Origin of the sequence: Corynebacterium sp. KPL2850 (assembly GCF_040225855.1) — a bacterium.
GTDB lineage: Bacteria > Actinomycetota > Actinomycetes > Mycobacteriales > Mycobacteriaceae > Corynebacterium.
This window is the reverse complement of sequence record NZ_JBEHFV010000022.1, coordinates 1-45,761: the sequence shown is the minus strand read 5'-3', so window position 1 is coordinate 45,761 and position 45,761 is coordinate 1. Positions and strand designations below refer to the sequence as shown.

Here is a 45,761-nt window from a genome sequence, read left to right as displayed (position 1 = left end):
GGCATGGTGGAAAGGTACCTCACTTCCCCAGCGAGATGCTGGTTTCAAGGTGTCCACCATCTGGGGGTCAGGTCCTCCCGACTAAGCCCGAACAACTATTGATTACTAATGGTGCGCAGCATGCGACAAATATGGCAATCGAGATGTGGATGTCTCAAGGGGATACGATTTTTTGCGAGGATCCAACCTATCGCGGGACTTTGGAAGCGTTATCGCTCAAAGGCATTAAGACGCATGCGATTCCACGGGCCGCTCTCGGGACTTCAAGCCTAGAGACGTATTTAGGCGGGACGCATGACGAAGTTTTATATTGTCAGGCCAGTGTACATAACCCCACAGGAACGATTTTATCTGAAGAGCGTGTAACAAAGCTCGCTGAGTGTGCACTGCACTATAAAGTCAAAATTATTGAGGATTGCAGTAGTTTTGATCTCACATTAGGAATTTCGGTAGGTAGGACTTTGGCCGGACGTATTCCGGATGACAATCACTTATTGATTGGAACCCTCTCGAAGCTTTTTTGGGGTGGATTGCGTATTGGTTGGATTCGTAGCTCTGAAAACAATATTCACATGCTACGCGAGATTAGAAAAGTATCAGATTTGGCTCCACCAGTATTCGAGCAGATAATCGCGGTTAAGCTATTGGATAAAGCCAAGGAGGCTCGTAGCGAGCGTCGCAAAATGCTCACAAAAGGTTTCGAGCGTACAACACGATTCGTTTCTGAGTTACTGCCAGAGTGGGATATCTTGCCAGTTGATGGTGGCACTTCCATTTGGATAAACTCTCACCGAGACGCTACAACGCTGGCGTCCTGTGCTGCGTCAGCTGGAGTTCTTTTAGCACCAGGGAGTATGTTCTCACCTTCAAACGGATTCTCGACCTTTTTGAAATTTCCTATTTGGCGTGACGAGGAAACTCTTTCTAGAGGGCTACAAAAAATCGCGAATAGTGCGTCCTCCTAAGGCGGCAGACCTTATTAATTCGGCCTCAAGGCCATATAGACGCTGTCTAAATGCTGCTTTCACATGAACAAGACCGCCTACGTGGCTGGATTTAGCCCACGCATCCATTACGAATGGCGGCGGAGGTAGTATGATGCCCATGAGAAGCTTTTTGAAGCATTTCCGGCCATTCTGCGTCTCTGCCTTGATAGCCATTGTGCTCGGGGTTCTGTTTAATGACCATCATTGGGCACTGATTTTAGTGGTCACAATTTTGCTCATAGGTGTTGTTCTATCGCTGGCGGATTATGCTTCCGAACGAGGTCGAAAGAATGAGGGTGAGCGATGAATCGGAAACTTCAGTTGTTATTGGCCACCGGATTCGTCGGCGTGGTTTTGCTCATCGTAGCGCCGATTTTAATTAACGTCGGAATCGATGCTGCCGATGCTAGGCAGCAATCAGGTAATGCTGTAGTTCCGTTGCTTTCAGCGGGCATCGGGATCGTGCTAGTGATCCTCGCGCTGGCTCGTTCCGGTCATGCATTTGAAAAGTAGAATGTAAAAGCCGTGCGCTAGAAGCGCCAGTTTTCGGGGCTGCACTCCTCGCGGGCATGAAGAGGAGTCGAGGTTACGCGTCGCCAATCAACCTCCTGGTTGGTGCAAGTCTCAACCGCCTCTGCGATTCAAAGCCGGACAAGTTGGGGCAAGATATGTATTTAGAGAAATTGATCCCCTCGGCTATCCGGTCACGGTGGTGACTGGGAAGGAGTATTTACATGAAGGCTTTGTATAGGGCAGCGATTTTCTATCTCGTCCTCGGCTTGCTCGCTGGTTTGTTTTATCGGGAGTTTACGAAGCTGCAAGATTTCCCAGAAGGGGAGTACACGCAGCTAGGAGTGGTTCACACCCACTTGTTGGCGTTGGGCTTCATGATGTTCCTGATCTTCTTGGCACTGGAAAAGCTTTTCGTTCTGTCGCGTCACCGCCAGCTATTCAACTCGTTCTTCTGGCTGTACAACGTGGGCGTTGTGCTTACCGTTGGAATGCAAATTTCACACGGCATTTTGACGGTGTTAGGCAAGGAATCCAATGAGATGATTTCTGGTATTGCTGGGCTGGGCCATATCTTCATCACAGTAGGGCTGACGGTCTTCCTCGTGAATTTGGGCCGGGCCATCAAGGAACCAGATGCAGGCAGCGCCAATGCTTCGGTGAACGCCTAACTATGAGCGAGCGCAGCGCTCAAGAACGCTCAAGAAAACGTCACGGCGCCTACTCGCCGCGATTGGTTAAGCCGGGCGGTTCTTTCCGTCGGGCTGGGCGTCATTGTTCTAGATGGCACCATCGTCGGCGTGGCATTGCCCTCGATCATCACTGACCTGCAGCTCAACCTGACGCAGGCGCAGTGGGTCAACAGCCTCTATGTGGTGCTACTGGCGGTGCTGCTGCGCCGACGGGCAAGAATGCGGATACCTGAGGACGCAAGCGCGCGTTCCTCACCGGCCTGACAATATTCGTGGCAGGCAGCGTATTGGCGGGATTTTCTACCTCCGCCGCCACGTGGATCTCCGCGCGCGCAGTACAGGCAATCGGTCCTGCGTTCATCATGCCTTCCACGCTTTCCACGGTTAATACCGTAGTCCGCGGCAAATACCGCGCAGCAGCCTTTGGTGTGTGGGGCGCGGTGATTTCCGGCGCGGCAGCGGTCGGACCGCCTGCCGGTGGTGCACTGACGGAATGGGTGTCCTGGTATTCGCGATTATCGAGGGCCCCGACCTAGGCTGGTGGGAGCCCCAATCCTCATTCAGCATCTTTGGCTGGACCTGGTCCGAAAACGCGGCTATTTCACCGGTTCCGCTAGCGTCCGCGATTTCGGCCGTGGGCTTCGTGCTGTTTATCAGGTGGGAAAAGCACCGCGAGCGGAGGCACCGCTCGGCGCTGTTGGATCTTGAATTGTTTTCTTATTCCACGTTCTCGTGGGGCAATATCACCGCTGGTGCGGTAGCAATCGGCGAGTTTGCCATCATCTTCGTGCTGCCGCTGTACCTGATTAATGCGCTAGACCTCAGCACGATGTTGGCTGGCCTGGTGCTGGCAGCCATGGCAATCGGTGCATTTTTCTCCGGTGCCGCAGCCCCCCACGTCGCGGCACGGTACGGGGCGCCTGGCACCGTGCTCATCGGGCTCGGCTTGGAAGCCGTCGGCGTCCTTATCTTCGTCCTGCTTATGGGGCCGGATACGAATGGTTGGATCATCGCCGCACCGCTGACCCTGTACGGCTTGGGCCTGGGGTTCGCCTCCGCAACGCAAAGCACCGTGCGCCAGATTGGGGCAGTGGTGCAGGCCTTAAGCGAGGGCATGACCAACGCCGCGCAGTGGTCACTCGTCGCCGCTACTGCGTTCCTCGCGCTGGGCTTTGTTGGTGCACTTCGGGTGCGCCGTGCTGCGGGGGAGAAGGGGACCCCGCAAGCAATGCTGATCTCGGTGCCCGCGTTAATCGCGTCCCGAACTGATTTTCCACCCGCGTGCTGCTTTGCGTTGCTGCCAGAAGTGACGGTAGATACCGGGGACATCGGAAAGCTCAGCGTGGGTACCAAGTTGGCTGACGTGCCCGTGTTCATCCAAGACTACTATTTGATCAGCAGATTTGATTGTATCCAGCTTGTGGGCGATGACGATAAAAGTAGACTTCTCCCGTAGCTCGTCCATTGCGGCAAGGATATTTGCCTCATTTTCTGCATCGAGCGCGGAAGTTGCTTCATCAAAGAGAACAATCGGCGCTTGTTTGAGCAGCGCGCGAGCAACAGATACGCGCTGGCGCTCGCCGCCAGACAGAAGCCGTCCTCCTTCACCAACCGGAGTGTGCCACCCTAGCCGGTTCGCAATAGACGTCACGCCTGAAAGATTAGCTGCACGGAAGATTTCCTCATCGGAGGCATCGGGACGACCAACGCGGATATTAGCAATCAGCGAATCATCAAAGAGATAGACGTCCTGAAAGACCATGGATAGTCTGGACATTAGCTGTTCGGTTCCAAGCTCGCGGATATCTACGCCGTCAACCATCACCGCCCCGGAATCTACATCCCAGAATCGCGAAATAAGGCGCGCAATTGTGGTCTTTCCGGAGCCAGAAGGGCCGACAATGGCGGTAACGGTGCCCGGTTGGGCGTGGAAGGCGACATCGACCAATACCGGCTTATCTCCGTATCCGAACGTGACATTGCGCAGCTCAACACTGCCCGAGCCGTCTCCTGTGCGCGGAGTAGTGGGTTCTGGCAGGGAAGGGGCATCGGTAATGAGCTCGGTTTCTGCAAGTGCGATACGGCCGACGTCTAAACCGACGAAAGAAGAGCCCAGCTGCTCAAGCGTGCGGGTAAACCTCAAGCTGATTCCGATGATCGCAATTGTTTCTAGTGGCGATAGGGCGCCTTCAACGGCAAGATCCGCGGAGACCATAATGAGAGCCACGATGAAGATCTGCACTACTATGCCGTTGAGTAGCAAAGCTAATGTGGATACCCATAGCTCGCGTATCCGTGCTTTATGATCGATTTCTAGTGCTTGCTCAAGCGGCGCAAACCCTTGTGATTTTCCCGCCGCGCGCAAGGCCGGCTGGCGGTTAGCAAATTCTACGATGCGCTGGGAGAGCTCTTTACTCGGCCCGAGTGCGCGGTTCGATGCTTTCTCACGAATCCATGCAGCCAACTGCATCACCACGAGCGCCAATGGTGCGATGATTAGAAAGACCAATCCCAACCGCGGATTCCAGAAACACGCTCCAACCAACAGGGTCATAAGTGCTGCACCATCGCGGTACACCATGCCTTGAGTATGTGCAAGAGTCTCGGCCGCCACCATAAAACGATCTGAGACGAGACGAGATAGCCCGCCGGTATTAGCCGGTATGAACCAGCCGAGCGGTAGCGTTGCCAATTTATCGCCCACAGTCGTGTGCGCGGTTCGGATGAAATCCAAGGCCGTGTGGTAAGAGGCCATGGTTGCGAAAAATCGTAGCGCAAAAGCTACGAGCGCAATTGCCAAAAGCGTCCACATCCATGGTGCGATCGTCGTATCCCCATCGAGTGCCTTTGTAAGTGGCACGAGCGTGAGAACGGCGAGGCCGTCAAGCACGCCAACGATAAGCGATAGACAAGCATGCCTTTTATTGAGCTTATGACCTACAGGACTTTGCAGCTTTTTGACACTGCGAGTAAGTAACGGATCACGAAGCCGCGAACTAGCAGGCGTGGTGGCATTAGACATGAGAATTATCCTTCACAGGCTTGAGGCGGATTATTTGGTCTGCGCCTTGGATTGACTCCGGTTTGTGGGCTATGACCAAGACGGTCTTGTCTCTTACGAGTGTGGCCAGAGCCGCTTGAATTTCTGCTTCACAGTCAGGATCAGTTGCCGCAGTAGCTTCATCCAGGATCAATATTGGGGCATTGGTAATAATTGCCCGGGCAATAGAAATGCGTTGCTGTTGTCCACCGGATAAAGAGATGTTCTCACCAACAACGGTGTCGAGCCCAGCCGGTAAAGCGCGAATATCAGCAGCTATGTGTGCGGCCTCTGCTGCTTGCCAGATCTCTTCATCGCGAGCTTCTGGGCGTGCAAGGCGAATGTTTTCCCGAATACTCATGCGCAGTAAGTGAGGATCTTGTAAGACGAAAGCCACAGTGCGGTACAAACTGTCGAAAGTGAGATCACGGATATCCACGTTGTTGATAGTGATTGTGCCCGAATCTGGATCCTGGAAACGCGCCAGCATCGTTGCTGCTGTGGATTTGCCAGACCCGGAGGGGCCAATCAATGCCGTGACAGTGCCTGCGTTTAGTTGCGCAGAAAAGTCTTGGAGGACTGGTGTGTCTGGGGCGTAGCTAAAGCTGACCTTGTGGAATTCCACCGCCATGTCTTGACTACTGGCATCGAGGCTCTTTGAACCTTCTTTCACATGGGAAATTGTCATGACTTCATCAAGGCGCAACGCCGCATTGCCAGCGAGCTGGTAAGACCACATCATTCGGCCGACGGTTTGAATCGTGCCCGGGATCACCAGTGCAATCAACGTTGTTGCGATGACTTCAGCGACCGTGACATAGCCACCAGCTATCAGCAGGGAACCGACTCCTACATTGATAAGGATGAGGACAGGAACCGCCACCACGGATTCTGAAATTGCGCTAACGCGAAGAAGCGGACGTACCCACTCGTAATAGAAGTCAGCGAATTGTTTAGCAGCTTCGCGGTACCGAGCGTGGGCTTTGCCAACGGTGCCGAAAGCCTTGACGACGGAAATACCTTCGGAGAACTCCACTGCAGTGGCAGAAACCTCTCCAAGATAATCGTCCATTTCCGCAGTTTTTGTGCCCATATCTTTCATTGAATACGCCTGGATTGCTAGGAAAATGGGCACAGTGGCAATAGAAAGTAGGCCAAGGCGCCAATCCAAGATAGAGGCATAAACTAGAAGCGCAAGAGGCGTGAAGATTGCGGCAACTTGCTCTACAGGAGCATGGGCTGTCAGGGTGTGCAGAGTTAGCGTATCGTCCTCGACTGCTTTGCGGACTTTGCCGGAATTAGTCTGGCTAAACCACGAGAGTGGTGCTTTCGCAATAGCGGTAATAATTCGGCGCCGGTTAATCCCCACCAGTTTTGCATCAGCGAAGTGGGTGATCGTAAGGGCAAGGAAATAGAAGAATAGCTGGCCCAAAAATGCTGCAAGGAGCCATTTCACAATGGACGCGATGTCATCAGTATTGCCGTCGATTAGAGCATTTCCCAGTGCCACCAACGCGACGTAGGGTGCTACGGCGAGTACCGAGGATATAAGCGCGAGAAACTGTGCGAAGTAGATGGTTATTTGTACTGGGGCCAGTAGCTTTTTTAGAGCAACCTGGCCGGCTTTTTGTTTTGCGCGAGCCTCTTCTTCCGGTGACGCACCGTGTGATTCTGGTGCGTGGGTTCCGCTTGATTCTGTGGAACTTTGTTTTACCTCAGACATTTCTTTCTCGATTCTTATTGATTTCCGTCATATCGATGATTCTGGTGACTGATTCTTGGATGAATTCGTGGTCATGGGTGATAACGATGACCACTGCGCCGCTTGCTGCAAGAGATCGAAGCAGCGCAGAGATGGATTGCAGTTGGCGCCAGCCCACTCCAGAGGTAGGTTCATCGAAGATGTAGACCTCTGCTTGCTCGGCTTGGGCTGAAGCTATGGCTAAGCGTTGCCGTTGCCCACCGGACAGAGACTGCGGATGCCGTTGGGCCATCTTTTCCAGATCGAGGCGATGGAGAATCTCGTTGACATCGATGTGGTCCCGCTTCTTCTTTGCCAGTCCGAGCGTGACCTCTTCTTCGGTGGTGGCAGCGAATAGCTGGCGGCCAACGTCCTGCATCACCATGTACGCGCTACGCCTCCGAGCTGTTGCTCCTACGCGTTTGCTGTTCAAACGGAGGCTACCGCCGCGTTTGGGAGAAGCAAGACCACAAATGATCCTGGCGAGGGTGGTTTTGCCAACACCGTTGGACCCGATTAAGGCGGTGACTTCGCCGCTGGAGAAAAATGCGTGGTCAATGTTTAGCACCTCATGCGTGCCGTAAGAAAAACGGATATTGCTTAACTCGAGTCCGCTCCGCTGGGGATCGGCGTTTTCGGGCGTGGGTGGTGCCGGCACGCTCGCGGGCAGGGGAACGTGGTGTAAGCTGCGTAGCCCCAATTGTTTGCGTTCGGGTTCGTCTAAGGCATAAAACTCTTGCGCGTGGAAACTCCGCGTTATTTTTCCCTGAGTCAAGTAAATAACTTGGTCAGCGATATCTTTTAAGAAAAAGAGGCGGTGATCAGCGATAATGATCGTTGTGCCTAATTCCTTCAAGCGGTGTAGTACGCGTGCAAGAATATCGATGCTTTCCATGGAGAGGTTGGACGTGGGTTCATCGAGAAGCACGAGACTGCCCGGGGACACAAGCGCGCATGCGCATGCCACGGTTTGTAGCTGTCCACCGGATAATTCTTTGAATCGCCGGCCCCGAAGATCGTTAATGCCTAGTCGCTCGACCGCTGATTGAATCCTAGATTCAATTTCTGTGGGATCCATACCAAGGTTTTCTAGCCCGAAGGCTAATTCTGCATTGACGCTTTCAGTGAAAAACTGCGTCCGTGGATTCTGGAATACTGAGGCGCTGAACTCGATGGTGCGGGAGAGCGGTTCTTCTGCAGGGTTAAAAGCCTGGTCATCCTTTGTAATAGTGATGGTGCCTAGTAGCTCTCCTGGATTGAAATGGGGGATGAGTCCGTTGATCAACTTGAGCACCGTGGACTTTCCCGATCCGGAATCACCGGTAATCAGTAGGCACTGTCCTGGAGAGACAGAAAAAGACACATCAGATACACCTTGAATGCCTGGCCGAGCGCCCAATGGATATGTAAAAGATACTTCGTGGGCGTTTACACTGGTGGCGACACTGTGTTCGATCATGCGGACACCTCCGTGGGAAGCCAGACAGAGGCAACAACGAGGCCCAACCCAGCTAATGCAGTTGCATCGACAAGCTTGAAGGAAAGATCGGCGGTGGTGGTTGGGCGTGTGGGTCCTCCCAATCCGCGGACAAGAGCAGAGGCAGCGAGCTCATCACCAGCGCGGACGACGGCGCCTAACAAGGGGATGATCAGCATCGCGGACGATTGTGTGGGCTGTGTAAACCAGCTTTTCGCTCCAGGCTGGAGACCCCGAAGGACCATGGCATCGCGGATGGCTTTGGCTTCTGCCACGATGATCGGCAAAACGCGCAGGAATACCGCCGGTGGAATGGTGGCCCAGCCTGGTAAACGCAGGTCCCGCAGTGCTGAGGTCAACGTGGATGGTGTGAGAGTGAGCAAGCCGAATGCGCCGATGGACATGCTGATGACGAAACGGCTTAGCCACGAAAAAATTGCCGCCGAAAAAGCGAAAAATGTGGAGCCAGGAAGCTGTAATAGGCCCCAATACCCTGAATAGGATAATGCAAAAGCACACAGGCAAATAAGACCATAGTGTGGCTTTACTGTAGCTAGTGCGATGGAGCTAAAGGCGATAGAAATCAGGAGTGTCGGTAGGTGGCCGTGGCTGAGAGCTACCGCATTGATTACTAGAACAGAAAGCAGCACGGTCCGTGGATCGATCGAAGATCGACGAAGCACGCCCTGTTTTTGCAGGCTCACAGGAGACCAGCGCTTTCAAAGTGTTTGCGGCTGACGCGAACTCCGACCTTTCCTCCGATAAAGCCAACGATGAGCGCACAAATGGCCAGTACTCCAATGGTCCATGGCTGGAAGATTTCCGACATAGCATCGGCGTATTCTTGGCCCATTTGGTCTGCGATATCGACGTAGTATGAGTCCGTATCCAGAATTAGCGGGATAAAAGGCAAAGAAACCCAGGCACAGAAGACGCCATAGGCAATAGGGAAGGACTTGGCAATCCCGAGTCGGCTTTTTGTGATAATCAAATCCGCGATAAACCCAAGAATTATGCTTCCCAGCAAGGTCCAGAAGTAGTGCCCGGTGAGCATGAAGGCTAATCCATTAATACCGCCGACAAGGGTGAAAGCGCCCATTTTGGGCGTGCGGGCGGCATAAAGTGCTAGCACGATTCCATTTGCAATTGCCGCGATGAACCAGCCAATGAACATGAATTGTGGTCCTGCGAATCCGACCATCCCGGTTACAAAGGTGATTACAAAGTAAAGTGCAGCAAAGATGCCAGCGTTGATGAGATCTCTGGTGTTTAAACGTGCTGTCGACCCACTGGATGAGCTTGTAGTCCGTGCGGGCGTAGAGGACTGTTGGGTCATGGTAAACCTCGATTCATGAACAGTAGTGAAAGTAAGGCTTACCTAAAACATATAATACTTTTTAAAAGGTATTTCTAGACTGATCTCAAGATTCACCCTTAATGGTGGCGAATGCAGATAAGCGGTTATTTTATGGATCATAAAATAACTACTTATCGACATGAGGAAACTAAGGTGTACCGCCTCTGCATGCTTGGACCGAATGAAATCAGACAGCAAACGGATCGTTATCGGGATTGCTGTTGACGATGAGCTCAATATGGTTGGTCACTGAGAGTGCTGTTTCTTCACCGAAGAAGTAAGTAATGAAAGCCACCGCCATATCAATTCCTGCCGCCACACCGGATGATGTCCAGAGATTGCCGTCGTGGACCCATCGAGCTTGCTTTTTCCATTCAATTTTCTGGCCGTGCGTTCTAACCCAGTCGAACGCGTTCTTATTTGTGGTAGCGGTGTGGTTTTCTAAAAGGCCCGCGGCGGCGAGTAATGCTGACCCAGTACAAACTGAGGTGATGATGTCCGCCGAGCTTGCAAGGGCGGTTAGCTGGCGGAGGAATTCTGGATCTTGAACAAGTGAGCGTGTACCGCGTCCTCCTGGCACGAGCAGAGTATCTCCAGAGAAAGATTCAAAACGCATTGTCGGAACTATGCGTACCCCTTGAGCGCTGCTTACCGGACTGTCATGTTTTGACAGATAGTTGACTTCAAGGCCTGGTGTATTTGCGAGTACTTCTGCGGGGCCAAAAACATCGAGTAACTCGAACCCATCAAAAAGTACGATGCCAATGTTGTGCGGACGCGTCTGGCTCATGACTAAACCGTATCAAAACCGATTTTGACGACCTTAGTGTTTTGGTACGCGGGGTCAATAAGCAGAAGCGTGAAAAAATTTACCCCTCTGATGCAGGTCAGAGGGGTACACATTGGTGCCCCAGAGAAGATTCGAACTTCCGACACCGGCTTTAGGAGAGCCGTGCTCTATCCCCTGAGCTACTGGGGCGGGGATGTTGCTTATGCAACTCGGATCATCATAGCAGTGGGGCGCGAGTGCGCCCCAAAAGGCTGCGTGCGCGGCCATTTGTATAGGTCCGGCCAGCAGCCTTAGCTATGAGGTTTAGGCGCCTGCCAGCTCTTCCTGCTTATTGCGCACGGAGGATGCGGGCGGGTTGGTCTCGTGGGTGCCGTCGGAGTACAAGACGGTGGGGATGATGCGGTTGCCGTCGTTGACGGACTTGATCCACTCGTTGATGTCGTCAGTGTTATCGCCCTCTACGTCCACGAGCTCGTATGGGGTTTCGGTGCGGTCCAAGTTCTTGATGAGCTTGGCGCAAAATGGGCACCAGTCGGCGTAGAAGATGGTGACATCGGCGTTGGTTTCGGGTGCTTGTACAGTCATTATGCTGCGTCCTCTCTATCGTAAGTTAAAAAGCGGTACTTCATGGGTAGCTCGCTGGCCGGCTGCTCGGGAAGCTCTAAATGCCCCGTGTCAGAGGTAAGCCAATCCGTGCTGTAGGCCAAGCCGAACGTATCGGGGATATCCGGGGCAAAGACAGCGTCAGTGCCATAGATATCGCCGATGTTTACTCCCATGAGAGTGACCTCGATGCGGTCTACCTGGTCCAAGGCGGCGGTGTAGATTTGGCCGCCGCCGATGACCCAGGCATCGGCAAGCGCGGGCATCGTTCTGCCCACCGTAGCACCAGTTGACCACGTGCCGGGTGCGCGCGAGGAGAGCACGTAATTGTCCCGGCCGGGCAGGGGACGGAACTTGGGGTTGAGGGACTCCCAGGTCTTGCGGCCCATGATGACCGGCGCGCCCATGGTGACGTCCTTGAAGTGCTTGAGATCCTCCGGCACGTGCCAAGGCATCTGGGCGCCATCGCCGATGATGCCGTCCAGGGACTGCGCCCAGATCGCGCCGAGCATTAGACCGACACCTGCGCCTTGATGGCCGGGTGCGGGTCGTAGCCTTGTACCTCAAAATCGGCGAAGTCATAGGAGAAGAGGTCCTTCGCCTTGTTGAGTTTAAGCTGCGGGTACTCGCGCGGCTCGCGGGAAAGTTGCTGCTGTACCTGCTCCACGTGGTTGTTATAGATATGGCAATCGCCGCCGGTCCAGATGAGATCGCCCACCTTGAGGCCGGCCTGCTGGGCAAACATGTGGGTCAGCGCCGCATAAGAAGCGATATTGAAGGGCACGCCCAGGAACATATCCGCCGAACGTTGGTAGACCTGCAGCGACAGCGTGTCATTGGCCACGTAGAGCTGGAAGAGCAGGTGGCAGGGCATAAGCGCCATCTGGTCGAGCTCCGATACATTCCACGCGGAGACCAGGTTGCGGCGCGAGTCCGGGTTATTCTTCAGAGTATCGAGCGCCTGCTGAATTTGGTCGATGTGGCTCCCATCCGGGGTGGGCCAGGAACGCCACTGCACGCCATAGACTGGGCCCAAATCGCCGTTCTCATCGGCCCACTCGTTCCAGATGCGCACGTTATTATCCTGCAGGAATTTCACATTGGAATCACCGCGCAGGAACCACAGCAGCTCGCCGATGATCCCGCGAAAGTAGACCTTCTTCGTGGTCAGCAACGGGAAGGATTCCGCAAGGTTATAGCGCAGCTGCGCGCCGAAAATGGAGCGCGTGCCGGTGCCGGTGCGATCGCCTTTGGCCGTGCCTTCTTCGAGGACGCGGCGGAGGAGATCCTCATACGGGGTTTTGATAGTGGCACTAGAGGCGGTGGACGTATCACTCATGGTGCCCCAGTGTAGAACGTTAGAAAGCCATGGGGATAGTTGAAATTTTTATTTCCTGTCGGCGCTGGTAGAGGGGCTGCTTGCTCGAAGTGTTTCTCGCAGTGCCTGCTCGATCGGGGTGGCTTCCCACTGGACGCCAGCACCACTCAAGATGGAGGGACGCTCCCACAGATAGCGCATCTCCAAAAGACCACGAAGGTCGGAATTAAAGAGCCCGCCAAGCTTGAGCATCCACGGACGCAGCGTTATGGGTGAGTGTCGACAGCCTGCGAGGTATGCGAACTCCGCCTGGGTAATTGCAGGGGCGCAGGGTACGGAAATGATAGGTGGGCTGGTGGGGTCAAGGAGGGCATCGGCAAGCGCGCGGCCAAAGTCCGGAAGGTAGGTAACCGAATGCTTGGTATGCGCGTTGAAGAGTGCGAGGGGAACGCGCTTGCCGATGATCAGTTGGTGATACACGCACCCCGGGCCAGAATCCGGGCCAAATAGATCTGCGGCCACCACCGATACGGTGCGGGCAGGTGAAGCGAGGCGGGTATTGATGAGCGCAGCGCGCACGCCGGGTTTTCCTTGTCTGGATGTGGTTAAAGGGGTACCGGGTGAAAACGATTTGTAGCTCGGATCGAATCCGTAGATGGATTCTGGAAAGACGATGGGGATGGCGCGTTCGGCGGCGATGCGGAGGGCTGTGTCCTCAGCGGGGATTAGGAGCGTGCGCCATGCCTCGGCGGTATAAGCGGCGTGGATGCAGTGGACAATGCCGTCGACGTCTGCGGGATAGGACTCTTTTTGGGTGGCATCGCCGGTGATGTGCTGTACGTATGGGCCTAGGTCGAGCACTGAGCCATGGCGGCTCATGATGATGCATTCATGGCCCCGGGAGGTGAGTTCGCGGGTAACCGCACGGCCAACGGGCCCGGCGCCAGTGATGAGAAATTTCATTATGCGGAGTCCTATTCATATTAGTGACTGGTGCTCTCTAAAAATATAGGGCGGGGCCACTGAAAGCAAGAGCAGTGCTCTCTTTTGTGAGTTGCTATAGTTTGCTCATGGCACAAACCCCACGCGAGCGCGCCCGAGAGCAGACGATGACCCGCATCATCGAGCTGGGGCGGCAGCAACTAGCTAGTGGTGGTGTAGAGGCGCTGAACCTACGGGCCATAGCCCGTGAGCTAGGAATCGTCCCTTCTGGTATTTACCGCTACGTCCCGGATAGGGCGAGCCTTATTACTCTCCTCATCGTTGATGCTTTTGACTCCCTAGATGGGGCTGTGGCGCGCCACGATGATCCGAGTGTGCAACCGCGTGAGCGATTCATTGGCCTCGTAGGTGCGATGAGGCAGTGGGCCCTTGAATTTCCGCAACGGTGGGGCCTGATTTATGGCACCCCGATTGTGGGCTATCAAGCGCCAACCGCCGAGACGATAGCAGCGGGCACCAAAGTGAGCCGTCGCCTCGCCTCCTTGCTTGAGCAGTCCACGGTAGTGCCGCTGAGGCAGCGCTCGCCCCACCTGGATGCGGATATGGAGGCAGCCGCGAAAGATATGGGCTCCGATCTCAGCGCGGACGCCATGGAAATGGCGCTGGAGGCCTGGGTGAGGATCATCGGGCTGATTAACGCCGAGGTTTTCGGCTACCTAGGGCGCGATACGCTGAGCGAGTTCGCCGAGTTCCATGCCCGATCGGTAGCGCGGCTCACTGATGAGTTGGGGCTCTAAAAGCCGCCATTCTCCTCGGCAAAGGCCGCTGCGTGCTCCAGAATCTCATCTTTGAGCTCGGGGCGGCAGATGAGCAGATCGGGGATGAAGGTGTCCTCGTTATTGAAGGTGATGGGGCTGCCATCGAGGCGGGAGCAGTGCAGGCCGGCTGCCATGGCAACACCTACCGGGGCGGCCTGGTCCCATTCGTATTGGCCGCCGGCGTGAATATAACCGTCATAATCACCCAGCAGCACGTGCATGGCCTTGGCGCCGGCGGAGCCGACGCCCTCGGTTTCATAGCCCATCTTTTCCGCGATATAGCCGGCCACCTTGGGTGGGCGGTTGCGGGAGATGACGAATTTCTTGGATAGCGGGCCGGCGACGGCGCGCACATCGGAGGACTTGAAGGTCACGCCGTAATCTGGAAGGCCCACCGCGGCGTGGACCGGGGTGCCGTCCTCAATGAGCGCGATGTGCACCGCCCAGTCCTGGCGGCCGGTGGCAAATTCCTTGGTGCCGTCAAGCGGATCCACGATCCAGACGCGCTTCTTTTTTAGCCGGGCAAGGTCATCGGAGGCCTCTTCAGAAAGCACGCCATCGCCGGGCCGGTGCTGTTCTAATACGCGGGCGATCCATTCTTGGGCGGCGTCATCGCCGGCATCGCCAAGCGAAAGGCCCCGCAGCAGACCACCATTGCGTACGCCCTTTAAAATCTCGCCGCAGCCTTGGGCGAGCGAATTGGTCAGGCGGGAATCAGAAATCTCGACGGTCATGGTGCCCACATTACAACGGGGACTAGAGTGTGGTCATGCCAGAAAACATCCTCGAGCGCTTTCGCCCCCAAGTGGCGCAGTGGTTCCAGGACGTTTTTGCCGCTCCCACCGCGGTACAAGCCCAGGCTTGGGACAAGATTTCCCGCGGGGATCATGCCCTGATGGTTGCCCCCACCGGTTCTGGTAAGACGCTCGCGGCATTTTTATGGGCGCTAAACAACCTCGTGGAGCGCGAAGGACAACTGGCCCTGCCGGTAGGAAACACCGCAGGCTCCGCAACGGGCGTGCGGGTGCTGTATATATCGCCGCTCAAGGCGCTCGGCGTGGATGTGGAAAATAACCTGCGGGCGCCGCTGACCGGCATTGCCCGGACCGCGGAAAAGCTGGGGCTGGAGGCGCCGAATATTTCCGTGGGCGTGCGCTCGGGCGATACACCCTCAGCAGAGCGCTCCCGGCAGGTGCGCAAGCCACCGGATATCCTCATTACCACCCCGGAATCGGCGTATTTGATGCTGACCTCAAAGGCGGCGGGGATTTTGAAAACCGTCGATACCGTCATCATCGATGAAATCCACGCGCTGGCCGGCACCAAACGCGGCGCCCACCTCGCCCTGACGCTGGAGCGCCTACAAGAAATTGCGGGCGACTTTCAGCGCATCGGGCTTTCTGCCACGGTGCGCCCGCTTTCGGCCGTCTCGGATTTCTTAGGCGGCAATCGCCCGGTGGAAATCGTGGCGCCGGAGGCCCACAAGAAGTGGGACCTGGACGTGCGCGTGCCGGTAGAGGATATGTCGGATCTTCCCACGCCGGAGGCGGGCTCGACCATCGGGGAGCTCACCGTCGATGATGCCATCGGCATTACCAGCGGGCCGGAAGGCAGCGGGGATGGCATGGAGGATTTCGGCGGGGAAGAAGACACCGCGCTGCCCACCGCGAACTCCATCTGGCCGTTTATTACCCAAGACCTCTACGCGGACATCATGGCGCATCGCTCCACGCTGGTCTTTGTGAACTCGCGGCGCAGTGCCGAGCGCCTGACCAGCCGCCTCAACGAGTTATACGCGCAGGAATATGACCCGGATTCGCTCTCGCCGGAAACCCGGCGCGATCCCGCCCAGCTGATGGCGCATTCGCACGTTGCGGGCAAGGCACCGGCGGTTATCGCGCGGGCGCACCACGGCTCGGTGTCCAAGGACGAGCGCGCCATGACGGAAACGATGCTAAAGGAAGGCACACTGAAGGCCGTGGTGGCCACGAGCTCTCTGGAGCTGGGCATCGACATGGGCGCGGTGGATTTGGTGGTACAGGTGGAATCACCGCCCTCGGTGGCCTCGGGCCTGCAGCGCGTGGGCCGCGCCGGGCACCATGTGGGAGCGGTATCGCACGGCGCGTTTTATCCCAAGCACCGCGCGGACCTGGTGCAATCCACGCTGACGGTTGCGCGCATGCGCGGCGGCATGATTGAGAAGATGCATACCCCGCGCAACCCGCTGGACGTGCTCGCGCAGCAGACCGTGGCGGCGGTGGCCGCAGCGGGCGAGGAGGGCTTAAGCGCGGATGACTGGTATGACATCGTCAAGCGCAGCCATCCTTACCGCGAACTGGCCCGCGAGGTCTATGATTCCGTGATCGATCTGGTCAGCGGCGTCTACCCGTCCACGGATTTTGCGGAACTGAAACCCCGCGTGGTGTATGACCGCGTATCCGGGGTGATGACCCCGCGGCCGGGGGCGCAGCGCGTGGCCGTGACCAGTGGTGGCACCATCCCGGATAGGGGAATGTTTGGCGTCTTTCTCTACAGCGGTGGGGAGTCTGGGAAGGCCCCGCGCCGGGTGGGCGAGCTTGATGAGGAGATGGTCTACGAATCTCGCGTGGGCGATGTCTTTACCCTGGGCGCGACCAGCTGGCGCATCGAGGAGATTACACGCGATCAGGTCCTGGTCACGCCCGCGCCGGGGCATACGGGCCGGCTACCATTTTGGAATGGCGATGGCGCCGGGCGCCCCTATGAGCTGGGCCAGGCCTTGGGCGAGTACCGCCGCGAGGTAAATACGGACCCGAGCATTATCGCGGACGCCGACGACAATGCCCGCAGTAATATCTTGTCCTACCTGCGCGAGCAGCAGGAGGCCACCGGCATTATTCCGGATGAAAAGACGCTCGTGCTCGAGCGCTTCAAGGATGAGTTGGGGGACTGGCGCGTGGTGCTGCACACGCCCTTTGGCCGGCCGGTTAATTCCGCCTGGGCCCTGGCAGTGGGCGCGCGCGTGGGGGAGCGCACCGGCATGGACCCGCAGGCGGTGGCCGGCGATGATGGCATCGTGCTGCGCCTGCCCGAGGGCGAGGCCGATCCCGATGGCACGATTTTTGCCTTCGACGCCGACGATATTGCCGATGTCGTGGCCGAGCAGGTGGGCAATTCCGCCCTCTTTGCCTCCCGCTTCCGCGAATGCGCGGCCCGCGCGCTGCTTTTGCCCCGCCGTAATCCCGGCAAGCGCGCCCCGCTGTGGCAGCAGCGCCAGCGCGCCGAGCAGCTTTTGGATGTTGCCCGTAAGTACCCATCCTTTCCCATCATTTTGGAAACGGTGCGCGAGTGCGTGCAGGACGTCTATGATGTGCCGGCGCTGCAGGAGGTCATGCGCGATCTGGGGCACCGCCGCGTGCGCATCGCAGAGGTCACCACGGATCAGCCTTCGCCCTTTGCCTCTTCGCTGCTGTTTAATTACACCGGCGCCTTCATGCACGAGGGCGATTCCCCGCTGGCGGAAAAGCGGGCGGCGGCGCTCGCCCTTGATCCGGCGCTTTTGGCCAAGCTGCTCGGCACGGTGGAGCTGCGCGAGCTCTTGGATCCCGCGATCATCGATGAGGTCCATACCCAGCTGCAGCGCACCGCACCCTCGCGCCGGGCGCGCACCACCGAGGAAGTCGCGGATCTCCTGCGCGTGCTGGGCCCCATCCCGGTCGAAGAGCTGGGCGAGCATACGGATGTTCCCCTGGCCGCCCTGGATAGCCTGGGCTCGCGGATTATGCGGGTGCGCATCGGCGGGCGCGAGCACCTTGCCCAGTCCCAGGATGCGGCGCTGCTTCGCGATGCCCTCGGTATCCCCATTCCTCCCGGCATCCCCGCCCAGGTCGCCACGCTTGCCGATGCCCTCCCACAGCTCATCAGCCGCTGGGCGCGCACCCGCGGCCCGTTCGTGCTCGCGGACCTAACCGCTGCCTTCGGCATTTCCGTATCCGCAGCACACACCACCCTGGCCGGACTCGATTCGATTGTGGAGGGCCACTACCGGCAGGGCATCGATGAGCAAGAGTACTGCGCCGCCGAGGTGCTAAAGACCATTCGCTCGCGCTCGCTCGCAGCCGCGCGTGCGGATACCGAGCCGGTCTCTGGCGCCGCCTTCGCCCGCTTCCTCCCAGAATGGCACGGTATTGCGCCCGCCGGGAAGCGGCCGGCACTGCGCGGTGCCGATGGAGTATTTTCTGCTATCGAGCAGCTCGCCGGGGTGCGCCTGCCGGCCTCTGCCTGGGAATCCATCATTCTGCCCGCCCGCGTGGGGGATTATTCGCCCCGCATGCTGGATGAACTGACCGCCAATGGTGAGGTGATGATCCTCGGCGCCGGAAAGGCCGGGGCAGCCGACCCGTGGGTGATGCTGCTGCCTACCGATTACGCCGCCCAGCTCGCCCCCGAAACCGATCCGGAGGGCGTAAGCATGCTGCAGCGCGCCATTTTAGGCGTGCTCGAGCGCGGTGGCGGCTTCCTCTTTTCCGATATCGCCGCCGAGGTCCCCGGTACCGCCGAAGAGACTCGCGAGGCCCTCTGGGGGCTGGTGGAAATGGGCCTGGCCAGCCCGGATTCCTTCGCGCCCATCCGCACGCGCTTATCGTCAGGCGGGCGAGGGGCTTCCCGCGCTGGCCGCGGCTCTACCGCCCACCGCTCCAAGCGGCGCCCCACGCGCTCGCGGCTGCGCATGGGACGCACCTCGTTCGCCCAGACCCAGAACGCCTCTGGCGGTACCGGCCAGACCCCGCCCGATATGCTCGGCCGGTGGTCGCTGGCTGTGCCCGCCGCCCAAGATGCCACCTCGCGGTCCGTGGCGCACGGCGAGGCCTGGCTGGATCGCTACGGCGTGGTCACCCGCGGCTCCGTGGTGGCTGAGGACGTCCTCGGTGGCTTCGCGCTGGCCTATAAGGTGCTTTCCGGCTTTGAGGAATCCGGCAAGGCCATGCGCGGCTATGTCATTGAGGATCTCGGCGCCGCGCAATTTTCCACCCCGGCTATTATCGATCGCCTCCGCGGCCTGGCGGATTCCCCCGATGTCACCGGCTGGCCGTCTGGCACCACCGATCCAGAAACCTTCGTGCTCGCCGCCGTGGATCCCGCTAACCCCTACGGCGCGGCGTTACCCTGGCCGCAGCGCGACGATGCCGATGGCAAAGCCACCGGCGGGCCGGCCCGCTCCGCCGGGGCACTGGTCGTGCTGTGCGATGGCCTCCCCATCGCCCACCTCACCCGCGGCGGCAAGACCTTGACCACGTTCATCGACGCCCTGCCCGATGGAATTGAGACCACCGACGTCTACGCCCGCCTCCTGTCCTCGCTCGTAGAACTCATCGCCGCCGGGCACATGTCGCCGCTGGTGATTGAGAAGTGCAATGGCAACCCCATCCACCACACCTCAGCGGCTAATATCCTGCGCTCGCTCGGGGCAGGCATTACCCCAAAGGGCATACGCATTGCCGGGCAGGCTGCGCCGCCGCGCGTTCCGCGCCGCGGGGCGCGGGACGGCTCACCGGACGACTCGCGGGGTAACTCACGTGATGGCTCGAGCGGTGGCCTGCGCGGCGGCGGTCTGCGCGGCGGCAGGCGTGCCTCCGAAGCTATCGAGGAGCTCAGCTTCGACGATCCACCTCCGCCCCCGCCACCCCGCAGTTCCGGTGGCTTCCGCCCGCGCGGCGGGTACCGTCGCTAGCGCCACCTGCCTGCAGGTGTATTTTGGTGGGGCCACTGTGTCTGAGTCCGACGGAAGGAGGCCATTCCCATGCCCGAAGGCGATTCCGTCCTACAACTTTCGCGCCGCCTGCAGTTTATGGCCGGGCGCGAGGTCACCGGCTGTTCCGTCCGCGTGCCGCAGCACGCTACCGTTAACCTCACCGGCACCATCTGTGAGCGCGTGTGGCCCTATGGCAAGCACCTCTTCATGCAATTCGACCAGACCATCGTGCATACCCACCTAAAGATGGAGGGCACCTGGGCCATCCACTACGCCGGCGACCGCTGGCGCAAGCCCGGCCATAGCGCGCGCATCGTGCTGCAATTAGCCCATTCACCGCGCGATATTGAACTCGTGGGCCACTGGTTGGGTTTTGTCGATATCTTCGACGCAGATCAGTACTTTAGCCGCATCGCGCACCTTGGCCCAGATATCTTGGACCCCGACTGGGACCGCGAGGAGGCGCTGCGCCGTTTACGCGCGCGACCCGATCGGAGCATCGGCACGGCGCTTTTGGACCAGAAGGTCGTTGCGGGCATTGGCAATGAATACCGCGCCGAAATCTGCTTCCTCGCCGGCGTTCACCCGGCCACACCGGTGGCAGAGGTGGATGTGGAACAGGTAGTGGACATCGGCAAGCGCATCATGTGGGCCAACCGCAACTCGCCCATTCGCGTGACTACAGGAGTGCGCCGCGCCGGGGAGACTACCTATGTTTTTGGGCGCAATCGCAAGCGCTGTCGGCGTTGCGGCACCATCATCCAGAAGGATTCCCTGGGCGGCGTTGACCGCGGTGGGGACGAGGGCGAATTAGAGCGCATCATCTGGTTCTGCCCGCACTGCCAGCCGCTCTAAGGTTCCTTTACGCTTTTCGCGCTAAGCTGGTGGGCATGCGATCACTACTAAATCTTGTATTTAATATCATCTGGCTACTCTCCGGCGGCATCGTTCTTGCGCTGGGTTACTTCCTCTTCGGCATCATCGCCTGTATCTTCATCGTGACGATTCCGGCGGGCGTGGCCTCGTTCCGCATGGGCCAGTTCGCGCTGTGGCCGTTCGGCCGCTCCGTGGTTGAGCCCCGCAAGGGCACCGGCGGGATGTCTGGCATCTCTAATGTCATTTGGTTCGTTATCGCTGGCCTGTGGCTATCCATTGGCCACGTCGTTACCGCGGTTATCCAGGCGATTACCATCATCGGTATCCCCGTTGCCTGGGCCAACCTCAAGATGATCCCAGTGACCTGCTTCCCCTTCGGCCGCAAGGTCGTTAGCTCGAAGAATATCCCGTCCGGCTGGCAGCCCATGGTGAAGCTGTAAATTCACCTAGCCTGAGAGCGCCTGGCCCGAAGTGACATGTTGCTTCGCGGCTGGGCGCTTTAGTGATCTGTGGCGCTTAGGCACGAAAATGTCCAAAACAACCGCATTTGTCTGAATTTGAGGGCCGATTTTTCAAGAACGCGGTTGTTTTGGACACTTTTACGTGCCCGAGGCGCATGACCCGGGCACGGGCCGGAGCTAACGGTTGGCGCGATACCAGCCGATGAGCTTATCGGTGGACTGGTCGCCGGAATCTACCTCTTGGCTGCCGGAGACGGCGGGGGCCAAGTCATTGGCCTGCTGCTTGCCCAGCTCCACGCCCCATTGGTCGAAGGAGTTGATATCCCAGATGATGCCTTGGGTAAAGACGATGTGCTCGTAGAGCGCGATGAGCGCGCCCAGGGTGGAGGGGGTAAGCTCCTCGGCCATAATCGTGGTGGTGGGGCGGTTGCCCGGCATGACCTTGTGCGGCACGAGGTCTTCCTCAACGCCTTCGGCAGCGATTTCTTCGGCCGTCTTGCCAAAGGCCAGCACCTTTGTTTGGGCGAAGAAATTGCCCATGAGCAGGTCATGCATCGAGCCGGTGCCGTCCGCGGTGGGGAAGTCCTCCTTGGGGCGGGCAAAGCCGATGAAGTCCGCTGGGATGAGGCGGGTGCCCTGATGCATGAGCTGGTAGAAGGCGTGCTGGCCGTTGGTGCCCGGCTCGCCCCAGTAAATCTCGCCGGTATTTCCAGTGGTCACCGCGGTGCCATCGCGGCGCACGGACTTGCCGTTGGATTCCATGGTCAGCTGTTGCAGGTAGGCCGGGAAGCGGCCGAGATCCTGCGAGTAGGGCAGAACGGCGTGGGTTTGGGCGCCGAAGAAATTGGTGTACCAGATGCCCAGCAAGCCCATGAGTACGGGCACATTGCGCTCTAGCGGGGTGGTGCGGAAGTGCTCATCCATGGCGTGGAAGCCTTCCAAAAAGCGCATGAAGTCCATCGGGCCAATGGTGCACATCAAGGACAGGCCAATGGCGGAATCGAGGGAGTAGCGCCCGCCCACCCAATTCCAGAACGGGAACATGTTGTCCGTATCGATGCCGAATTTCTCCACCTGCTCCGCATTGGTGGATACGGCCACGAAGTGCTTGGCTACGGCGGATTCATCGCCATTGAATTGTTCGATGAGCCAGCGGCGGGCCGCGTGGGCGTTGGTCAGGGTTTCCTGGGTGGTAAAGGTCTTGGAGGAGACGATAAAGAGGGTGGAGCCGGCATCGAGCCCGTCCAAGGTGGCGGCCATATCGGCGGGATCCACGTTGGAGACGAACTCCGCGGAAATGCCTGCCACCTCATAGGAGCGCAGGGCTTGTGCGGCCATGGCGGGGCCGAGGTCGGAACCCCCGATGCCGATATTGACCACCTTTTTAATGGTGTGGCCGGTATGCCCCAACCAGGAGCCAGAGCGCAGGGCGGTAGCGAAATCGCGCATGCGGCCCAGGACCTCGTGGACATCGGCGGCGACATCTTGGCCATCGACGTGCAAGTCATCTTCTACCGGCAGGCGCAGCGCGGTGTGCAGCACGGCGCGATCCTCGGTGTTGTTGAGGTGCTTTCCTGCAAACATGGCATCGCGACGGCCTTCCACATCGGCGGCGCGGGCTACCTCGACCAGGTGCTGGAGGACGTCTTCATCGATAAGGTTTTTGGATAAATCCACGTGCAGGCCGGCGGCGTCGAAGGTGTAGTTCTCGGCGCGGTTTGCGTCTGCGGCGAAGAGTTCGCGCAGGCGCATGTCCTGCTTATCTTCATAAACCTTGACCAGGTCTTTCCACTGGGACGATGCGGTGATATCCATGGCAATTGGCCTTTCTGGCGACGAGCGCATTGGCAATGTGTACCCCTCCCACCGTAGTCGAGAATGAGTGCCAACGGCACCGTGAGAAGTGTGGCTTTTAGAGCATGAGCGCGCCCGCCCAGCCGGCGATGAGAAGTGGGATATTGAAGTGGATAAAGGTGGGGATGACCGAGTCGCGGATGTGATCGTGTTGGCCATCGGCGCCGAGGCCGGCGGTGGGGCCGAGGGTGGAATCGGAGGCGGGGGAGCCGGCATCGCCAAGCGCGCCTGCCGTACCGATAAGCGCCACCGTGGCCGCGGGGCTAAAGCCGAGCGAGGCGCACAGGGGAACGTAGATAACGGAGATGATGGGCAGGGTGGAAAAGGACGAGCCGATGCCCATGGTGACCACCAGGCCGACCAAGAGCATGGCGCCTGCGGAGAGGAACTTATTGGTGCCAAAGAGGTTGGCGGTGGCATCGACAAGCGGGCCGACTTCCTCTGTCGCCGTCATGACAGAAGCAAAGCCCTGCGCGGTGATCATGATAAAGCCGATAAGGGCCATCATTTTCATGCCGTTGGTAAATACGTCATCGGCGTGCTTCCAATCCACCGCGCCGGAGATGAGCAAGATGCCCAGGCCGGTCAGGGCGCCGACGAGCAGGCCATCGGATTCGAAATCGAGCGCCTGCATGATGATTTGGACGGCGAAGGTGGCGATAATCGCCAGGATGGAAACCCAGATTTTATACCGCGAGGGCGTTTCCTGGTGCTCTTCGGCGGCAATGGGCCGATCCTCGTACTCGCGTGGGGCGCGGTAGCTGAAAAAGATGGCGATGAGCAGGCCGGCGAGCATGCCCAAGGCGGGGATGGCCATGACCTGCATAATATTGATTTCGGAGGTATCCAGGCCGGCCTCTTCGATATTGAATAGCAGGATATCGTTTAAATAGATGGACCCGAAGCCCACCGGAATGAACATGTAGGTGGTGATAAGGCCGAAGGTCAGGCACGTGGTGATAAGCCGGCGATCCAGCTTGAGCTTATTCATCACCGCCAAAAGCGGCGGGACGAGCAGCGGGATGAAGGCAATGTGGACGGGGATGAGGTTCTGGCTCATCACGGCCATGGCGATAAGGCCAATAACGAGCATCCACTTGGTGGTGGCCGCGGCCTTGGGATCTAATTCGCCGGTGCCGCCGAGCTTGGCGATGAGAAAGTTGGCCAGGATCTGCGGCAGTCCAGCGGAGGCAACACCCATCGCGAAGGCGCCCAAGAGGGCATAGCTTAAGGCAATCTTGGCGCCGCCACCGAGCCCGTCCTGGAAGGCGAGCATGGTGGCATCCAGGCCCATGCCGGATAGCAGGCCGCCGACGATTGCGCCGATGAAAAGCGCCACCACCACGTGCACGCGCAAGAGGGCGAGCGTGAGCATGACGATGACGGCGATGAGTACTGCGTTCATGCCCCGAAAGCGTACTGCATAGTATGGGCTAGCCCGTAATTAATCCGAGGGCTTGAGTGGTGGCCTTACCCCAAGCGGCCGCGACCCATGCGCAGTAGGGCAGAGGCGATGGTGGGGCCTTCCTCACCAAGCTCCGCGCGGAATTCATTGAGGATGGCGATCTCGCGGGTGTGTACCAAGCGCGTGCCGCCGGAGCTCATGCGGGTGCGGCCCACCGCGCGGGAGACCTCGGTGCGGCGCTTGACCGCATCCAAGATGATCTGATCCAGGCGGTTGATTTCCTCGCGATACTGCTGGATTTCCGCATCAGATAGGGGATCATCCGTGCCGGTGGGCATGCGGATATCCAAGCCATTGTTAACGATGGATTCATTATCTTCAGCGGTCATGGTCCCTTATTGTGCCACTTCGCCGTGTCATCGTGCTACTTGGTCAGGGTTTTGGAAAGCGCAGTGTATGCCGCAAGTACCGGCCATGTCCGGTGGGGCTAGTAGGTTGGTAGGCATTATGACGAATAACTCTCCATTTAGCCCAACTTCTACCCCGCGCGAACCCGCATCCGGCACTACCTCCCGCGGCGGCTTTTCCCCTAGCCAGCCCGAACAGCAGAACCCTTTTGGCAGCACGCCCAGGCCCGCGGAATCCGATCCTTTAACCCAAGGTTTGAACCCGCAGCAATTAGAGGCGGTCACCCATACCGGCAGGCCCCTGCTGATCGTCGCCGGCGCGGGTTCTGGCAAGACCGCGGTGCTTACCCGCCGCATCGCGTACCTCATGCGCCACCGCGGGGTAAACCCGTGGGAAATCCTCGCCATTACCTTTACCAATAAGGCCGCCGCGGAGATGAAGGAGCGCGTTGGCTCCCTAGTGGGACCGGTGGCCGAGCGCATGTGGGTATCCACCTTCCACTCCATCTGCGTGCGCATCCTGCGCCAGAACGCGCAGCTCGTGCCGGGCCTTAATACCAACTTCACCATTTATGATGGCGACGATGCCCGCCGACTTCTATCCATGATTGCCAAGGACATGCAGCTGGATCTGAAGAAATACACCCCGCGCGTGCTGGCGAACCAGATCTCCAACCACAAAAACGAACTCGTGGGCCCGGCCGAGGCGGCAGACAAGGCGCAGCAGACCAAGAATCCCTTTGAGACAACCGTGTCGGATGTCTACGCCGAGTACCAGCGCCGCCTGCGCGCGGCCAATGCGGTGGACTTCGACGACCTCATCGGGGAAGTAGTGCGCATCTTCACCGAGCACAAGCAGGTTGTGGAGTTTTATCGCCGGCGGTTTAAGCACGTGCTTATTGATGAGTATCAGGACACCAACCACGCCCAGTACGCGCTGGTAGCAGCGCTCGTGGGCAAGGGCGAGCTGGGGCCCGATGCCCCAGAGTTGTGCGTGGTGGGTGATTCCGATCAGTCCATTTATGCCTTCCGCGGCGCCACCATCCGCAATATCGAGGAATTCGAGCGCGACTACCCGCAGGCGCACACCATCTTATTGGAGCAGAACTATCGCTCCACGCAGACCATCTTGAACGCGGCTAATGCCGTGATTGCGAAAAACGAGAACCGCCGGGAGAAAAACCTGTGGACCGCGCATGGTGATGGCGAATCCATCGTGGGGTATGTGGCGGATAACGAACACGATGAAGCCCGTTTTATCGCCGCAGAGATCGACGCGCTGGCGGATAAGGGCCACAGCTATTCCGATATCGCCGTGATGTACCGGACCAATAATGCCTCCCGCGCTCTGGAGGATATCTTCATTCGCTCCGGCATCCCCTATAAGGTCGTGGGCGGGACACGTTTTTATGAACGCCGCGAAATCCGCGATATGGTGGCCTACCTGCGCATTATGGATAACCCCGACGATACGGTGAGCCTGCGCCGCATCATCAATGTTCCCAAGCGCGCCATCGGCGATAAGGCTCAGGGCCAGATTGCCCTGCACGCGGAAAACCAGGGGATAAGCTTTGGCAAGGCGCTTGCCGATGTCCCCCAGGGCGACGTCCCCGGCCTTGGCACCCGCGCCGTCAATGCCGTTACCAAATTCAACGACATGATGGACGGCATCCGCGCACAAATCCCAGGCATGCGCGATGAAGTGACCGGCCAGCCCGATTTGGGCGAATTGCTCACCGCCATCCTGGATGCCACCGGCTACAAGGCGGAGTTAGAAAATTCCAACGATCCGCAGGACGGCGCGCGTCTTGATAACCTCAATGAGCTGGTCTCCGTGGCCCGCGAATTTACCTCGGAGGCCGCCAACCAGATGGCCGCCGCTGGTGCGGATGCCGTCGATCCCAATGAGCTATTAGAAGAAGGCGAAGCCGCGCCGGGCTCGTTGCAAGCCTTTTTGGAGAAGGTCTCCCTAGTTGCGGATGCGGATCAGATTCCGGATTCTGAGACCGGGGTAGTAACCATGATGACCCTGCATACGGCGAAGGGCTTGGAGTTTCCCGTCGTCTTTGTCGCCGGTTGGGAGGACGGCCAATTCCCGCACATGCGCTCGCTGGGTAACCCGAAGGAATTGAGCGAAGAGCGCCGCCTGGCGTATGTGGGTATCACTCGCGCCCGCGAAAAGTTGTACCTCACGCGCGCCATCTTGCGCTCTGCGTGGGGCAATCCGGTAACCAATCCCGCCAGTCGCTTCCTCGCCGAGATCCCAGAGGATCTCATCGACTGGCGGCGAGAGGATTCCGATAGTGACCTCACCGGTTCCTGGGGAGCCGATGACTATCAGTATGGCCGGAGCTATCGCCGCGGTTCTAGCGGCGGCTATTCCGGTGGTGGGGGTGCTGGGTTTGGCCAGCGCGCTACGTCTTCCCCTTCGCAACGCACTCGCCAGCCTGCAGCTAATTCCATGCCGAAGAATAAGAACCTCAACCTTGCGGTAGGAGACCGTGTCAACCACGCGAAGTACGGGCTCGGAACCGTGATTGAAACGGCCGGTTCCGGTGCCCGCGCCACGGTGACCGTGGACTTTGGTTCCTCCGGCAAGGTGCGGCTCATGCTCATCGGCGGCGTGCCGATGGAAAAGCTCTAGACCGAAATCCCGCGTTCGTCGAACCAGCCCACTGGGTCAACGGCTGCGCCGCCGCCTGGGTGAATTTCGAAGTGCAGGTGCGGGCCGGTGGAGTGGCCCTCACTGCCGATATCCGCAATGTGGTCGCCGGCCGAAACGTGGTCGCCCACGTTGACGCGCAGCGAGTTGGCGGGCATGTGGCCGTAGACAGAGATGCTGCCATCGACGTGCTGGATGCGAATCCAGTTGCCAAAGCCTTGTGCCGGGCCGGAGTTAATGACTGTGCCGTCCATGACGGAGTGGATCGGTGTGCCGACTGGGTTAGCTACGTCGATGCCGTTGTGCATCGCGCCCCAGCGCATGCCGAAGCCTGAAGTCAACGTGCCGGAGGTGGGGAAGACCACCGTATTACCAGATGCGTCCTTGCCACGCTCAGGGGTGAGGCCGGAGCGGTCTCCCTCGGGAGCGAAGGCCTCTCCCAGGCCAGGAACGGAGGAAGGGTCTAAGACGATGTTGACCCCGCCGGAGTCATTCTGGCTAAGTTTCGGGGTGGCATCGCCGTTGAGCACACCAACGGCGGTATTTGCGAGGCCGACGGCGGCGTCGATAACGCCCGCGTTGTCGACGTTGGTGGCTTGGGGCTCAGAGGAGCCATTGGAAACGTCCACGCTGGCCACTGGATCAGCAGCAAAAGCGGAGGTGCCGGTAGCAAAAACGGTGCCAAGCGTGATGATGCTTAGCGCTACATTCCTGCGTGCACGGTTCATGCGCTTCATAAGTTTAAGTCCTTTTCATGGCTGTGCATGGTCTCGAGGCGTGCAAACCTTAAAGGTTTGGCGTCTTTCAACTGCCCCCTGCGACACGCCGGGGAATGGAAATACCCCATTTGGCGTTCGCTTGTGGCAACGAGTTAAAAGTTAGCCTGCCCATGGGTGCCGCGCAATCTGGAAAAATGCTGGTAGAAACCACGATCATTCGAAAAGTTTCGAACATGCCAGCTTGTTGCGCGTGTTACGAAAGTGGCTAAAGTTGCAGGTTTGAAGTACTGGTTTAAGCTCTGGGGGTAGCTATCGGGGGGTAGGGTGGTTTGAGCGCTGGGGAAGGACCGTAAAAAGCCGTCTACCTGCGACAAGGCCCTGTACTGGACTCGGCTGAAAGCGTCTTGTGGCCCCGTCGGGCGGGGCCATCCCTAAGGGCGCTAGAAAGGGAGCTGACTGCTAAATTTCTGCAGTTGCTGTTGAATTTGTGGGCCGAAAGCGTTGACCGCACCGATTCCTATACCGATGGCCAGTGCGCCCGCAAGGGCACCGATGATCCCCCAGAACTGCGGCTTGGAAGAGAGGGAATCAGCAACCGGTGGCTGGTGATCTGTCGCGTCTTCAGCGTCTATGAGGTGGGCTTGAGAGTGATCTGAGGTGGAGCCTAAGGGCAAGCAATCTGCCAGCTCTTCGATAGTATAAAAAGTTGAGTCGGCGGTAATGGGCTCACAGCCATCGTGGAATGGGATTTCCTTTTCGTTGTAGAGCATCCGCACGAGGGTCTCTCCGCGATCATTTTGGAATGCGTCCCATTGAATATTCGCGCCCATCGGCGAGACGGCATCACCACGCCATGCGGAGTTATCCCAGCTGTATAAATCTTCCTCTGGGACACCGTGCTCGGAACCGGGCAGCTTCAGTAACGCGGCAAGCGGGATGATGGTCTCGGCGTGGCCGAAGCGATAATTGGCGGCTACCTCGCCGCCAGCAGCGCGGTCCTCAACGTTTCTAATCATCTCTTCGAGCAGTGGTTCGTAGTTGTCGTAGGCAACTGTCTGGCCCTGGATAGCCGGGCCTTTCTCGTAGAAGTCTTCTACGTCAAGCAGGTACGCGAAGGTCGGTCCGTTAGTATCGTCCATGTACTCATCAAAGATCCACCCCTCCGCCGGGGCCTTTTCCTCGTGCTCCAAAGCTGGAGCGATGATGTATAGGTTGTAAAACTGCAAGGCGGCATCGACGATGCCTTCAACGGATTTATCGTCCTTTTCTCGGGCGGAAAAGTGAATGGAACCATCTGCTAAAGCATTGATAAATTCCGGCGCAAAAATCTTAGCCAGTAAGCTGCGTGCAGCCTGTTGTGACTCTGGCTTGGCGTAGGCCTGTTGTACCTTTTCCTGTAAAACCTGAGAGTCCTTCCACTCCGTATAGCGCTGATAGGATGCAGCGTTTTTATCCTTGTGTGCGTACATCAGGTCAGGGCGTGCGGCGATGTTGACGTGGCCGTCTGTCATTTCATCATCCAAGTGCTCAGCCAGTGCGGGAGACTGTTCCAGTAGACCTTCCCCGAAGTTCCACCCAGAGTCATTGGCGCGGTCCTCTCCTGAGGAAGTAAAGCTCACCTTGAGGTCTTCGGCAGCAATCGATCCCAGTAGCTCCGCATTGCGTTGTGCATTGCGCTTGCCGATGCCCCCGAGCTCTTCTCGTCCCACTTCCGTCAGGTTTCCATAACCGGCTTCTTGGCCAGGGCCACCGGATAGCTCTTGGTTTACCGTTATCATGGCCTCCACTTGCGGGATGAGCTTTGTGCCGAGCTCGGTGAGCTGACCGCGTTGTTGGGCATACTCCAGCATCTGCTGTGCGAGGTCGTCGTATTTAAAGCTTGATAGCCCGCGGGATCCGTGGCGATCTACCGTTGAGGTGTAAATCTGGTGAAACCCACTGGGGGCTTCGGCGTAGCTTGATCCCTGTGGCTGGTAATGCTGCTTGGTGGAGTAGTAGGTGGTGCCTTCGGAAGCTAGAGCTGGTGCGGGCGCGAGGGCACAGCTAAGGGCAGTGATGAGGGAGAGAGTGCGTGTCCGCATATGAGTATTCCTTGTGGAGGGCTGGATAAAAAGACAGCTGACAGCTTAAGGGCCGCATCTTGCAATCACATGGCATGTAGGTAAATTGCGGGAATACTTTTCGGCCCTAGGCGGTGTGTACGACGCGTTGGCGAACGGGGTTTGATTTTTGCGGCTGCGAGCGAGCGGAGGTGGATGGGGCCGGTAGGTATAGCAAAAGCGCCGCAGAGGATATCTGCGGCGCTTGAACAAGAAGGAAAGAAGGCTCTTAGAGCTGGATGCCTCGCTCGGCCAGCCATGCCTGTGGGTCAACGGCGTCACCGGAGTTCGGGTGAACCTCGAAGTGGAGGTGGGAACCGGTGGAGAAGCCCATGGAACCCATGCCAGCGATCTTCTGGCCTGCGTGCACGTGTTCGCCCACGGCAACGTCGAGGGTCTGCATGTGGCCGTATACGGTCATGGTGCCGTCATCGTGGAGGATGCGGATCCACTGGCCGTAGCCGGAGGCTGGGCCGGAATCGATAACGGTGCCGTCCATGATGGAAAGGATGGGGGTTCCGATGGCGTTGGCGATGTCAACGCCGGAGTGGAACGAACCCCAGCGCGGGCCGAAGCCAGAGGTGAAGGCGCCTTCAGCGGGGCGGGCAATGGAAGGGGCGCGAGCTGCAAGGTCCTCGGCGGCGCGGTCAGCGGAAGCCTGGATGGACTTGCTCAGCTGGTCAACTAGGTTGGTGACCGGCTTTGCCTCAGCCACGTTGAGGATCTGCGGCGCAGCATCGGAGGAACCGGCTGGGGCGTCATTAACCTCGGAAGTATCAGCGGCAAGCTTGTAGTCGACAGACTGCGTCGTGGTGGTGGTAGATGCAGTGTTGTCGGACTCAACGTTTGCGGCAGCTGCGCCGCCTACGCCGGCGGTGGACACGGCACCGGCTGCAACGGTCATGACTGCGATACGACCCTTGGTGGTCTGCGAGGTGACAATCTTGCGATGGCGGCCGGCGCCACGCTGAACTTTGCTTCGCATTAAATCTTCTTTCGTGTCTTTCACAATCTTCAAAAAGAGCGTTACATCGTCTCTGGGTTAGTTACGAGATTGTGACCTTCTTGTTACCAACGAGATGTAACAGTAGCGTCTCAAAAAGATAACAGCAAGCCAAAAGTGAATATTTTCTCGCGCTGGTCTGGAATAAGCCTACATGCAGGCAACTTCTGGAGAATTTTACGCATAGTGCGATATAAATCTCTTAAAACCAAGCCCCCGTGGTAGCCCCGAAGCTGTAACAGTGCGCCTTCGGAGCCGGTTGCGGAGGCGCCGTGGCGTGAAATTACTGTGGCCAGTGGGGGATAAGGGGGAAAACTTCATTCCTTATATATATGTCTACAGTAGTTACTGAAGAACTCCACGGTGATTTTGGAAGTGCCTCGTCGCGCCACCCCGCTACCGCGCGCAAAAGGTGGCAAAGTGGACGCCGATGAACAAGAACACCAGCCCCCAATCTCGGTCAACGCCCCGCCCGCGTAGCCAGGCGCGGGGCCGGACAGTGCAGACAGAGCGCGCCCCTCGTGCGCCCCACGCCACCGCGACGCAAAAGCCGCACAATTCCGCAGAGCGCGTCGCGCGCAAAGCCGGGTCGAAGGCGAAGGCCCGTCGCACTCCGGCCCCGCTGACGAAAGCGGGGCGCATCCGCCAATTATTCATGTCGGCGGCCCTGCCGAATATTATTGTTGTCCTTATTATTGTGGCGCTCGCTTTTGGCGCGCTCTTGCTCTTTGGATCGCCCCTCGCATGGTTGCCCACCATCGTGGCGGAAGCGTGGATGGTCTTTAACCTCGCGCCGGTATCGGCGGCCGGGGTGGACCTGTCGTTCTTGCCTGCCTTGCCCGCCCTCATCCTCGCCACGGTGGTGGCGGTGCGCGTGCGCGCCGCGGTAAAACACAAAGTCAGCGTGAAGGACCTAGCCATACTCGTCGCCTGCGTGGTTGGCGTCCCCGTGGTGTTGACCTGCATTGCCTGGGTGATGCTGTGGGATGCCGGCAAGGTCTTTGACGTTTCCCCGCCCAACCTAGCTGCCGCGCTGGCCCGGGTTATCGTGGTGCACTTGGCCGCGATGGCAGCGGGCATGGGTACCCGCTTGTGGCGCGCCTTGGCTAAGCGCTATGGCGCCCCGCCGCTGCTTGTCGATGCCGCCCTTATTGCCCTGCGCTACCTCGCCTACCTCGCCATTGGCGCGGCGGTAGTCTTCGTGCTGGTCTTCATCGTCAACTTCTCGCGCCAAGGGGAGATGATGGATGAGTACCCTTCCATCTCTGGGCTGGGAATTTTCACCCTCATCTTGTTGAGCCTGCTGTATATTCCTAATGCCATCGTCAGCACCGGAGCAGTGCTGGTGGGGTCGGAGTTTTCGGCAGGAGAAGCGCAGGTAAGCCTTTTTAGCACCCACCTTGTTCCGCTGCCGCCGCTGCCGATTACCGGTGGCATTCCGGCCTCCTCGCCGGGGTGGGCGGTTGTGTTCATGGTGGTTCCCCTCATCGCGGCGACGCTGTCCTTGTATAAGAAGCGCCCATCCTTCCAGAAGGTGCTTGCAGCTACGGTGGCTACCGCGGTCATCATGTTCTTCGCGTGCTACCTGGTCAGCGGCACGCTGGGCTATTACGGCCACACCGGCCCGCACCTGTGGACCGCTGCCGGCCTTGCCGCGTTGTGGTTCGCCGTCGTCGGTTTGGCCGTCGCGGCAGCCTTTGCGTTCATGACTTGGCGGGACGCTCGTGCAGCCGAGGCGGAGGCAGAGTCCGCGGAGGCGGAGGCTACCGGGGAGGATTCAGGCGGTACCGAAGAGTCGGCGGAAGATTCCGCTGCAGAGGACACCGCTGACGCAGAGCAGTCTGATGCAGAACCGTCTGACACGGACAAGGCCGATGCAGAAAATACTGAAGCCGACGATGCTGATGCCGAATCTGGGGAAAGCGAATCCGACGAGGATGAATCGAGTGATGGCGACGCCGCTGAGTCCGCTGCGGAGGATACGGCTGAAGCGGATGACGAGGACACTGCAGCAGACGCAAAGGATGCAGAAGTCGGGGACGACGCAGCCGCAGAATCCACGGACGGCGCAGGCTCAGCCGAGGACGAGGTTATCGATGCGGAAGTCGTCGAGGACGGTGCTGATGGCGCTGCCGGCGCTGGCGGCGGAGACGCCGATGACACGGAGGACGCCGCGGCTGATGGTGGGGAAGAAGGGGCATCGGAAAGCAGCGAGCGCGAAGCGGCTGAAGACCCCGAAATCCTGGAAGGCGAACTCGTGCAAGAGGACGCAGATGAGGGCGATACTGACGCGGCAGATTCTTCTGAAAGCGGGAAGAGGGACTAGGCTATAGCGCGTGACTTCACCGATGCCACCACGCGCTACTGCAGCTACTAACCGCCTACGAGTTGTCGTGCTTGTCTCTGGGACGGGCTCGCTTCTGCAAGCCATCCTGGATGCCCAGGATGAGCACTACCGTGTGGTGAAGGTGGTTGCGGATAAGCAGTGTCGAGGTATTGAACGCGCCCGAGAACGCGATATCGATACTGAGATCGTGGAAATGGGCGCGGACCGTGCCGAATGGAATACATGTCTGGCTGATGCAGTAGCTGCTGCGCAGCCAGACATTGTTGTTTCTGCAGGCTTTATGAAGATTTTGGGGGAGGGTTTCCTCCGCCGCTTCGAAGGCCGCACCATCAATACCCACCCGGCGTTACTACCCGCTTTTAAGGGCGCGCACGGGGTGCGCGATGCGTTGGAATACGGCGTGAAGGTCACAGGCTCTACCGTCCACTTCGTGGACGCGGGCGTGGATACCGGCTCCATCATTGCGCAGCGGCCGGTGGCCGTGCGGGCAGACGATGATGAGGCCAGCCTCCACGAACGCATTAAAAAGGTAGAGCGCGAACTCATCGTCGATGTGCTGCGCGCGGCGCAGCCCCGCGGCGAGGAACTTTTTATTCAACTCGCAGACTAAGACTTTTCGAAAGGCTTAATCCTCCTCATGAGCGAAGACCGCAAGCAGGTAAAGCGCGCACTCATTAGCGTGTACGACAAGACGGGGCTGGAGGATCTGGCCCGCGCACTTGATAAGGCAGGCGTAGAGATCGTCTCTACCGGCTCCACCGCCAAGAAGATTGCAGACCTGGGAATCGAGGTCACCCCGGTTGAAAAGCTCACCGGCTTCCCCGAGTGCCTGGAAGGCCGCGTCAAGACGCTCCACCCGCGCGTGCACGCCGGGATTCTGGCCGATACTCGCAAGGAAGACCACCTAGCGCAGCTCAATGAGCTTGAGGTAGAGCCCTTCCAGCTCGTCGTGGTCAACCTGTACCCCTTCCAGGAAACCGTAGCCTCCGGCGCGGACTTCGATGGATGCGTGGAGCAGATCGACATCGGTGGGCCTTCCATGGTGCGCGCGGCGGCCAAGAATCACCCGTCCGTTGCCGTGGTCGTGGATCCGGCGCGCTATGGCGAGGTAACCCAGGCCGTTGAGGAGGGTGGATTTAGCCTTGACCAGCGTCGAGGGCTTGCCCGCGATGCCTTCCTTCACACCGCAAACTACGATGCGGCGGTTTCCGCATGGTTCGTTGACCAGCTCAGCGATGGCGAGGAGACCACCTCGCTGCGCTACGGCGAGAACTCCCACCAGGCCGCCACCGTGACCCGGATTGGCACCAAGGGTTTGGCTAACGCCAAGCAGCTCAACGGCAAGGAAATGAGCTACAATAACTACCAGGACGCCGATGCTGCGTGGCGCGCGGCCTGGGACCACGAGCGGCCCTGCGTCGCGATCATCAAGCACACCAACCCGTGCGGCATTGCCGTATCGGACGAGTCCATCGCTGCAGCCCACCGCGCGGCGCATGCCTGCGACCCGATGTCCGCATTCGGCGGCGTCATCGCCGTCAACCGCGAGGTCAGCGTAGAGATGGCCGAGCAGGTCAAGGGCATTTTCACCGAGGTCATCGTCGCACCCGCCTATGAGGATAAGGCGCTGGAAATCCTGCAGAGCAAGAAGAACCTGCGCGTGCTTTTGGCCGAGCCAGAGGAACAGGGCGAGGAGCGCAAGTACATCTCCGGCGGCGTGCTGCGCCAAGAACCGGATACCTACCAGGCCGAGGGCGATAAGCCCGAAAACTGGACCCTGGCAGCGGGCGAGGCCCTGAGCGACGAGGACTTGGCCCAGCTCGAATTCGCTTGGCGCACGGTGCGCGCGGTTAAGTCCAATGCGATTCTGCTGGCCAAGGACAACGCTACCGTGGGCGTGGGCATGGGCCAGGTCAACCGCGTGGATTCCGCCAAGCTTGCGGTCGAGCGTGCCAATACGCTTGCCGATGCCACCAACCGCACCCAAGGCTCCTTCGCCGCCTCCGATGCCTTCTTCCCCTTCGCCGATGGCTTGCAGGTGCTTCTCGATGCCGGCGTCAAAGCCGTTGTCCAGCCCGGCGGCTCCATCCGCGATGAAGAAGTTATCGAGGCAGCTAAGGCCGCTGGTGTTACGATGTATCTCACTGGAACGCGCCACTTCGCTCACTAGCGATAGCGCCCGAGACCTAAGGAGCCTGGCCATGTTCGCACCAACCCACACCGCACCGAGGCGTACTACACCGAGACGCATGGCGCTCGGCGGCCTAATGATCGCCGGGGCGCCGTGTCTTAGCGCGTGCGGGCAGGGCGAGCAGGAGCCGGAATCAGAGCCGGGCATCGCCAAGCAGGCGACGTCGCGCTCTACGGAGAGCACGGCGGATAGGGAGGATAGGGCGGAGAGCCCTCGCGATGCCGCAGCGCAGGATGAGGCTGCGCCGGCTGATGCCCAATCCGATACCGCGAAAGCTGCCGAAGATGGCGGGCCGGCTGTGGCTGGTGATTTGCAAAGCGAACTCGACCGCATCGCCGCCAACTACGGGAATGTGGGCATCGCGGTGTCGGATGGCACCACTACCGTTGCAGCCGGGCGCACCGCACCCGAAACCGCCTGGTCCACCTCCAAGGTGCCGGTGCTCATCGCCGCGCATCGCGCAGGGCTCATTGGCCCGGACGTGGTCACGTCCGCGATTACCTATTCCAATAATGAGGCGGCGCAATCCGCCTGGGACGCACTTGGCGGTGGCGCACAAGCCGCCCAGGCCGCGCAACAAGTACTTGCCGAGGCCGGCGATACCACCACCCAGGTACAAAGCCAGGTCACCCGCCCGGAATTTAGCGCCTTTGGACAAACGCAGTGGAGCGTGGGCGACCAAGCCGCATTCATGGCGAAGCTGCGCTGCGTCAACGGTGCGGAGCCCATCCTCAGCGCGATGTCTACGCCCGACCCCGCCCAAAGCTATGGCCTACGCAATCTAGAGGGTGCTGCCCTTAAAGGTGGCTGGGGCCCAGATACCGCCGGCGGCTATGATGTGCGGCAGATGGGTCTTGCCACCATCGGCGGCCGCGAGGTTGCGGTAGCACTCATCGCCTCGGCCCCCGATGGTCAATACGCCTCCGCCCAACCAATACTTTCGGGCATGGCGGTCGATCTTTCCAAGGCCGACGTTGCTTGGCCGAGCCCAGCTTGTTAGCCCTCACCCCGGCTTGTGAGAAAGGACTTATCATGCCGCACTTTAATCTAACTTCAGGTTTGCGTTGGGGACTGCGCCTCGGCGCGGTAGCGACTGCGGGCATCGTTTTAAGCGCATGCAGCAATGGAACGGATGGGGAACAGCCCGATTTTTCTGGTGACAGCGGCATGACCACCGTAGAGAGCACGACGGATACCTCCGCAGAAGAAACCTCGACGACCGAGTCCCCGGAAACCGAGGAGAAAGAACCACCCGTGGTGACGGTGACCGAAACCGAAAAGGAACAGGCACAGGCACAGCCACCGAAAAACAATAATGGCGGCGGAGGTGACCTCATCGACGGCCTGGGTGAGTACGGCTGGACCGATATTAATACCTACGCCGATTGCCACCGTTTTGAGCGCGTCGTCTTCGCGGGCAAAGGTCCAGACGGCAGAGCGATTGTCTGCGAAAACACGGGAGGAACGCTGACCTACCGGTCGACCATCTTCGGCGGCGAGTTTACCGGGCCAATCATTGGCCAAGATAGTGGCAACTACTACGTGGATGCCACGCCCTCGACCATTGTCGTAACCCCCAGCGGGATTAGCGTGCGCGAAGGCGGCGGACTGGCCGCCACCGCGGACTTTAGTGAATCCTGGCAACGTTAACCACTGGTAAGTGGTTAACGTTAACCTCAGGGGAGAGGTTAACGCGCCGTAACGAGGTTAGCGAGACTTTTTCTTCTTGCGATCAGCAGCGGCCGCCGCAGCCGCAGAAATCGAGTCATTGCGGTTCTTCAGTAGCTCAAGCGTCATGGCTTCGGCGTCCTCGGGGACTGTGGCGCCGAGGACGGCAAGGGCGGCATCGGCAAGCATGGCGGCAGTCTCCGGAACCGACTGGGCCGCGGCATAGGGAGGCGTGCCATCATTGGGGCGCATCTCGATGACAGACAGCGCGACGTGGAAGGGCAATTCGATGCGCGGATCCGCATCGCCCACAATCGCGGCGGCGGTGGTACGGAAGTGGTTCTGCAGCCGCTCGCGGGAGCTGTGATACTCCGAGAATTCAGGCGAATTGGCCACCGGCAACTGGTACAACCGGCCGACGTTCCAACCGCTGGTCAGCAAAAGGCGCGATTCCGCGGCGACCAGCGACCACAGGCGCTGCTCGGGCTCGGCATCGGAATCTACCAGCTCATCGGCAAGCTCCAGCGAGGGCTCGATGGTGGAATTAAGCAGTGCGAGGAAAATCTCCGTCTTGGAGGGAAAATGGTAATACAGCGATGCCTGCCGGATGCCCACCGCGTCCGCGATTTGGTGGGTCGACGTCGTGGCAAAACCCTGGGTGGTAAATAACTCTGAGGAGGCGTCCAGAATTTCTTCCCGGGCGCTATTGCCTCTGCGGCGGGGGCTATGTTTACGCGGCCTACCGACGTTTCCTGACATGCGGCGGACGCCTCCTTTCTCTCAGCAGAAAATGCTTTTACTCAACAACTCTACAGCCCCGCAGCCAGACGGTGCGGACCGCATGCATGGCCACAGCACTTTGTGGCGATTTTAATGTGCGGCATCCGCGGCGCGTTGGGAGATGGACTCGAAGGTCGCAGACACCATGCGGCAAGCTGTGCCATAGGCCGTGCGCTCCAGCGGCGGGAGATCCTGCAGCGTGGATTCGCGGCCGTGCACATTGTCGAACCAGCGCCGCATTTCGACCGAATACCCTGTGCGCCACGCAAGATCCAAGGTCTCTGCGTCCTCCGCTGTGAGCATTCCGCGTTCGTGACCAATGGCGAGGCGATCGACCGTGGGGCGCGGGCCCGGTGCCGCCCACCGCGCAATGGCGGCGATGGGGGATAACAGCATGGATTTAATATCCACGGCCGCGCTGCGATCAGGCAAACCGCCTACGCGCTGGAGCAACGGCGGACGCTGGGCCAACGCCTCCTCCAACAACGCCTGCTCGCCGCCGTGGCCTAAAGGCAGGCCAGCATCGACGCGCGCTGCCATGGAATCGGCTGCTTGGTGCACCTCTAGGCCAACATCGCGAAAGACGGACTCCAAGTCGCTGTCTTCTCCCATCCACCCGATGGGCATGCTGGGCAGCTGATCCCCGCGCGCCGCCGCGCCGGTTAACCGGACATCCGCGTCCACGCCTTGGGCGCGCACGATGTCTGTCAGTAGCCGCGAAAACCAGGAGGCTAATTCAATCTCATCATCCTGGTGCGCTACCGCATTGCGCAAGACATCTTGTGCCTCCGCCAACAAGCCGCGAGCGGTTGCCCGGGATTGGCAATGGGGAGCAAGCTCCGAAAGATCGAGAAGGGATTGGTGCAGGGCCATATAGTCACTGCCTTTCACTCATTACAAAGCGGTGCGCTTCTAAAAGTTGTGCGGCGCAGGATTGCTATAAATGTAACACTTATGTGAAAGCGCAGTAGCGCTTGGGGGAGTATGCAGCGGGTTCGTCGCGTCCGTGGCAGTGGGCGTTCGTGAAGGAGTTTTGCGGCTGGTATTGCCGCGGTGTGTGGCGTTTGCGGCGTAGTGCCAAATAAGACCCTAAAAACGACTTTCGCCGCCTCACCTCGAAAGGTAGGCGGCGAAAGTTTATGGTTCTTTTACCGTGTCACACTTGCCAGCGGCAAAAGTGCGCTGTTGATACCCAGCTACTGTTTAGCGGGTGGTGAACGGCAGGAGAGCCATTTCGCGTGCGTTCTTGACTGCGGTAGCAACTTGACGCTGCTGCTGCGGGTTCAAGCCGGTGACGCGACGGGAACGGATCTTGTGGCGATCCGAGATGAATAGACGCAGAGTCTTGGTGTCCTTGTAGTCCACCTTCTCAATGCCCTCAGCCTTCAAAGGGTTCTTCTTCGGGCGACGGCTCTGCTCCATACGGAACTTCTTTTGGTTATTGCGCTTATTAGCCATTGTGCAATTACCCCTTTACCAGCTGGACTTGCGAACGCCCGGCAGCTCACCACGGTGAGCCATGCCGCGCATACGGACACGGGACAGGCCGAACTTGCGGAGGTAACCGCGTGGGCGGCCATCGGCTGCGTCGCGGTTACGAACGCGGGCTGGGGAAGCGTCACGAGGCTGGCGGTTCAGTTCGAACTGAGCCTCCAAACGCTCCTCATCCGGGGTGTTCGGGTTCTTGATGATCTTCTTGAGCTCAGCGCGACGCTCCGCGTAGCGGGCGACGATTTCCTTGCGCTGCTCGTTCTTAGCGATCTTGGACTTCTTAGCCATGAATTATCGCTCCTCGCGGAATTCGACGTGCTTGCGGGCGATCGGATCGAACTTCTTCAGGGAGATGCGATCCGGGTTATTGCGCTTGTTCTTACGGGTCACGTAGGTGTAACCGGTGCCCGCAGTGGACTTCAGCTTGATGATTGGGCGAATATCGTTACGTGCCATACTTAAATCTTCTCCCCACGTGCGCGGATCTTGGCAACAACGGACTCGATGCCGTCGCGGTCAATGATCTTCATACCCTTGGTGGAAACATTCAGAGTGATGGTACGGCCCTCAGAGGGCAGGTAGTAGCGACGACGCTGCACGTTGGGGTTCCAACGGCGCGAAGTGCGGCGGTGCGAGTGCGAGACCTGCTTGCCGAATTCCGGCTTGCGGCCCGTTACCTGGCAAATAGCCGACATGGGTCTTCTTTCTCCTAGCCGCCCACATCGTGGCTATAAACGACTACGTGCCGACTGCCTTGTGAGGGTGGCAGTGCTCAAAAGTGAGGTGTGAGCAGGTGCGGCATCGTCGTCAAAAACCAGTAGACGGGGCGTAATACGTATATTTTGACAACAGCAAGAGCAAATCTTACAGCCTTACTCGCGATATACCTAATCGCTACCGCAATCGCCCCGCACATATTGTTGTTCGCGTTGTGTTGGGGATTGCGCAACTGTGATCGAGGCATTAGGGGGAGGTTCGGGGCCTTATTATAACGAATAACGAATGAGGCGCATATGCGCGCTTGTGGCGACTGTGGTTGCCGCAGGTGAGCAATTTCGTATATACCGCCGTGGAATGTAGGATAATTCAGGTTATCGGTCGGCGCGCTTTGTGGCGCCGGGCGAGCTGTAACTGTACATCCCAACTCGGGCACGATCCGTACCGGCATTGTAGTTCAGTGTGCGGAACCGACCCGTAGTCCAACCCTGAGGGAATATATATGAAGAAAGACATCCACCCGGATTACCACCCAGTGGTCTTCCGCGATGCTGGTACCGGTCACTCCTTTTTGACCAAGTCCACCGCTACCTCTTCTCGCACCGTTGAGTGGGAAGACGGCAACGAGTACCCGCTCATCGTCGTTGACGTTACTGCTGAGTCCCACCCGTTCTGGACTGGTGCACAGCGCGTTATGGATACCGCTGGCCGCGTCGAGCGCTTCAACCAGCGCTTCGGTGCCATGGCTCGCCGCAAGAAGAAGAACGCGTAAGGAGAAGAAGAGAAAATGGCAACTCCTAAGTTTAAGAAGTCCCGTGCGAACACCCACGCACGTCGTTCCCAGTGGAAGGCTGACAACGTCGCCCTCCAGGAAGTCACCATCGATGGTCAGACCGTGCGCATCCCGCGCCGTCTGGTCAAGGCTGCCAAGCTCGGCCTGGTTGACGTAGAGCAGTTCTAAGCCTGCTTACAATCCCACCCCTCCCAGTTGCGTATTAGCGACTGCGAGGGGTTGCGATGTTTTAGGCCCCGAGGCGGGCATAAAAAGCGCCTGCCGGCCCAGGTGGGCGGAGGCGGTGGGGGATTTAAGCCTTGTCAGGACTGCCCACTCCTTGGGTCTTAAAGAATCAACGAAATCCACTTTGAGTTACAGCAAGGCTCACCGTAGATTTAATATAAAAGTGCGCTAAAATGGCGATGAATCAGGTTTATTGCTAGGTGATCGTGTTGACAGTGTTGACAGCGGTTGGCGCTGCAGCATGAACGATACTTAATGGGGCAAGGTAAACGAGTGCGCGAGCGCGAAGGGGGCGGACGCGGTGAGTTTGACCAGTTTATTGCCTACAGTAACTTCACAGGAACTTCTAGTACGTTGGCAGAGTAGTTTAAGTTGTGACTAAGCGAAGCGAGGCATAGTGTTCCTATGAACATGAGGAATAATGACAACCGCGGCAATAATGGCCAGTCGCACGGTGTCCCGCAGGAACCCTACGATACGAACAATGGGCAAACGCCGTATAGCCAGCCGCGCGGTGGGCAGCAGGATTCTGGATCCGCTTATTCCAACGGAACCTATTCCCAGGGCTGGAACCAGCCGCGCATCAACGAGCAGGAGGCACGAGCTTCCGCACACGGGCAGCACACCCCGCCCAGCAATCGCCTTTTTGGTGGCGCTCAGCAGAGTGGAACCCGCGGGCAGGATGAAGCATCTAGCTTCGCTAGCCAGTTCAGCGAGTACTCCCAGCAGGGGCCTGCAAATAACCAACCCGGTCAACCGCCTGTGCCTGGGGTAACGCCGTTGCCGCCGCAGCCAAAGGAGAAAAAGAAGATCGGGCTTGGCGTGGCGACGGCAATCGCTGCCGTAGCGGCAATCGCAGCAGGCTCCATTACCGGTGTGGTCGTGGGTAAGAACCAGTCCAGCAGTGGCACGGCCGTGGTCAACGAGGCTCTTCATAGTCAACCGGCCGCCAATAGCATGGGTAAGGAGCCCGAGGAAGGCTCGGTGGAGGCGGTTTCCGCCAAGGTTTTGCCGGCCGTGGTATCCATTCAGACCGCCACTCGGACCTCGGCAGCGGAAGGCTCTGGCTCGATCATTTCTCCCGATGGTTACGTGTTGACCAACCACCACGTTATCGCCGGTGCGGAACAGGGCGGCATCATGCAGGTGACCTTGAACGATGGCAGCAAGCACGAAGCTGATCTCGTGGCTTCCGATGCCAATACGGATGTCGCCGTCATCAAAATCAAGGACGTGCAAGACCTACCACACTTGCAATTCGGTAACTCGGATGCGGTAGCGGTCGGCCAAGAGGTAGTCGCCGTCGGTTCGCCGCTCGGCCTCAATGCCACGGTGACTTCTGGCATCGTATCCGCAAAGAACCGTCCGGTGCGTGCGTCCCAGGAGGGTGGCGAGTCTTCGCTTATCGATGCCATTCAGACTGACGCCGCCGTTAACCCCGGCAATTCCGGCGGCCCCTTGGTGGATATGGACGGCAATATCGTCGGTATGAACTCGATGATTGCCTCGTTGTCTGATAAAGCCACGGGCGAGGGCGGATCTATCGGCCTTGGATTTGCCATCCCTTCCAACTTTGCCAAGCGCATGGCGGATGAGCTCATTAATAAAGGCCAGGTAACTCACCCCACCTTGGGGGTTAAGGTCTTGGCGCGCGATGACGGTAATGGCGCGCGCATTGCCGAGGTTGAGCCGGGCAGCCCAGCGGAACAAGCAGGTTTGAAGCAGGGCGATATCGTCACCCGCGTCAATGACCGGCTGATTGAAAACGCCGATGCGCTTATCGCGGCCGCTCGTTCCCAGGACTTCGGTGCGACCGTCACCTTGGAAGTATCCGATGGAAATTCGGATGATACTCGTCAGGTAGAGGTAACCCTGACGGGCGAGTAGATTAAAAGCCAGCCCGCGCCGTGTCCGCATTGCACCCCCGACGTTTCTTTTAAGGAGAAAAATGGCAGACTCCCAGCAAGACTTGACCGATTCGACCAGGTTGGAGGATTCGGCTTCCACAGACGCTTTGCGGGATGTGGCGGAGCCGGATGATGCTTACCTCTTGGCCAGCGAGAAAGAGGACCGAGTGGCGGCGCCGCGCCGCGCGCTCGTCGTGATCGTCACGGATCACCCCGGCGAAAGTTCAGATAGCACCTCCAAGTTGGTTACTGAACTCTTGGCAGAGGCGGATTTCCGCATTGATGGTTCGGTGGTCGTGCGCTCGAAGAAATCCAAGATCCGGCAGGCTATTGAAACTGGCGTCGTCGGCGGTGTAGATCTCGTGCTCACCGTCGGCGGCACTGGCGTGAGCCCGCGCGATAAGACCCCGGAGGCTACCACCGGGGTCATCGATAAGATGGTGCCGGGCGTGGCCCAGGCCTTGCGCTCTTCTGGTCAGGCCTGCGGCGCTGTTGATGCGTGTGCATCCCGCGGCATTTCGGGCGTATCTGGTTCCACCGTCGTGGTCAACCTCGCGCCGTCGCGCGCTGCCGTGCGCGATGGCATGGCTACATTGACCCCGCTGGTCCACCACCTCGTGGATCAACTGCAAGAATCCAGCGTGCAATAACGCGAAGGAAAAGGGCGAAGCTGCTATGACCTCCCAACCACGCCGCCAGCGCAGGCGCGTATTCAGGCAATCAGATGCGTCGGAATATGACCGCAGCGCGGACAGCCCGGTAGGGCAGGACTTAGCTAGTGGAGAAGGTGCCGATGCACAGCGCATCGTCACTATTGATGATGCTGCAGCGGAAGGCGACGGTGCTCAAGCAGCCGAGCGCGGCGAAGAGTTTTACCGCGAAAACCAGCCGCCGCACTATGGCGGATAGCCCGCGCCTCCTTGTCCCGAGCCAGGAAATGCTGAAGCAACCATAACAAAAGCCCGTGTCCTCCCTCATCGCGAAGGTGGACACGGGCTCAGCTGCGTCTTTAGTAAGAATTAGTCGTCGTGGCGGCTGTGCTTGCCCTCAGAAGCGGTGGAATTATCGGCGCCCTCGGCTGCAGTGGCATCCCCAAGTGCCTTATCTGCGGCGGCGACAGCATCAGCGTTCTGGGCCTGCAGAAGATCGCGGATTTCTGCCAAGAGTTCTTCCGAGGTTGGTGCCGGAGCCTCTGGGTCCACACCCTGGCGGCGCTTAGCAGCTTCAGTGAGCTTGTTGAGCGGCATCACAATGAGGAAGTAGACCACTGCGGCGATGATGAGGAAGTTAATCGCGGCTGTAATAACGGCGCCAAAGTCTACGAGGGTGGACTTATTGTCTGTGATTTGGAAGCCCAAACCATCCACCTCGGCGGAGCCGAGGGAGTTAATGATCGGCTGAATGATGGAATCCGTCACGGAAGTGACGATCGCCGTGAATGCGGAACCGATGATGACTGCGGTGGCAAGCTCGACCACGTTGCCGCGCATAATGAAGTCTTTAAAGCCCTTGAGCATGGGAGAAAACGGACCTTTCTGGGGATAGTTGAGGATGAGGCTGAACCTCGAGCAAGCAGGGAGTTTAGTTCAAGCTAAAAGTATTCACAACTTGGGAGGATTAGAGTTGGCAATATTGTTACTTAGTTAACTAATGCACACCGGTTGCGATATAGGTATTTGGTGTTAGTGTGAAAGCGGAATATAAAAATATTGTTTGTAAAAATAACAGTATTCTAATGCGTGGGCAGAAGGGATCCCAGCATGAATATCGCACTCGCTTTATTTGCCTTGGCAGTCACCATTGGTGCAGGCTACCTCCTTGTTAAAGGTCATAAGCCGGTCATCATTTTATTGCTTGCCGGGTTTATTCTCATTGCAGTTTCTACCGCGGCCAAAGCAGGCTATGGAGTATTAGATGAGGAAGACTCCACCGGCTCTCGGTGGTTGGACATCATCGGCATTTTCGAACAAGTTGCTGGTAGCCAATTAACAGGCGTCGGCCTAATCATTATGGCGGCCGGCGGCTTTTCGGCATATATGAACAAGATCGGCGCTTCACAGGCTCTGGTCGAGGTAGGACCTGACCCCCAGATGGTGGACACCTTGAAACCAGCATCTCGCTGGGGAAGTGAGGTACCTTTCCACCATGCCA

The 45,761-nt window shown here is 58.7% G+C and carries 44 protein-coding genes, 1 tRNA gene and 2 pseudogenes; 22 read left to right on the top strand and 25 right to left on the bottom strand.

What is annotated here, in order from left to right; translation table 11 throughout:
* The 6 genes and pseudogenes from ABRP93_RS08405 to ABRP93_RS08380 form a co-directional block, all read left to right on the top strand.
* Positions 1 to 965: aminotransferase class I/II-fold pyridoxal phosphate-dependent enzyme (locus ABRP93_RS08405; RefSeq protein WP_349887635.1), on the top strand; the 965-nt coding region annotated here is incomplete at its 5' end.
* Positions 966 to 1,289: 324 nt separating this feature from the next.
* Entirely contained in the window at positions 1,290 to 1,499 is a 210-nt protein-coding gene (locus tag ABRP93_RS08400; protein WP_349887634.1) for a hypothetical protein, read from the top strand.
* A gap of 221 nt (positions 1,500 to 1,720) precedes the next feature.
* Entirely contained in the window at positions 1,721 to 2,167 is a 447-nt protein-coding gene (locus ABRP93_RS08395; RefSeq protein ID WP_349887633.1) for a DUF2871 domain-containing protein, read from the top strand.
* Between the two features lie 129 nt (positions 2,168 to 2,296).
* Positions 2,297 to 2,452 (top strand): hypothetical protein, encoded by a 156-nt coding sequence (locus tag ABRP93_RS08390; RefSeq protein ID WP_349887632.1) that lies wholly within the window; start codon positions 2,297 to 2,299, stop codon positions 2,450 to 2,452.
* Positions 2,453 to 2,460: 8 nt separating this feature from the next.
* Positions 2,461 to 2,724, top strand: a complete 264-nt coding sequence (locus tag ABRP93_RS08385; RefSeq protein ID WP_349887631.1) for an MFS transporter — start codon at positions 2,461 to 2,463, stop codon at positions 2,722 to 2,724.
* Positions 2,682 to 3,203 (top strand): annotated as a pseudogene (locus ABRP93_RS08380) (MFS transporter); the annotation flags it as partial. The gene ABRP93_RS08385 and the pseudogene ABRP93_RS08380, both read left to right, overlap by 43 nt.
* Before the next feature lie 234 nt (positions 3,204 to 3,437).
* Here the strand turns inward: ABRP93_RS08380 and ABRP93_RS08375 are convergent.
* From ABRP93_RS08375 to ABRP93_RS08325, 11 genes are all read right to left on the bottom strand, one after another.
* Complete coding sequence (locus tag ABRP93_RS08375) at positions 3,438 to 5,210, bottom strand: ABC transporter ATP-binding protein (RefSeq protein ID WP_349887630.1); 1,773 nt, start codon at positions 5,208 to 5,210, stop codon at positions 3,438 to 3,440.
* The gene (locus ABRP93_RS08370; protein WP_349887629.1) at positions 5,203 to 6,951 is read right to left on the bottom strand and encodes an ABC transporter ATP-binding protein; all 1,749 of its coding nucleotides are present in this window, start codon (positions 6,949 to 6,951) and stop codon (positions 5,203 to 5,205) included. The genes ABRP93_RS08375 and ABRP93_RS08370 overlap by 8 nt, the downstream gene beginning before the upstream one ends.
* Complete coding sequence (locus ABRP93_RS08365) at positions 6,944 to 8,428, bottom strand: ABC transporter ATP-binding protein (protein WP_349887628.1); 1,485 nt, start codon at positions 8,426 to 8,428, stop codon at positions 6,944 to 6,946. The genes ABRP93_RS08370 and ABRP93_RS08365 overlap by 8 nt, the downstream gene beginning before the upstream one ends.
* Entirely contained in the window at positions 8,425 to 9,096 is a 672-nt protein-coding gene (locus tag ABRP93_RS08360; RefSeq protein WP_349887638.1) for an energy-coupling factor transporter transmembrane component T family protein, read from the bottom strand. Before ABRP93_RS08360 ends, ABRP93_RS08365 begins: the two co-directional genes overlap by 4 nt.
* 50 nt (positions 9,097 to 9,146) lie before the next feature.
* Positions 9,147 to 9,782 carry an MptD family putative ECF transporter S component gene (locus ABRP93_RS08355; protein ID WP_349887627.1) on the bottom strand — a complete coding sequence of 212 codons (636 nt, stop codon included), beginning with the start codon at positions 9,780 to 9,782 and terminating at the stop codon, positions 9,147 to 9,149.
* Between the two features lie 208 nt (positions 9,783 to 9,990).
* Entirely contained in the window at positions 9,991 to 10,593 is a 603-nt protein-coding gene (locus ABRP93_RS08350; RefSeq protein WP_349887626.1) for a DJ-1/PfpI family protein, read from the bottom strand.
* Between the two features lie 113 nt (positions 10,594 to 10,706).
* Positions 10,707 to 10,782 (bottom strand) — tRNA-Arg (locus tag ABRP93_RS08345).
* Positions 10,783 to 10,896: 114 nt separating this feature from the next.
* Positions 10,897 to 11,178: a glutaredoxin domain-containing protein gene (locus ABRP93_RS08340; RefSeq protein WP_278722723.1), complete on the bottom strand. Its 282-nt coding sequence runs from the start codon at positions 11,176 to 11,178 to the stop codon at positions 10,897 to 10,899.
* Complete coding sequence (locus ABRP93_RS08335; RefSeq protein ID WP_349887624.1) at positions 11,178 to 11,708, bottom strand: dihydrofolate reductase; 531 nt, start codon at positions 11,706 to 11,708, stop codon at positions 11,178 to 11,180. Before ABRP93_RS08335 ends, ABRP93_RS08340 begins: the two co-directional genes overlap by 1 nt.
* Entirely contained in the window at positions 11,708 to 12,535 is an 828-nt protein-coding gene (locus ABRP93_RS08330; protein WP_349887623.1) for a thymidylate synthase, read from the bottom strand. Before ABRP93_RS08330 ends, ABRP93_RS08335 begins: the two co-directional genes overlap by 1 nt.
* 48 nt (positions 12,536 to 12,583) lie before the next feature.
* Complete coding sequence (locus ABRP93_RS08325) at positions 12,584 to 13,477, bottom strand: Rossmann-fold NAD(P)-binding domain-containing protein (protein ID WP_349887622.1); 894 nt, start codon at positions 13,475 to 13,477, stop codon at positions 12,584 to 12,586.
* 107 nt (positions 13,478 to 13,584) lie between these two features.
* Between ABRP93_RS08325 and ABRP93_RS08320 the strand changes: the two genes are divergently transcribed.
* Positions 13,585 to 14,253, top strand: a complete 669-nt coding sequence (locus ABRP93_RS08320) for a TetR/AcrR family transcriptional regulator (RefSeq protein ID WP_349887620.1) — start codon at positions 13,585 to 13,587, stop codon at positions 14,251 to 14,253.
* On the opposite strand, the gene ABRP93_RS08315 is transcribed toward ABRP93_RS08320, so the two are convergent.
* Entirely contained in the window at positions 14,250 to 15,008 is a 759-nt protein-coding gene (locus tag ABRP93_RS08315) for a 3'(2'),5'-bisphosphate nucleotidase CysQ (RefSeq protein ID WP_284644548.1), read from the bottom strand. The two genes, ABRP93_RS08320 and ABRP93_RS08315, sit on opposite strands and share 4 nt — an antisense overlap.
* 35 nt (positions 15,009 to 15,043) lie before the next feature.
* Here ABRP93_RS08315 and ABRP93_RS08310 point away from each other — a divergent pair, with 35 nt between their 5' ends.
* The 3 genes from ABRP93_RS08310 (at position 15,044) to ABRP93_RS08300 (ending at position 21,321) form a co-directional block, all read left to right on the top strand.
* On the top strand, positions 15,044 to 19,984 hold the full coding sequence (locus ABRP93_RS08310) for an Lhr family ATP-dependent helicase (RefSeq protein WP_349887618.1): 4,941 nt from the start codon (positions 15,044 to 15,046) through the stop codon (positions 19,982 to 19,984).
* Positions 19,985 to 20,053: 69 nt separating this feature from the next.
* Positions 20,054 to 20,860, top strand: coding sequence for a DNA-formamidopyrimidine glycosylase family protein (locus ABRP93_RS08305; protein ID WP_349868592.1), 807 nt, complete (start codon positions 20,054 to 20,056; stop codon positions 20,858 to 20,860).
* A 35-nt stretch (positions 20,861 to 20,895) separates the two neighbouring features.
* Positions 20,896 to 21,321 carry a YccF domain-containing protein gene (locus tag ABRP93_RS08300; protein ID WP_005279887.1) on the top strand — a complete coding sequence of 142 codons (426 nt, stop codon included), beginning with the start codon at positions 20,896 to 20,898 and terminating at the stop codon, positions 21,319 to 21,321.
* 198 nt (positions 21,322 to 21,519) lie between these two features.
* Here the strand turns inward: ABRP93_RS08300 and pgi are convergent, their stop codons facing one another.
* The 3 genes from pgi to ABRP93_RS08285 all read right to left on the bottom strand — a co-directional run bounded on the left by pgi (position 21,520) and on the right by ABRP93_RS08285 (position 24,990).
* A complete protein-coding gene (gene pgi / locus ABRP93_RS08295) occupies positions 21,520 to 23,157 on the bottom strand; it encodes a glucose-6-phosphate isomerase (RefSeq protein WP_349887617.1) in 1,638 nt (545 codons plus the stop codon).
* 97 nt (positions 23,158 to 23,254) lie between these two features.
* On the bottom strand, positions 23,255 to 24,601 hold the full coding sequence (locus ABRP93_RS08290) for a Na+/H+ antiporter family protein (RefSeq protein WP_349887616.1): 1,347 nt from the start codon (positions 24,599 to 24,601) through the stop codon (positions 23,255 to 23,257).
* 65 nt (positions 24,602 to 24,666) lie between these two features.
* Positions 24,667 to 24,990: a chorismate mutase gene (locus ABRP93_RS08285; RefSeq protein ID WP_349887614.1), complete on the bottom strand. Its 324-nt coding sequence runs from the start codon at positions 24,988 to 24,990 to the stop codon at positions 24,667 to 24,669.
* Between the two features lie 118 nt (positions 24,991 to 25,108).
* Between ABRP93_RS08285 and pcrA the strand changes: the two genes are divergently transcribed.
* Positions 25,109 to 27,652, top strand: a complete 2,544-nt coding sequence (gene pcrA / locus ABRP93_RS08280) for a DNA helicase PcrA (RefSeq protein WP_349887612.1) — start codon at positions 25,109 to 25,111, stop codon at positions 27,650 to 27,652.
* On the opposite strand, the gene ABRP93_RS08275 is transcribed toward pcrA, so the two are convergent.
* The 3 genes from ABRP93_RS08275 to ABRP93_RS08265 form a co-directional block, all read right to left on the bottom strand.
* Complete coding sequence (locus ABRP93_RS08275; protein ID WP_023025924.1) at positions 27,649 to 28,407, bottom strand: M23 family metallopeptidase; 759 nt, start codon at positions 28,405 to 28,407, stop codon at positions 27,649 to 27,651. The two genes, pcrA and ABRP93_RS08275, sit on opposite strands and share 4 nt — an antisense overlap.
* A gap of 422 nt (positions 28,408 to 28,829) precedes the next feature.
* Positions 28,830 to 30,470, bottom strand: coding sequence for a histidine-type phosphatase (locus ABRP93_RS08270; RefSeq protein ID WP_349887611.1), 1,641 nt, complete (start codon positions 30,468 to 30,470; stop codon positions 28,830 to 28,832).
* 247 nt (positions 30,471 to 30,717) lie between these two features.
* Positions 30,718 to 31,473, bottom strand: coding sequence for a M23 family metallopeptidase (locus ABRP93_RS08265; protein ID WP_023025928.1), 756 nt, complete (start codon positions 31,471 to 31,473; stop codon positions 30,718 to 30,720).
* 517 nt (positions 31,474 to 31,990) lie between these two features.
* Between ABRP93_RS08265 and ABRP93_RS08260 the strand changes: the two genes are divergently transcribed.
* From ABRP93_RS08260 to ABRP93_RS08240, 5 genes are read left to right on the top strand one after another with little or no spacing between them, the layout of a single operon-like run.
* Positions 31,991 to 33,817 carry a cell division protein PerM gene (locus tag ABRP93_RS08260; protein ID WP_349887610.1) on the top strand — a complete coding sequence of 609 codons (1,827 nt, stop codon included), beginning with the start codon at positions 31,991 to 31,993 and terminating at the stop codon, positions 33,815 to 33,817.
* Between the two features lie 22 nt (positions 33,818 to 33,839).
* Complete coding sequence (gene purN, locus ABRP93_RS08255) at positions 33,840 to 34,448, top strand: phosphoribosylglycinamide formyltransferase (protein ID WP_349887637.1); 609 nt, start codon at positions 33,840 to 33,842, stop codon at positions 34,446 to 34,448.
* 27 nt (positions 34,449 to 34,475) lie between these two features.
* Positions 34,476 to 36,008, top strand: coding sequence for a bifunctional phosphoribosylaminoimidazolecarboxamide formyltransferase/IMP cyclohydrolase (gene purH, locus ABRP93_RS08250; protein ID WP_349887609.1), 1,533 nt, complete (start codon positions 34,476 to 34,478; stop codon positions 36,006 to 36,008).
* A gap of 31 nt (positions 36,009 to 36,039) precedes the next feature.
* Entirely contained in the window at positions 36,040 to 37,029 is a 990-nt protein-coding gene (locus ABRP93_RS08245) for a hypothetical protein (protein WP_349887608.1), read from the top strand.
* A 32-nt stretch (positions 37,030 to 37,061) separates the two neighbouring features.
* Positions 37,062 to 37,679 (top strand): hypothetical protein, encoded by a 618-nt coding sequence (locus tag ABRP93_RS08240; protein WP_349887607.1) that lies wholly within the window; start codon positions 37,062 to 37,064, stop codon positions 37,677 to 37,679.
* A gap of 57 nt (positions 37,680 to 37,736) precedes the next feature.
* Here ABRP93_RS08240 and ABRP93_RS08235 read toward each other — a convergent pair whose 3' ends face one another.
* The 6 genes from ABRP93_RS08235 to rpmB form a co-directional block, all read right to left on the bottom strand.
* Positions 37,737 to 38,456: a TetR/AcrR family transcriptional regulator gene (locus ABRP93_RS08235; RefSeq protein WP_349862984.1), complete on the bottom strand. Its 720-nt coding sequence runs from the start codon at positions 38,454 to 38,456 to the stop codon at positions 37,737 to 37,739.
* Between the two features lie 111 nt (positions 38,457 to 38,567).
* Complete coding sequence (locus tag ABRP93_RS08230) at positions 38,568 to 39,350, bottom strand: putative nucleotidyltransferase substrate binding domain-containing protein (RefSeq protein WP_349887605.1); 783 nt, start codon at positions 39,348 to 39,350, stop codon at positions 38,568 to 38,570.
* A gap of 330 nt (positions 39,351 to 39,680) precedes the next feature.
* On the bottom strand, positions 39,681 to 39,935 hold the full coding sequence (rpsR, locus tag ABRP93_RS08225; RefSeq protein ID WP_023025961.1) for a 30S ribosomal protein S18: 255 nt from the start codon (positions 39,933 to 39,935) through the stop codon (positions 39,681 to 39,683).
* A 15-nt stretch (positions 39,936 to 39,950) separates the two neighbouring features.
* Complete coding sequence (rpsN, locus tag ABRP93_RS08220; protein WP_005279906.1) at positions 39,951 to 40,256, bottom strand: 30S ribosomal protein S14; 306 nt, start codon at positions 40,254 to 40,256, stop codon at positions 39,951 to 39,953.
* 3 nt (positions 40,257 to 40,259) lie between these two features.
* On the bottom strand, positions 40,260 to 40,424 hold the full coding sequence (gene rpmG, locus ABRP93_RS08215; protein WP_023025964.1) for a 50S ribosomal protein L33: 165 nt from the start codon (positions 40,422 to 40,424) through the stop codon (positions 40,260 to 40,262).
* Between the two features lie 2 nt (positions 40,425 to 40,426).
* Positions 40,427 to 40,663 carry a 50S ribosomal protein L28 gene (gene rpmB, locus ABRP93_RS08210; RefSeq protein WP_005279911.1) on the bottom strand — a complete coding sequence of 79 codons (237 nt, stop codon included), beginning with the start codon at positions 40,661 to 40,663 and terminating at the stop codon, positions 40,427 to 40,429.
* 524 nt (positions 40,664 to 41,187) lie between these two features.
* On the opposite strand from rpmB, the gene ABRP93_RS08205 reads away from it, so the two are divergent.
* The 5 genes from ABRP93_RS08205 (at position 41,188) to ABRP93_RS08185 (ending at position 44,519) form a co-directional block, all read left to right on the top strand.
* The gene (locus ABRP93_RS08205) at positions 41,188 to 41,457 is read left to right on the top strand and encodes a type B 50S ribosomal protein L31 (RefSeq protein ID WP_005279912.1); all 270 of its coding nucleotides are present in this window, start codon (positions 41,188 to 41,190) and stop codon (positions 41,455 to 41,457) included.
* Between the two features lie 15 nt (positions 41,458 to 41,472).
* Positions 41,473 to 41,646 carry a 50S ribosomal protein L32 gene (rpmF, locus tag ABRP93_RS08200; RefSeq protein WP_005279913.1) on the top strand — a complete coding sequence of 58 codons (174 nt, stop codon included), beginning with the start codon at positions 41,473 to 41,475 and terminating at the stop codon, positions 41,644 to 41,646.
* Between the two features lie 462 nt (positions 41,647 to 42,108).
* On the top strand, positions 42,109 to 43,590 hold the full coding sequence (locus ABRP93_RS08195; protein WP_349887603.1) for a S1C family serine protease: 1,482 nt from the start codon (positions 42,109 to 42,111) through the stop codon (positions 43,588 to 43,590).
* A 61-nt stretch (positions 43,591 to 43,651) separates the two neighbouring features.
* Entirely contained in the window at positions 43,652 to 44,260 is a 609-nt protein-coding gene (locus ABRP93_RS08190) for a MogA/MoaB family molybdenum cofactor biosynthesis protein (protein WP_349887601.1), read from the top strand.
* Positions 44,261 to 44,285: 25 nt separating this feature from the next.
* Positions 44,286 to 44,519 carry a hypothetical protein gene (locus ABRP93_RS08185; RefSeq protein ID WP_349887599.1) on the top strand — a complete coding sequence of 78 codons (234 nt, stop codon included), beginning with the start codon at positions 44,286 to 44,288 and terminating at the stop codon, positions 44,517 to 44,519.
* 110 nt (positions 44,520 to 44,629) lie between these two features.
* Here ABRP93_RS08185 and mscL read toward each other — a convergent pair whose 3' ends face one another.
* The gene (gene mscL / locus ABRP93_RS08180) at positions 44,630 to 45,127 is read right to left on the bottom strand and encodes a large-conductance mechanosensitive channel protein MscL (protein ID WP_349867796.1); all 498 of its coding nucleotides are present in this window, start codon (positions 45,125 to 45,127) and stop codon (positions 44,630 to 44,632) included.
* A gap of 243 nt (positions 45,128 to 45,370) precedes the next feature.
* Here mscL and ABRP93_RS08175 point away from each other — a divergent pair.
* Positions 45,371 to 45,761, top strand: a pseudogene (locus ABRP93_RS08175) (hypothetical protein); the annotation flags it as partial.

What these genes read in the sequence shown, in the direction of transcription:
- ABRP93_RS08335 (WP_349887624.1), bottom strand. Translation starts at nt 11,708, where the DNA reads ATGCTCGGCGCGATCTGGGCGCAGTCCCTGGACGGCATCATCGGCGAT.
- ABRP93_RS08305 (WP_349868592.1), top strand. Translation starts at nt 20,054, where the DNA reads ATGCCCGAAGGCGATTCCGTCCTACAACTTTCGCGCCGCCTGCAGTTT.
- ABRP93_RS08325 (WP_349887622.1), bottom strand. Translation starts at nt 13,477, where the DNA reads ATGAAATTTCTCATCACTGGCGCCGGGCCCGTTGGCCGTGCGGTTACC.
- rpmF (WP_005279913.1), top strand. Translation starts at nt 41,473, where the DNA reads ATGGCAACTCCTAAGTTTAAGAAGTCCCGTGCGAACACCCACGCACGT.
- pgi (WP_349887617.1), bottom strand. Translation starts at nt 23,157, where the DNA reads ATGGATATCACCGCATCGTCCCAGTGGAAAGACCTGGTCAAGGTTTAT.
- ABRP93_RS08310 (WP_349887618.1), top strand. Translation starts at nt 15,044, where the DNA reads ATGCCAGAAAACATCCTCGAGCGCTTTCGCCCCCAAGTGGCGCAGTGG.
- ABRP93_RS08230 (WP_349887605.1), bottom strand. Translation starts at nt 39,350, where the DNA reads ATGGCCCTGCACCAATCCCTTCTCGATCTTTCGGAGCTTGCTCCCCAT.
- ABRP93_RS08370 (WP_349887629.1), bottom strand. Translation starts at nt 6,951, where the DNA reads ATGTCTGAGGTAAAACAAAGTTCCACAGAATCAAGCGGAACCCACGCA.
- ABRP93_RS08185 (WP_349887599.1), top strand. Translation starts at nt 44,286, where the DNA reads ATGACCTCCCAACCACGCCGCCAGCGCAGGCGCGTATTCAGGCAATCA.
- ABRP93_RS08270 (WP_349887611.1), bottom strand. Translation starts at nt 30,470, where the DNA reads ATGCGGACACGCACTCTCTCCCTCATCACTGCCCTTAGCTGTGCCCTC.
- ABRP93_RS08285 (WP_349887614.1), bottom strand. Translation starts at nt 24,990, where the DNA reads ATGACCGCTGAAGATAATGAATCCATCGTTAACAATGGCTTGGATATC.
- ABRP93_RS08190 (WP_349887601.1), top strand. Translation starts at nt 43,652, where the DNA reads ATGGCAGACTCCCAGCAAGACTTGACCGATTCGACCAGGTTGGAGGAT.
- ABRP93_RS08395 (WP_349887633.1), top strand. Translation starts at nt 1,721, where the DNA reads ATGAAGGCTTTGTATAGGGCAGCGATTTTCTATCTCGTCCTCGGCTTG.
- ABRP93_RS08235 (WP_349862984.1), bottom strand. Translation starts at nt 38,456, where the DNA reads ATGTCAGGAAACGTCGGTAGGCCGCGTAAACATAGCCCCCGCCGCAGA.
- ABRP93_RS08400 (WP_349887634.1), top strand. Translation starts at nt 1,290, where the DNA reads ATGAATCGGAAACTTCAGTTGTTATTGGCCACCGGATTCGTCGGCGTG.
- ABRP93_RS08275 (WP_023025924.1), bottom strand. Translation starts at nt 28,407, where the DNA reads ATGAAGCGCATGAACCGTGCACGCAGGAATGTAGCGCTAAGCATCATC.
- pcrA (WP_349887612.1), top strand. Translation starts at nt 25,109, where the DNA reads ATGACGAATAACTCTCCATTTAGCCCAACTTCTACCCCGCGCGAACCC.
- ABRP93_RS08245 (WP_349887608.1), top strand. Translation starts at nt 36,040, where the DNA reads ATGTTCGCACCAACCCACACCGCACCGAGGCGTACTACACCGAGACGC.
- ABRP93_RS08330 (WP_349887623.1), bottom strand. Translation starts at nt 12,535, where the DNA reads ATGAGTGATACGTCCACCGCCTCTAGTGCCACTATCAAAACCCCGTAT.
- ABRP93_RS08290 (WP_349887616.1), bottom strand. Translation starts at nt 24,601, where the DNA reads ATGAACGCAGTACTCATCGCCGTCATCGTCATGCTCACGCTCGCCCTC.
- mscL (WP_349867796.1), bottom strand. Translation starts at nt 45,127, where the DNA reads ATGCTCAAGGGCTTTAAAGACTTCATTATGCGCGGCAACGTGGTCGAG.
- ABRP93_RS08205 (WP_005279912.1), top strand. Translation starts at nt 41,188, where the DNA reads ATGAAGAAAGACATCCACCCGGATTACCACCCAGTGGTCTTCCGCGAT.
- ABRP93_RS08240 (WP_349887607.1), top strand. Translation starts at nt 37,062, where the DNA reads ATGCCGCACTTTAATCTAACTTCAGGTTTGCGTTGGGGACTGCGCCTC.
- ABRP93_RS08300 (WP_005279887.1), top strand. Translation starts at nt 20,896, where the DNA reads ATGCGATCACTACTAAATCTTGTATTTAATATCATCTGGCTACTCTCC.
- ABRP93_RS08265 (WP_023025928.1), bottom strand. Translation starts at nt 31,473, where the DNA reads ATGCGAAGCAAAGTTCAGCGTGGCGCCGGCCGCCATCGCAAGATTGTC.
- ABRP93_RS08350 (WP_349887626.1), bottom strand. Translation starts at nt 10,593, where the DNA reads ATGAGCCAGACGCGTCCGCACAACATTGGCATCGTACTTTTTGATGGG.
- ABRP93_RS08375 (WP_349887630.1), bottom strand. Translation starts at nt 5,210, where the DNA reads ATGTCTAATGCCACCACGCCTGCTAGTTCGCGGCTTCGTGATCCGTTA.
- ABRP93_RS08195 (WP_349887603.1), top strand. Translation starts at nt 42,109, where the DNA reads ATGAACATGAGGAATAATGACAACCGCGGCAATAATGGCCAGTCGCAC.
- ABRP93_RS08340 (WP_278722723.1), bottom strand. Translation starts at nt 11,178, where the DNA reads ATGACTGTACAAGCACCCGAAACCAACGCCGATGTCACCATCTTCTAC.
- ABRP93_RS08320 (WP_349887620.1), top strand. Translation starts at nt 13,585, where the DNA reads ATGGCACAAACCCCACGCGAGCGCGCCCGAGAGCAGACGATGACCCGC.
- ABRP93_RS08315 (WP_284644548.1), bottom strand. Translation starts at nt 15,008, where the DNA reads ATGACCGTCGAGATTTCTGATTCCCGCCTGACCAATTCGCTCGCCCAA.
- ABRP93_RS08365 (WP_349887628.1), bottom strand. Translation starts at nt 8,428, where the DNA reads ATGATCGAACACAGTGTCGCCACCAGTGTAAACGCCCACGAAGTATCT.
- rpsN (WP_005279906.1), bottom strand. Translation starts at nt 40,256, where the DNA reads ATGGCTAAGAAGTCCAAGATCGCTAAGAACGAGCAGCGCAAGGAAATC.
- purN (WP_349887637.1), top strand. Translation starts at nt 33,840, where the DNA reads ATGCCACCACGCGCTACTGCAGCTACTAACCGCCTACGAGTTGTCGTG.
- rpmB (WP_005279911.1), bottom strand. Translation starts at nt 40,663, where the DNA reads ATGTCGGCTATTTGCCAGGTAACGGGCCGCAAGCCGGAATTCGGCAAG.
- rpmG (WP_023025964.1), bottom strand. Translation starts at nt 40,424, where the DNA reads ATGGCACGTAACGATATTCGCCCAATCATCAAGCTGAAGTCCACTGCG.
- purH (WP_349887609.1), top strand. Translation starts at nt 34,476, where the DNA reads ATGAGCGAAGACCGCAAGCAGGTAAAGCGCGCACTCATTAGCGTGTAC.
- rpsR (WP_023025961.1), bottom strand. Translation starts at nt 39,935, where the DNA reads ATGGCTAATAAGCGCAATAACCAAAAGAAGTTCCGTATGGAGCAGAGC.
- ABRP93_RS08355 (WP_349887627.1), bottom strand. Translation starts at nt 9,782, where the DNA reads ATGACCCAACAGTCCTCTACGCCCGCACGGACTACAAGCTCATCCAGT.